Source organism: Kibdelosporangium philippinense (genome assembly GCF_021390435.2).
Lineage (GTDB): Bacteria > Actinomycetota > Actinomycetes > Mycobacteriales > Pseudonocardiaceae > Kibdelosporangium > Kibdelosporangium philippinense.
Genome location: NZ_JAJVCN010000005.1, coordinates 502,087 through 559,757, shown reverse-complemented (window position 1 = coordinate 559,757; position 57,671 = coordinate 502,087). Strand labels below are relative to the sequence as shown.

Sequence of the window (57,671 nt, the reverse complement as noted above, 5' to 3'; positions counted from 1 at the left end):
ATCGCCGCGATTGGGCCCGCGTCGTGGTAGATCTCACGCGGTTCGAGGACACAGAACTCGTTGCCGTCCGGGTCGGCCATCACTTCCCACGGGACATCGCCCTGCCCGATGTCGATCGACTTCGCGCCGAGGTCCCTGGCTCGCTCGATGATCTCGGCCTGGTCGGCGGGGCTGGCGCTGGCCAGATCGAGATGAATGCGGTTCTGGGCGGTCTTCGGCTCGTCGGCCTGATCGAACACGAGATCCAGATCCCAGCCTTGGGACTCCGGCGCCCGGACATCGATTTCGCCGTGCTCGCGCACCAGGTCCCAGCCCAGCAGCTGCGACCAGAACTGGCTGAGCGCTTCCGGGCTCGCGGTGGCGATGATGACGTTGACGAGTCTCGTGGACATGGGACGCACGCTAGCAGCGGCTACCGACAAATTCAGGAAAGCGTTGAGGGATAAGGAAAAGGGTTTCGCGGGTACGGGCGGGATGGCTACGGCAAGGGGACGGGGGTGAGAGGCGGGCAAAGGCGGCGGCCTTCGGGCAGCCGATGTGGTGACGATGACCGCCCAGCGCTGGGTGGCGGGATAAGGAGTGGCGAGGGAGGCAGGAACAGACGGCAGCGGCAATAGTGCGGTCGAGGCGAGGGTCCGCGTAGGCGGCAGGGCAGAGGATCGCGGGGTTGCCGGGGGATGGCAAGGGTCGTCGCGACGGCGGGGTCGCAGCGGTGGCGGGGGTCGCGGCGGGTCGCAGTGTGGCGGGGTCACTGCGATGGCAGCACGGTCACAGCGGCGACGGCAGGGCCACGGCGGTGGAACGGTGGCCAGGGCAACGGAGATCGCGGCAAGGCCTACGGGTGCGGTGGCGGAACGTTGGCACAGCAGCGGGGATCGCGCGGCGGCGGTGGGATCGGGGAAACGCATGGCTGGGCAGGAGGGCGTCGGCTGCGGACTGGTCAGCACGGCGCCCTCCTGCTTTCTACAGGCCGCCGCGGGGCGGCCGGGCATTTCTCTTGGGTTAGCGGGTTGCTAGGCGTAGCAGGGCCCACATTTGGTTTATCGCGTCGATGTCTCCTTCTCTGTTCACCGCTCGCTCTGGCATTCGGCCCCAGAGGTAGCGGTAGACGTTCGATGGTGGGCCGGTTATCTCCGCGTCTACTCGGCCTCTATCCGCACGGTCTATGTCCCTGCCGGGGACGCGCCATGCGCCGAGGCCGCCTGTCGTTACGCGAACCAGCCACGCTTTCTCGCCGGCTCGGACGGCGACTGTGCCGTCTGTTGTTCCTACGACACCCTGGACCGTCAATCTGTGGCCGAACCAGAGGGTGAGGATTTCGTCGATGCCGTCGACGGCTACTTCGTCCGCGATCTCTCCGATCGGGAGGTCCGTTGCCGCCTGGACATCCACTCTGTGGATCACCGTTTCGTGTGCCATCCGGCGTCTCCAGAAACCGTATGTCGGATCCGCCGCCCACCAGGTTGAGCAGGGTTCCGCCGGATCGTGCCTGGCCAGTTCGTCTACGAGTTCACGTGTTCCGGTGATCACGTAGTCCCGCAATGACTGGAATGGGCCTGGCTCGCGTTGCCAGGTTTCCGGGGAGTCCCCGGTCCTTATCCACGCCAGCGCCATCCGGTACACGCTGCCTATGTGCCTGGCCGTTTCCCCGACGGTCAGGCCTGGGCAGTTCGGGATCCTCAGTTCTTCTCTCGCTCCGTCCACCGTCTCTGCCAGCACTGTGGCTTCGATTTCCAGGATGTCCAGCAGTCTTGTCAGATCGATCAGTGCCCGACCGTTCACCCCGGGACAACCCGGGCGATCAGACCGATGAACTGACTTGCCTGCCTGACCAGGTCGTCCGCCGATCGGGCGCTGACCAGCCGGACTCGGCCTGCCTGCACCGCCGCCCTTGTCGACGAGCATGCCGCGAAGAACGCGGCCCACTCGCGCAGTTCGGGCGCGACGGATGACAACAACGTCCACGCACTGGTGGGGCGGGCGCGGCCCCGGTGCGGACGGCCTCGGTGCGCGAGCATCGCCGCCGCCGCTTTCAGCGCGGACAGGTACGCCTGAGTGAACCGCTCAGCGGGTTCGGTTTCCGCCTCCGCCGCCGCTATGCCGCATTCGGCCTGCCAGAGCAGCGCCGCCGGTGTTCCCGATGCCCATGAGCGGTTTCCTCGACGCGAGGGGGAGCTTGGGAAGTCGACTGTGGTTGACATCTGGGCCTCCTCACGTCTCGACGCGGCCAGGGCGGCCACATCGAACCCACCGTGGGGAAGCCGGTGGACCCGGTGGCGAGGCGCTTCCCCCGCCCCACCACCGGGCAGCCGTGTTCGATTTCGAACACACGTTCGAGTGTACCTGCGTGATGACAGCCGCTCAAGCTGCTTAAACCGAGGTCATGGTGTGATTAGCGGGTGACATCCACCGACCATCCGGCCGTCGCCAAGTTCACCGTGGCCCTGCTAGAGGCGGGGCTGACCGAATCGGCGGCCGGCATCCGGATCCTCGACGACGAGGTGCGGACCGCGGCAGCCGCCGCGAACGCGCTGGACATCGAGGTCGGCGCGATCGCCAACAGCCTCATCTTCCGTGCCACGTACGGCGAAGAAGTCGAGCCGCTGCTAGTGCTCACGTCCGGCGCACACCGCGCGGACACCAGGCAGGTCGCGAGCATTGTCGGGGCGGATCGGATCGACAAGGCCGACCCGGCGTTCGTCAAGGAGAACACCGGTCAGGCCATCGGCGGGGTCGCGCCTTCGGGCCATCCGCAACGGATCCGCACACTGGTGGACAACCATTTGGCCACGTACACGGTGGTTTGGGCGGCGGCTGGGCACCCTAAATCCGTGTACCCCACTACGTTCGAGCAGCTCGTCGCCCTCACCGGGGGGACAGCTGCGGACGTTCGAAGCGTGGAGGATGATTCCTGACGTGACCGCGGTGCCATCGCACAAGAGCCAGCTCGTCGAGCTGTCGGCCGACGCGTTGCGGTCGCGGCTTTACGAGGCGTTAGGCCTGTACGTCACGGCCATGGGCTACCCAAAAGGAACTGCCGAACAACGGGCGCCGATGTGGCTTGCCCACATGCTGCGGGACGGGTGGCGCTGTGTCGCGGCGGTCGACCAGAACGACGAGCTGACCGGGATCTGCTACGGCTACCGGGGCGCGCCCGGCCAGTGGTGGCATGAACAAGTCCGCCGCGGCGTGATCGAGCTGGCCGGTCCTGGCGTCGCTGACGAATGGATGCGCGACTACTTCGAGCTGACCGAGCTGCACGTGCGGCCCGACAGCCAGGGCAGGGGAACCGGCGAGCGCCTGCTGCGGATGCTGCTGGACAACGTGCCGAACGATCGCGTGCTGCTGTCCACTCCCGAAGGCCGGACGAGGGCGTGGAGCCTCTACCGCCGGGTCGGGTTCGTCGATGTGCTGCGTAACTACCGGTTTGCCGGTGATCCACGGCCGTTCGCCGTGCTTGGACGTCAACTGCCGATGTCGTCCTCGTGAGTGGTTAAGCGTGTTCTAACCCGCTTAACCACTCACGAGGAGAATCTGTTGCTCACCTAGGGCACTGGCGGTGCCGGGGGCTCCGGGGCAGGCGGTGCTGGTGGAGCAGGAGGCGCCGGGGGTGCTGGTGGCGCGGGCGGCTCCGGGGCCGGAGGCGCTGGGGGTGCTGGCGGCGCGGGCGGTGCCGGTGGAGCTGGCGGGGCCGGAGGCGCGGGTGGCGCAGGCGGAGCTGGTGCGGCGCCCGGTACAGGCAGTGCCACAGGCAGGCACTTTCCGGTGTTGATCGCGGTGACGGCCGTGCCCAGCTTGGTGATCGCGGCGGTTGTTGCCGCGGCATCCGGCGGCGTCGCGAGTGTGGCGCTGACCCCGCCCAGCACTGCACTCAGCAAGTTCACGGTCGGTGCCAGGCACGCGTCCGCGGCCTTTGGCGCCGGTGGAGCAGGCGGTGCGGGCGGTGCGGGAGGTGCCGGAGGCGCGGGCGGTGCCGGTGGCGTGGCCGTCGACGAGGGCAACGACGGCAGACAACCGGCTTCCTGGGCGCCAGCAACCGCGCTGTAGATGTCACCGAGCGCGCTCTGCAGTTTGGCCGGGTCGGCGACCGCCGCGTCCACTGCCTTCACGGCAGCGACCAATGTCTTGACCGCCGGGGTGTCGGCTGTGCATTCGACCCGGACCGGGTCGGCCCGGTTCGGGGACGCGGCGCTCGGGAGGGCCACCGCGGCCAGGCCCAGTGCTGCCAACGACAGCACTACGGGCAATCGTTTGGACATCGGATTCTCCTTGTTTTTTGTCCCGGCGAAAATCCGGGCGAGGCCGATGGTAAGCACCGCCACACCACCTTTGACCTGCCAAAACGTCGGATTTCACCGGTTAGGGTGGCCCGAGTGGCGTTACGCACAGGAAGTGGTTAGATACCGTTCGCAACCACTCAACTGACAAATATTGAAATCTGTCATCGCGATGTGCATACTTGAGTCACCATTACAACAAGGAGGACCCTGTGCGAAACCGTCGACTTGGCAAGACCGGCCCGGAGGTGTCCGAGCTGGGCCTCGGCGCGATGGGCATGTCCGATATGTACGGTCCGGCCGATGAGACCGAGAGCATCGCGACGATTCACGCCGCGCTGGACAGCGGCGTCACCCTGATCGACACCGGCGACTTCTACGGCATGGGCCACAACGAGATGCTCATCGGCCGCGCGCTGCAGGACCGCAACCGCGACGACGTGGTGATCAGCGTGAAATTCGGCGCGCAGCGCTCCCCCGCCGGTCCGTGGCTCGGCTACAACGCCAGTCCGAACGCGGTGAAGACAGCGCTCGCCTATTCGCTACGCAGGCTGCGTACCGAATACATCGACATCTACCGGCCGTCCCGGCTGGACCCGAACGTCCCGATCGAGGATACGGTCGGTGCCATCGCCGAAATGGTCGAGGCGGGATACGTCCGGCACATCGGCCTGTCCGAGGTCAGCGCGGACACCATCCGCCGGGCCAACGCCGTGCACCCGATCTCCGACCTGCAGATCGAGTACTCGCTGATCAGCCGGAGCATCGAGCAGAACATCCTGCCGACCCTGCGGGAACTGGGCATCGGACTGACCGCGTACGGCGTGCTGTCGCGCGGCTTGCTGTCTGGGCACTGGACGCAGGACCGCGAGAACGCCGCGACCGACTTCCGCGCGCACAGCCCGCGGTTCCAGGGCGAGAACCTCACGCACAACCTGCAACTGGTCGAGGCGTTGCGGGAGATCGCGGACCGTAAGTCCGTCTCCGTCGCCCAGATCGCGATCGCCTGGGTACTGTCACGGGGTGAAGACATCGTGCCGCTGGTGGGCGCCCGCAGGCGGGACCGGCTCGCCGAGTCGACAGGCGCCGTGGACGTTGAGCTGTCACAGGAAGATCTCGACGTGATCGAGCAGACCGTGCCGCGCGACGCGGCCGCGGGCGACCGGTACGCGCCCACGCAGATGCAAATGCTGGACAGCGAGCGCTAATGGCCGAAACCCTCACCACGGAACAGATTCTCGAAGTGGCGCAGGACGTCCTGCGCCGCTTCGGCCCGAGCAAGGCAACCGTTGTGGACGTCGCCCGCGCCCTCGGTGTCAGCCACGGCAGTGTCTATCGGCATTTCCCGAGCAAGGCAGCGCTACGGGAAGCCGTGACGCGGCAATGGCTGCACCGTACGCACGTGCCAGTCGCGCAGGCGGCGAAAGCCGATCTGCCCGCGCCCGACCGGCTGCGGCACTGGCTGGCCACGCTGTTCGACGCCAAGCGGCACAAGGTGTTGGACGACCCGGAACTGTTCGCCACCTTCTCCGCACTGGTGCGGGAGAACAGCACGGTGATCGCCGACCACGTGCAGGAGCTGACCGGCGAGATCGCCGGGATCCTGCGGGACGGCGTCGAGGCTGGCCTGTTCGCACCGATCAACGACGTCAACGCCACCGCGCGCGCCGTTTTCGATGCCACCAACCGGTTTCACGATCCGGCTCACTCCGGCGACTGGGACCGGGACGGCATCGACAAGGCCTTCGACGCCGTCTGCTCCCTTGTCCTTGCCGGGCTAACCGCGCAGGCTGGCCGCGAGGTTGTCCAGTCCCATTGAGCCGAGGCGCAACGCGCGCTGGTGGAAGTCCTTGATGTCGAAGGCTTCCCCATCGCGGCGACGCGCCTCATCACGCAGCTGCAACCAGTAGCGCTCGCCTAGCTTGTACGACGGAGCCTGCCCCGGCCAGCCGAGGTAGCGGTCGATCTCGTCGCGCACGATGTCGCCGTCGGTGATTGTGCGGGTCAGCATGAACTCGAGGCCGAGCTCCGGCGTCCACCGCTCGCCGTCGTGGAATCCGCTGCCTGCCGGGATTTCCAGCTCGAGGTGCATGCCGACGTCGATGATCACCCGCGCGGCCCGGAACAGGTGGGCGTCGAGCATGCCCATCAGATCGCCGTCGTCGGTGAGGTAGCCGAGTTCCTGCATGAGGCGCTCCGCGTACAGCGCCCAGCCTTCGCCGTGCCCGGAGACCCAGCCGAACAGCCGCTGGTAGCGGTTGAGCGACTCGGCCTGGTACACGCCGGTCGCGATCTGCAGGTGATGCCCCGGCACGCCCTCGTGGTACACAGTGGACACTTCACGCCATGTGCTGAAGTCGTCGCGGCCGCTCGGCAGCGACCACCACATCGTGCCCGCGCGGGAGAAATCGTCACTCGGCCCGGTGTAGTACGCGCCCGCGCCACCGCCTTCCGGCGCGATCTTGCAGTCCAGCCGCATCAACGGATCCGGGATGTCGAAGTGCACACCCCGCAACGCGCTCGACGCGTTGTCCGACAGCTGTTGCATCCACTGCTCGAACTCGGCACGCCCCTGGATCCGGTAACGCGGATCAGCGTCAAGTTCGGCCGCTGCCTCGGAAAGCGTCGCGCCCGCCTTGATCCGCTCGGCGACCGCGGTCATTTCCTTTTCCACACGGAAGAACTCGGTCCAGCCCCACTCGTAGGCCTCACGCAGATCAAGCTTCGCGCCAAGGAAGTAGCGCGACCACAGCTTGTAGACGTCCTCGCCGACGGCGTCCTTCTTCGGTGCCTTGTCGGAGATGCCCCGCAGGAAGCGCGCCAGGTCCGCGTAGGCATCGGACGCCTGCCGCGCGGCGGTTTCGAGTTCGGTCGTCTGTTCGGGAGCGTCCTCGATGAACTTCGCGAAGAACGACTCGCCCTTGGCACCAGACCAGGTCTCGCACTGCTCGGCGACCTTGCTCACCTGGCGCAGGGCGGCCAGCTGGTTGCGGTTCGCCGCGTCCAGCAGGCTCTCCTTGATCCCTTCGATCGCCGCGGGCACCTTGGCGAGCTTGGTCCGGATGGCCTCCCAGTGCTCCGCGGTTTCGGCGGGCAGCAGGTCGAACACCGCGCGGACGTTCTGCACCGGGCTGGCGAGCACGTTGATGTTCCCGATGTCCAGCCCCGCGTCGGCCAGCTCGAGTTCGATGCCGACGCGTTCGAGGAAATGCGCTTTCGCCGCGTACTCGCTCTCATCAGCGGGTTCGAGCGCCTCGATCTCCCGAACAGCACGGGCAGCGAGCTCGGTGCGCTGCCGGTAACCGTCAGGAGAGAAGTCGGTCATCTCCGACTCGTAACCGGACAGCCCGGCATAGGTAGCGGTGATCGGGTCAAGCGTGGCGTACTCGTCCACGAACCGCTCACTCGCGCCGTGGACCCCCGCAGTGTGATTGGCCATATCCGGGACGTTACCCGGTGCGGATATGCGTGGGACCCGCCGGATTTCGCAAAGGACTGGACAACGATGGCATAGTGACCGGCGTGCGCCTGGCTCCCCACCGTTCAGCCCGCCGGTGGGCTGTTGTGCCGCTCCTCCTGCTGCTGGCTTTGTCGCTCAGCGGCTGCGTCCGTGTTCGCGCGGCGATGGCGGTCGACGCCAACGACCTGATCTCCGGCACTTTGGAAATCGCCACCGTGCAGGTCAAGCCTGAGGAGGTCGGCCCGGCGCTCAATGTCCCGGCCGAGCTGTCCAGCCAGGTGACCATGGAGCCTTACAAGGCCGATGGGTACGTGGGCCAGACTGTCCGGTTCAATCAGCTCAGCTTCGACCAGATGCGGACTCTTACGGAGTCGATCAGCTCGTTCACCAGCCGGTATCGGTTGAACTTCCGGCGGTCTGGCGACATCGTCTCGCTCGCCGGGGTCGCTGACCTGAGTCAGCTTCGGCCCGACGGGGTCGACGTGCAGCTCAAGATCGCGTTCCCTGGCCCTATTGGCCGGACCAATGGCGAGCTGGAGATGGACAGCAACATCTCTTGGAAGCTCAACGCCGGGCGGATCACCGATATCACCGCTACTTCTCAGTACAGCTCGGGTTCTGGGATGTCTTGGATGCGGTGGGTGCTGCTGGTTGGCGCTGGGGCGGTCGGGACGGCGCTGATCGTGCTGGCTTTAGCGCTGTTCACGCATCGGCATAACCGGCGCAAGGAACGGATGGCGGAGTACGTCTAGGTCCGCGACCAAACCCCACGCAGCCCCCACCGCTCCCGGGGGCGACCCCGAGGCCAGTCTATCGGGCATAGGGCCTGGTCGAAGGGTCAACGGCTGGCTGTGGACAACCAGTTTCGCGAATGGGCCATTGGCTTCATCACGCTGTCCACAGGGCCGTTGAAAGTCTTGCTTAAGCCGTGCGGCTGGGCACCAGACCGAGCCTGCCGAGCACCTCTTTTGTCGCCTTTGCCCGGTTGAACGTGTAGAAGTGCAGCACGTCAACGCCCTCGGCCAGCAGTTGTTCGCACATCTCGGTGACCACGTTGATGCCCTCGGCCCGGAAAGCCTTGGGATCGTCCATCAGCGGCTCGAGCCGCGCGGCGATCTGCGGCGGGACGGGCGCGCCGGACAGCTCCACCACCTTGCTCAGCATCTTCGGCGCCGTGAGTGGCATCACACCGGGCAGGATCGGGGCGTCCCCGCCACGGCTCGCAACACGGTCACGCAGCCGCAAAAAGTCCTCGGCGTTGTAGCAAAGTTGCCCGATCGCGAAGTCCGCGCCCGCGCGGAACTTCTGCACCAGCCGGTCGGCATCCGTATCGACGTCCGCGCATCGCGGGTGCCCGTACGGAAACGCCGCTACGCCAACGCAGAAGTCGCCCAGTTCACGCACAAGGCGCACGAGGTCCTCGGCGTAGTTCAGGCCTTGCGGGTGCTTGACCCACTCCCCCATCGGGTTGCCGGGCGGGTCTCCGCGCAGCGCGAGCACGTTGTGCACCCCTACCGCCGCGTACCAGCCGATGACGTTGCGCAGCTCGGCGACGGAGTGGTCGACGGCTGTGAGGTGTGCCATGGGCACCAGCGTGGTTTCACGAGCCACACGGCCGGTCGTACGGATTGTGCGGTCGCGTCGGGAGCCGCCCGCGCCGTAGGTCACCGACACGAATGCCGGGTCCAGGCCCTCGAGCTCGCGGATCGAGCGCCAGAGAATCTGCTCGTCGGCGTCGTCTCGGGGCGGCATGAACTCGACAGAGAACGTGGCTCTGCCGATATTGATGCGCTCCAGCACGGAGGTCATGCCACAAGCCTATCGGGACTGACGACCCCGCCGCGTCGGCCAACCGAGCAGGGCGTCACGATGGAGGTGTGCATCCGACGACCATCGACGAGTCCGTTAGAGCCCACGTCGAGCGGACCTTGACCGAGTACCTGGCGGCCAAGCAGTCCACTATGGCCAGCCTGACCCAGGAGCTGGCGGACGCACTCGACGCTCTGGTCGAGTTCATCCTGCGGGGCGGCAAACGTATCCGCCCGACGTTCGCCTGGTGGGGCTGGCGTGGCGCGGGCGGCGAGCCGGACGCCCCGGCTGTGCTGCGGGCCATCAGCGGCCTTGAGCTGATTCAGGCGTGTGCGCTCGTGCATGACGACCTGATGGACGCTTCCGCCGTCCGGCGGGGTTCGCCAACTGTGCACGTGACGTTCGAGCGGCTGCACCGCGAGCGGGGTTGGCTGGGGACCTCTGAGCGGTTTGGGATGGCGGCCGCGATTCTGCTCGGCGATATCGCGCTGGCCTGGGCGGATGACATGTTCTACGGCTCTGGCGCATCGGCGAACCGGATCGCTGCGGCCAGCGAGCCGTGGCAGGCGATGCGCTCGGAGATGCTCGCGGGCCAGTACCTGGACATCCTCACGCAGGTCGAGGGCGACGAAACGCCTGAGGCCGCGCTGCGCGTCGCCCGGATGAAGACCGCCGCGTACACCGTCGAACGGCCGCTGCAGATGGGCGCGGCGCTGGCGGGCGCGGATCCTGAGCTGATCGAGCGGCTGCGGGCCTTCGGCGCCGACATCGGTGTGGCTTTCCAGCTGCGTGACGACCTGCTTGGCGTGTTCGGTGACACCGAGGTGACCGGCAAGCCCGCCGGTGATGACCTGCGTGAAGGCAAGCGGACCCTGCTTGTCGCGCTCGGCGTGCGGAACGCGGGTGAAGCGGGCGCGGCGGTGCTGCGCAACTGCCTCGGCAACCAGAACCTGACCAGCGAGGACGTCGAGCAGGCCCGTGCGGTGCTGCTCGAGTCCGGCGCCGTTGACGCGGTCGAGGCCAAGATCGAAGCGCTGACGTCCACGGCCATGGAGGCGCTGCAGTCGGCTGACCTCGCCGAACCCGCAGGTGACCGGCTTGCCGAGCTCGCGGTGACCGCCACCAGGAGGAACCACTGAGAACCGTCACCGGCCGCACCGACCACGTCATCGTGGTTGGCGCCGGTCTCGCGGGTCTGTCCTGCGCGCTGCACCTGCTCGGGTCCGGGCGTCAGGTCACGGTGCTGGAAACCGAGCCCACCGCGGGTGGACGTGCCGGTCAGATGCGGATCGGCGACTACACGGTCGACTCGGGCGCGAGCGTGCTCACCATGCCCGAGTTGATCGAGGACGCGTTGGCGCAGGTCGGGGCGCCGATGCTGGACCTGATCAAGCTGGATCCGGCGTATCGGGCGCACTTCGCCGACGGCAGCACGATCCACGTGCACACCGACGCCTCCGCGATGGAAGAGGAGGTCCGCAGGGTTGCCGGGCCCGCGGAGGCGGTCGGATACCGCAGGCTGCGGAAATGGTTGTCCGAGCTGTACCGGGTCGAGCGGGATTCCTTCATCGGCGCCAACTTCGACTCGCCGCTGGATTTGCTGGGTTCGCAGTTGGCGAGCCTGGTCGCGCTCGGCGGGTTCGGGCGGCTCGGGCCAGCGATCGCGAGGTACTTGTCGGATGAGCGGTTGCGTCGGCTGTTCTCGTTTCAGTCGTTGTACGCGGGTGTGCCGCCTAAGCGGGCTTTGGCGGCGTACGGCGTGATCGCGTATATGGACACCATTGCGGGCGTGTGGTTCCCGCGCGGTGGTGTGTCCGCGGTCGCCGCGCACATGGCCAAGGCAGCGTCTGACGCGGGCGCTGACGTGCGATATTCCTGTGGCGCTGCGTGGTTGGAGCGCGTCGGTTCTCGTGTGACGGCCGTGCGTACGACTTCGGGCGAACGGATCCCCTGCGACGCCGTAGTTCTGACGCCGGACCTACCTGTTGCTCGTGGACTGCTGGGACTGCCGTCGCGTCGCGTGGTGCCGTTGCAATGGTCGCCGTCTGCCGTGGTGCTGCACGCGGGTGTCGACCGTTCGTGGGACTCGCTCGGGCATCACACGATCTTCTTCGGGCGCGCGTGGGACAGGACGTTCGACGAGATCATCAAGCGCGGGCGGCTGATGAGCGACCCGTCGCTGCTGGTGACAAGGCCTACCGCGACTGACCCGACGCTCGCGCCGGACGGGCGCGAAGTGGTTCAGGTTCTGGCGCCGTGCCCGAACCTGTGGACGTCGCGGATCGACTGGCCGCGCGTCGGTCCTCGATACCGCGACGAGCTGATCAGCGTACTGGAACAACGCGGGCTGACCGGTTTCGGCTCGTCGATCGACGAGTACACGCTGATCACGCCAGCCGACTGGGAAGCGCAAGGACTCGGCGCGGGCACGCCGTTCTCGCTGGCGCACTCGTTCCGGCAGACCGGGCCGTTCCGGCCACGCAATCTGGTGACCGGCGTGGACAATGCCGTGCTTGCGGGCTGTGGCACGACTCCTGGCGTCGGGATTCCACCCGTCGTGATTTCCGGGCGGCTCGCGGCACAGAGAATCACCGGAAGGTAGCGAATTTGTGCCGGACTGGGCCGTCGAGTCGACTTCGGCCAGTAGTCAACTACCGTTGAACGCGTGATACGGCACGGATTTGGCACCCTGTTGGGGGCAATCCTGCTGTTGTCCACCGGGTGCACCAGCGATGATCCACCGCTTGACGCGCCAGCGTCCGCGCCGAAACTCGTCGTTGCCGAAGCGGTCGAGCAATCCATTGTGGACCTCAAAAGCGCCGGTGCGGTCCGCTACAACGGGTCACTGACCGCGCCCGCAGGCGACAACGTCACGATGCAGGTCACGGTGACCAAGGCCGGTGAAGCGATCGGCGAGCTGTCGGTCAACGGCCTGCCCGCGACCGTCCTGGTCGTCGACCACACGCTGTATCTCAAGGCCGGACTGGATTTCTGGCTCAAGCTGTCCGGCGTGCCCGACTCGACCGCGCCGACCGTGGCCGACCACTGGGTGAAGGCGCCCGGTGTGCTGCTCGGCGTCGACATCGAGCGGATCTTTGACACCGAGACCCTGTCGGGCATGTTCGGCAAGCCGGTCACCGCGCAGGCGCCCGACGCGGCCAAACGCACGAAACTGGCCGGTCAGGACGTCATCGAGGTGCCGACCGACACCGGTGTGCTGTATCTCGGCGTGAACCCGCCGTACGGGCTGGCCCGGTTCGACCTGACCAAGTCGGGCAAGACGGACCCGACCAAGGTGCGTGACCTGGCGTTCAGCGTTTCGGACGCGACCAGCGACATGGCCGCGCTCTACCGGGACCTCGCGGGCAAGGCCGCCGAGCTGGAAACCGCGTACGACCCGTTCACCGGGGTCAAGCAGGGCACGTACAAGTTCCAGAACTGCACCGCGAACAGCTGCTCGATCGCGGTCGAGCTGACCAACGTCGGCAAACAGGCCGCCAGGGTCGCGGTCAAGGCGACGTGGACCGGCGGCGGCAACGTGATCGGTTCGTGTGAGAGCCGGGTCGGCCCGTTGCAGCCAGGCCAGGCAGGCAGTGCGACGTGCACGTTGTCCTCGCCACAGTGGACGCAGTTCTACCGGCGCGCGCAGTCCGTGGCCGGGCAGCACCCGTACGGCGCCGAATGGACCGCCATGGCGCTTGTCACGCCGCCTGATCCGACCGGACTGCGCAAATTGGCCACGTCAGCGGAGACTCCCGTGGCCAACGTGCAAGGCAACCAGCACGTGTACGTGATCCGCGACGACGCGGGCACGCAGGACAAGCAGATCTGGAAGTACGGCGTCGCGACCGGCTCAGACTGGCGGAAAATCCCGGATGAGCAGCTGAAGTTCTGCACGGCGGGCTGTGTCGTCGACGAGGTCGCGGCCACCGGCGACCCGGCTTCCGCGCACGCTTTGGCTCGTCAGCTCGTCGATGCCTACCGTGGCCGCGTCGGGCAGTGCCCGCCCGCCCAATGGGTCGGTTGTTCCCCTAAGTAGGGCTTGACCTGGGGTTGTAAGGTTGATGTAACAAATTAACTAACGAAGTTAATTAATCCTTCCTACCCCTGCCAAGGAAGGCCCTGCCATGCGCTACGCCAAAATCCTGCTGTCAGCTGCCGTGATCCTCGGCCTGACCAGCGTTCCCGCGCAAGCCAAGAGCGATTTCTCGCTGCGGCCGTTCATGGGCTGGAGCAGCTGGAGCGTCCAGTCGTCGACCTGCCCGACCTACGGCACGAGCTGGCTCAACGAGGGCAATCTCCGCAACGCCGCCGACGCGTTGGCCGCCAAGCTGGCACCGGCCGGCTACACGTACGTGAATCTGGACTCCGGCTGGAATGCCTCGCTGGGCTGGGTCGCGCGGTTCGACGGCAACGGCATCCCCGACCCGGACCCCACACGTTTCCCCAGCGGACTGCCGTCGCTGTCGAACCACATCCATGGCAAGGGCCTCAAGATGGGCCTTTACCAGCCCGCCGGCCTCGACCACGCGGTCTACGACCGCAACCTGCCCATCCAAGGCACCAACTGTCGCACCCGTGACATCGCGGTCCAGCCGTTGACCGCGAACAACAAGTGGGGCAGCCATTGGAAGATCAACTACTCGAACCCGTGCGCGCAGGCGTACGTCGACTCGATCGTGGCCAGGTTCGCGTCCTGGAACGTGGACTTCATCAAGATCGACGGCGTCACGATCGACAACGTTCCGGACATTCAGGCCTGGTCAAGGGCGATCGACCGGACCGGCCGCACGATGTGGCTGACCGCGAGCGCCTGGCCGGTGGATCGCCAAGCCGCGCCCGGGTTACGCCCCAACGCCAACAGCGTACGGGTCGACACCGACATCGAGTGCTACTGCGACACGGTCGCGACCTGGACCAGCTCGGTGGACGACCGATGGGCCGACCTGCCCGGCTGGCTGAGCGACGTCGGCCCGAACTTCTGGCCGGACCTCGACTCCATGCCGATCTCGAACAACAAGGGCCAGGGTATCCAGGACGGCATCACCGACACCGAACGGCAAAGCGTGATGACCTTCTGGTCGATGGCCTCGGCTCCGCTGTACGTCGGCGGTGACATCTACTTCCTGGACAGCGCGGCACAGGCGATCCTGACCAACCCTGAGGTGATCGCCGTGGACCAGGCCGGAGTCCTTCCGCAGCGGATCACCGGCGGCACCCTGCAGAAATGGCGCAAACGGATGCAAGACGGGTCGTGGGTGGTCGCTGTGTACAACCTCGGCTCGTCCCCGGCGAACATCACAGTGAACTGGAGCGACATCGGACTGGGCGGCAGCAGGCGGGTCCGCGACCTGGTCGCCCGCGGTGACCTGGGGAGTTTCACCAACAGCTGGGCCGCGACCGGCATCCCGGCACACGGATCACGGCTTATCAAGGTGACCTAGCATGACCTTGTCATGAGTAACCGTGAGCTGGACGCCGCCGGGATCACGGACCCCGATCTGCGCGCCGCGTACGCCGCAAGCAAAGCCATCAACGCGAGCCACGGCCGCACCTACTTCCTGGCTACGCGGCTGCTGCCGATCGCCGACCGCCCCGCCGTGCACGCGCTGTACGGCTTCGCGCGCGTCGCTGACGACATCGTGGACGGCACGCTGCCGAAATCCGAGCAGACCATGGAGTTGCTGGCGCTGCAGCGGACCATGTGGGACGGCGATCAGCCCGTGCTGCGCGCGCTGGCCGACACCGTCCGCCGCTACCGGATCGACCGGCAGCTGTTCACCGACTTCCTCTCGTCGATGCGGATGGACCTGCACGTCAAGCAGTACGAGACCTACGCGGAGCTGGCGGAGTACGTCTACGGCTCAGCCAGCGTGATCGGCCTGCAAATGCTTCCGGTGCTTGGCACGGTTTCGCCACGCAAGGAGGCCGAGCCGTACGCTGCCGCACTCGGCGAGGCGTTCCAGCTCACGAACTTCCTCAGGGACGTCGGCGAAGACCTCGACCGCGGCCGCGTGTACCTGCCAATGGACGAGCTGGCCGCGTTCGGCGTCGACCGCGACCGCCTGCGTTGGGCCAGAAGGACAGGACGGCATGACCCGTACGTACGCAGGGCGCTAGCCCATATGGTCGCGCGCACGCTCGCGATCTACCGGCGCGCGGAGCCTGGCATCGAGATGCTGCGGCCCTGGTCAAGGCCGTGCGTCAGCACCGCAGCGAGGTTGTATCGAGGAATCCTCGACGAGATCGTCGCCGCGGACTACGAGGTCCTCAACCGGCGCGCGGTCGTCCCGACCGGGCAACGACTCATGGTCGCCTTGCCCGCCGCGACGAAAGCAGCAGGTCAGAACGCCAGGGCTTGGGCCCTGCGCTTGACCTCACGGCCCCGGTCGCCGCGCAGCGCGTCGATCGGCGTGCCCGGCAGCGACTCGTCAGCGGTGAAGAGCCACCGCAGGATCTCGCTCGGCGAGTAGCCGGAGTCGTTAAGCAGGGTGATGGTCCCGGACAGGCCCTTGACCAGCTCGTCGTTGTCGGTCAGGAAGACCGCGGGGACCAGCAGCTCGCCCTTCCTGCGCACCGCGATCAGCTGGTGGTCCCGAAGGGCCTGCTGGACGCGGCTGACCGGACGGCCGAACCGGTCGGCCACCTGACGCAGGGTCAACACCTCCACCGCTGGGTCGAGCACATCGTCAGCAATGGGAATCGCACTCACGAATGAACACGATGCCACACGCCACACGTATGAGAAATGAGGCAGGCCGACCCACAAGGAGCAAACCGATCCGTACGATCGCACACGTGCAGGAAAGAGGCGGGCTTGGAATGGCGACGTTGCTCGAGCAGCGTTACCGGGTCGACGCGCCGCTGGCCCGCGGCGGTATGTCGGCGGTCTACCGTGGCATGGACACGCGTCTTGAGCGGCCGGTGGCGATCAAGGTGATGGATCACCGGTTCGCCGAGGACCGGTCGTTCGTCGACCGGTTCGAACGTGAGGCGAGAGCCGCAGCGAGCCTGCACCACCCCAACGTCATCGCCGTGCACGACCAGGGCTTCGACGGCGATCACGTGTTCCTGGTGATGGAGCTCGTCGACGGCGGCACCTTGCGTGACCTGCTGGTCGAACGCGGTCGGCTGACGATCCCGCTGGCGCTGTCGGTGCTCGAACCGGTGCTCTCGGCGCTGGCCGCCGCGCACCAGGCGGGGCTCGTGCACCGGGACGTCAAGCCGGAGAACGTGCTGATCGGCAAGAACGGCGTGGTCAAGGTCGGCGACTTCGGCCTGGTCAAGGCGATGGCCAGCTCGAACAACACGAGCAACAGCGTCATCCTCGGCACGGTCGCCTACCTCTCGCCCGAGCAGGTCGCGACCGGCGTGACCACGGCCCGCGGCGACGTGTACGCCGCTGGCCTGCTGCTGTACGAGATGCTGACCGGCCAGCCGCCGTACGTCGGGGACACCCCGATTTCGGTGGCGTATCGGCACGTGAACGACGACGTGCCGCCGCCGAGCCAGTCCGCGCCCGGGATCCCTCAGGCTTTGGACGAACTGGTCGTGCGCGCGACTCGGCGTGACCCGATGGCGCGTCCGGCCGACGCTGGCGCGTTCCTGGCGGAAGTCGAGCGGGTCCGGCTCGCGATCGGCGCTCCGCTCGTGCCGATCCCCGCTTCGGTGCATGGCACGAAGACCGCGCCTCGCGTCGCCACCGACATGCCGACGGTGCAGGTCGCGCCCGTCACGCCTGCTCCCGTCGCGACGACCCCGCCTGGTCCGCAGGGGACGCGGGCCATGTCGCGCAGCGACGTTCCCACCAGGACTCCCCGTTCGGCTGACAAGAAGAAGGAACCGCCTCGCAAGCGCCGTTTCCCGATCCCCAAGTGGGGCATCGCCGCAGCTGTGCTTGCCGTGATCGCGATCGTCTCGACGTTGATCCTGACCAGCGGGCCGGACCCGGTCGCGATCCCGAACGTGGTCGGCGACGACAGTGTGTCCGCGGTGCAACGGATCGAGGACGCCAAGCTGATCCCGACGGTGGTCAAGGTCCGCAGCAACGACGTCCAGCGCAACAAGGTGATCAGGACCGACCCGCCAAACGGCACGCTCATCCCCGGCTCCGGCGTGAACGTGTACGTCTCCACGGGCCCGCCGATCGTGCCCGATGTCGAACCTGGCGCGACCGTGGCCGACGTGCAGAAGGCGTTGCAGGGTCAGGAACTCAGGTCGAAGCTGAACCCGGCTGAGGACTTGTTCGACAACAACGTGCCCAAGGGCAGCGTGATCAGCCTGTCCCCCAGCCCGGGGACACAGCTGAAGCTCGGCGAAGAGGTCACGCTGATCCTCAGCAAGGGCCCCGCCCCGCTCAAGCCGCTGCCGGACGTGCGCGGCAAGACCGAGGCCGAGGCGCGTGAGCTGGTCCAGGAAGCTGGCTACACCGTCACGGTGAGCACGCGGTTCGACGAGCGGATCGAAGGCGGCCGCGTGATTTCGTCCAACCCGGACGCTGGGGCCGTGGCGCAGGACAAGAAGGTCACGCTGTTCGTGTCGAACGCGGTGACTGTGCCGGACCTGAACGGCAAACGCGTCAACGAGGCCAGGGACCAGCTGGAAAAACTGGGCTTGAAGCTGGATGTCGCGTTCGGTGACAACCGTGGCAACCGGCGGATCTTCGCGCAGGGCCCCAACGCCGGGGAGCGTGTCCAGAAGGGCTCGACGGTCCGAGTAGGCGTGAACTTCTTCGACAGCTAGAAAAAACCCTCGTGAGTGGTTAGGCGTGTTAGAACACGGCTAACCGCTCACGAGGGTTGACCTGGGGTTATTCAGGAACGCAGCATCTCCGCGACCAGGAATGCCAGCTCAAGGGACTGCTGGGTGTTCAGGCGCGGGTCGCACGCGGTCTCGTAGCGCCCAGCGAGGTCGGTGTCGGAGATCTCCTGCGCGCCGCCGAGGCATTCGGTGACGTCCTCGCCGGTCAGCTCGACGTGGATGCCGCCGGGGTGCGTGCCGAGGCCGCGGTGCACCTCGAAGAAGCCCTGGACCTCGTCGACGATCCGGTCGAAGTGCCGGGTCTTGTAGCCGGTCGAGGACTCGTGGGTGTTGCCGTGCATCGGGTCGCACTGCCAGATGACCTTGTGCCCGGACGCTTCGACCTTCTCCACGATGCCCGGCAGCACGTCGCGGACCTTGTGGTTGCCCATCCGGCTGATCAGCGTCAGGCGGCCCGGCTTGTTGTGCGGGTCGAGGCGCTCGACGTACTCCACCGCCAGCTCGGGCGAGGTGGTCGGGCCGATCTTCAGGCCGATCGGGTTGGACAGCAGTTCGGCGAACGCGATGTGCGCGCCGTCGAGCTGCCTTGTGCGCTCGCCGATCCAGACGAAGTGCGAGGACAGGTCGTACAGCTTCGGCTCTTCGCTGCTTGTGTCCATTCGCAGCAGGGCGCGCTCGTAGTCGAGCAGCAGCGCCTCGTGGCTGGCGAAGATCTCGGTGTGCTCCAGCGAGTAGTCGTGCACGCCACAGGCCTGCATGAACCGCAGGCCGCGGTCGATCTCGGCGGCCAGTGCCTCGTAGCGCTCACCGGCCGGGGACGTGCGCACGAAGTCCTTGTTCCAGTCGTGCACCATCGCGAGGCCAGCCATGCCCGCACCGGTCAGTGCGCGCAGCAGGTTCATCGCGGCGCCCGCGTTGGCGTACGCACGGATCATGCGTGACGGGTCCGGCACGCGCGCTTCAGGCGTGGCGACCAGGGAGTTGACGATGTCACCCCGGTAAACCGGCAGGCCGAGCGCGTCGGTGGCCGCGGAACGCGGCTTGGCGTACTGGCCCGCGATCCGGCCGACCTTCACCACCGGCAGACTCGCGCCATACGTGAGCACGACGGCCATCTGCAGCAACGTGCGAATGTTGCCGCGGATGTGCGGCTCGGTGTTGTCGGCAAACGTCTCCGCGCAGTCGCCGCCTTGCAGCAGAAACGCCTCGCCGTTCGCGACCTCGGCAAGGCGGACGTGCAGGCGGTCGATCTCAGCGGGCACGGTGATCGGCGGCACAGACTCGAGCACGGTGCGCACCTTGCGCACGTCATCCTGGTCCGGCCACTCGGGCTGCTGCGCGGCCGGTTTGGCCAGGGCCTCGTCGAGCGCCTTGCGCAGGTGCGGCGGCAGCGGGGGCAGTTCGGGAAGCGTGTCCACAGGCACGTCCACGGTCCAGTTCACGCCCCTAGCCTAAAAGGTCGGCAAGGGAGTTTCGGCGTCAGGCAGGATTGGACGTCATGTCCCCGCACCCACACCCGACCCGGTTGGCCCGGGAGACCGCGAACCGACTGCTCACGACCGCCGTCGCGAACGTCCAACGTGACTACCCAGTGCATTGGACAAGGACGATCAGCGGCCCTGCCGACCTGGTGCCGCACCGGACACTACACCCGGTTTTCGCCGGTTCGTTCGACTGGCATTCATGCGTGCACCAGACCTGGCTGATGGCCCGGCTGCTGCGCCACGACCCGGACTTACCCGACGCCGCCTCGGCGAAATCCGTGCTCAGCGCCTTGATCACCCCCGAGGCCTGCGCGACAGAGGCGGCGTTCTTCAAAACCGGCGCTGGCCGCCACTGGGAGCGCCCGTATGGCTGGGCGTGGCTGTTGACATTGGACGCGGAACTAGCCACGACCCCATGGTCGGTGACTCCGCTGAGTGACGTTCTCCGGGAAAACTGGCTCGCTTGGATCCGGGACGCACGCTTCCCCGTCCGGGTCGGCACGCACTCAAACACGGCGTTCGCAGTTGGACACGTCCTGGACGCTGCACGCGCGACTGGCGACGTTGAACTCGCCGAAGCGTGCACCTCCGCGGCGCTGCGGTGGTACGTCGACGACGTTGGATACGGCGGTTTCGAGCCGGACGCGGTCGACTTTCTCTCCCCCGTGCTGGCCGAGGCGGACCTGATGCGCCGGGTCCTTGACGGCCCAGGGTTCGCCAAGTGGTTTGACGCTCTCCTGCCGGACCTTGCCGCCTCCCGCTGGCAGATCCTGCGCGAGCCCGTTCCCGTGGACAACCCTGCTGATGCTTATGGCTCGCATTTGGCTGGCCTGATTTTGTCTCGGGCTTGGGCGTGGCGCGCCATCGCTCAAGCTTTGCCGTCTTCACATCGGTACGCGTCGTTGGGGTGGGACGCGTTCGAGGCGCATTCCTCAGTCGGCTGGGACTACGTTTTCGGCCACGGCTATATGGCCGACCACTGGCTCGGAACGTTCGCGGTCTATCTGGAATTGGGCGCTCACGGATAAGCGTCACGCGGATCGTAGAAGCCATCCTGATGTGCTCGAGGATGGCTTCTACGACCAGTTTCGTCAGGCGGTCTCGTAGCCGAGGTTTGGTCGCAGCCAGCGCTCGACGACCTCGATGTCCACGCCTTGGCGGCGCGCGTAGTCCTCGACCTGGTCGCGGCCTAGCCTGCCGACGGTGAAGTAGCGGGATGCTGGGTTGGCGAAGATCAGGCCGCTGACCGCTGCCGCTGGCGTCATCGCGTACGACTCGGTCAGCGCCATGCCGACTTTTTCCGCGTCGAGCAGGTCGAACAGTTGCTTCTTCTGGCTGTGGTCCGGGCTGGCTGGGTAGCCGAGCGCTGGGCGGATGCCGCGGAAGCGCTCCGCGTGCAGGTCTTCCAGTTTCGGCTGGGCGTCCGGCTCGAACCAGGCGCGCCGCGCCTCCAGGTGGATGTACTCGGCGAACGCTTCGGCGAGCCGGTCGGCCAACGCCTTGACCATGATCGAGCGGTAGTCGTCGTTGCGTTCTTCGTACTTCGCCGCGAGTTCTTCGGCGCCGTGGATCGCCACCGCGAATCCGCCGAGGTGGTCGCCCTTCGGGGCGATGTAATCGGCGAGGCAGCGGTTCGGGCGTCCTGCGGGCTTCTCTGTTTGCTGACGCAGCATCGGCAGGCGCAATTGTCCATCTAGGACGATGTCGTCGCCTTCGGAATGCGCTGGCCAGAACGCGTATGCCCCTTGGGCGTGGAACGATCCGTCGGCGATGATCTGGTCGAGCAGCGCGTTGCCGTCGTCGAACAGTTCCTTGGCCACCGGCTGGTCGAGGATCGCCGGGTATTTGCCTTTCAGCTCCCATGCGAGGAAGAAGAACTGCCAGTCGATCATTTCGTGCAGTGTGGTCAGGTCCGGTTCGACATAACGTACGCCGGTGAAGTCGGGCGTTGGCAGGTCGTCGAACGAGACGCTCTCCGGGTTCGCGCGCGCCTGCTCGATCGTCAACAGTGGACGGCGTTCCTTGGCTTCGTGCTGCTCACGCAACCGTGCCTGCTCGGCCCGGTTGTTCTCGTCCAATGTGGCCGCTTTGCCTTCGTCGAGCAGATCCGACACGACACCGACAACGCGTGACGCGTCCAGCACGTGCACGATCGATCCTTCGTACGCGGGCGCGATCCGGACCGCCGTGTGCTGGCGGGAGGTTGTCGCTCCGCCGATCAGCAACGGCAGGTTCATCCCGCGGCGCTGCATTTCCGTTGCCACGCTGACCATTTCGTCGAGTGACGGGGTGATCAGGCCGGAAAGTCCGATCGCGTCGGCGCCTTCGGCGATCGCCGTGTCCAAAATGGTCGCCGCTGGCACCATCACACCGAGGTCGATCACCTCGTAGTTGTTACAGCCAAGCACCACGCCCACGATGTTCTTGCCGATGTCGTGCACGTCGCCCTTGACCGTGGCCAGGACGACCTTTCCGTTGCCGCTCCTGGTGTCGATCTTGCCTTCGGCGCGCAGCCGTTCCTTCTCCTCTTCCATGAACGGCTCGAGGTACGCGACCGACCGCTTCATCACGCGCGCGCTCTTGACCACCTGCGGCAGGAACATCTTGCCGGAGCCGAACAGGTCGCCGACGATCTTCATGCCGTCCATCAGCGGGCCTTCGATGACGTCGAGCGGGCGGGCCGCGTCCTGGCGCGCCTCCTCGGTGTCGTCCTCGATGAAGTCCACGATCCCGTGCACCAGCGCGTGTTCAAGGCGCTTGTGGACCGGCGCCTCCCGCCACGACAGGTCGACCGTGCGCTTGGTTCCCGTGCCGGTCACGGTCTCCGCGAACGCGACCAGCCGGTCGGTGGCGTCCTCGCGACGGTCGAACAGCACATCCTCGACCAGTTCCAGCAGGTCAGCAGGGATGTCCTGGTACACAGCGAGCTGACCGGCGTTGACGATGCCCATGTCCAGCCCGGCCTGCACCGCGTAGTACAGGAAGGCCGAGTGCATCGCCTCACGGACAACGTTGTTGCCACGGAAGGAGAACGACAGGTTCGAGATACCGCCGCTGATCCTCGCGCCTGGGCAGCGCTGCTTGATCAGCGGCAACGCGTCGATGAACGCCTTGGCGTACCCGTTGTGCTCAGGGATCCCGGTCGCGACGGCCAGCACGTTCGGGTCGAAGATGATGTCCTCGGCCGGAAACCCAGCCTTTTGGGTGAGCAGGTCGTACGCGCGGGCGCAGATCTCGACCTTGCGCTCGGTGTTGTCAGCCTGGCCCTGCTCGTCGAACGCCATCACCACGACGCCCGCGCCGTAACTGCGGATCTTGCGGGCGTGCTCGAGGAACTGCTCCTCGCCTTCCTTGAGGCTGATCGAGTTGACGACGCCCTTGCCCTGCACGCACTTCAGACCGGCTTCCAGCACGCTCCACCTGGAGCTGTCGATCATCACCGGGATGCGGGCGACCTCGGGCTCGGTCGCGATCAGGTTGAGGAACGTGGTCATCGCCCGCTCGCTGTCGAGCAGGTCGGCGTCCATGTTGACGTCGAGCAGGTTCGCGCCGCCACGCACCTGGTCGAGCGCGACATCGACGGCGGCCTGGTGGTCGTCGCCCTCGATCAGCCTGCGGAATTTAGCCGATCCGGTGACGTTGGTGCGCTCACCGATCATCACGAAACCGGTGTCCTTGCCGATCTCGAACGGCTCAAGACCACTGAATCGGGTCTTCGGCGCCGGATGCGGCACCTCCCGCGGCTTCAGGCCTTTCACGGCCTGCGCGACCTTCGCGATGTGCGCCGGCGTCGTGCCACAACAGCCGCCGACGATGTTGACCATGCCCTGCTCGACGAAGTCCTTGAGCAGCGCGGCGGTTTCGTCCGGTGTCTCGTCGTATCCACCGAAAGCGTTCGGAAGACCCGCGTTCGGGTGACTTGCGGTGTACGTGCCCGCGAGCCGGGACAGGTCAGCGACGTGCGGACGCATCTCGGCGGCACCGAGCGAACAGTTGACTCCCACGATCAGGGGATTCGCGTGCTCGATCGAGCTAAAGAACGCCTCGACCGTCTGGCCCGAGAGCGTGCGGCCGGAGAGGTCGACGATCGTGACCGAGATCCACAACGGCAGGTGCGGCGCGATGTCCTTGGCGGCGGCGACAGCGGCCTTGACGTTGAGCGTGTCGAAGGCTGTCTCGATCATCAGCAGGTCGACGCCGCCCTCGGCGAGTGCCTTGACCTGCCCGGCGTAGGACTCGTAGACCTGATCGAACGTGACCGCGCGGTACGCCGGGTCCTCGACCTTCGGCGACAGCGACAAGGTGACGTTCAGCGGGCCGATCGAACCAGCCACAAACTTGCCACCGGCCTCGTCCGCTGCCTGACGGGCGAGCTGCGCGGCGCGCACGTTCATCTGGTGCACCAGCGGCTGCAGGGCGTAGTCAGCCTGGCCGATGGTGGTCGCGGTGAACGTGTTGGTCGTGGTGATGTCCGCGCCCGCGGCCAGATACTGCCGGTGCACGTCGAGGATCACGTCAGGCCGGGTGAGATTGAGCAGGTCAGGGTCGCCCGTGACATCTTTCGGGTGATCTTGTGGGATGAAGTCGGCCTGGTAGTCGGCCGGTGTGAGGCCCGCGCCCTGCAACATCGTGCCGAAGGCGCCGTCCAGCACCACGACACGCTCACTGAGAAGGTCTTGCAGAGACTTACTCACCATCGCCTCCCACCATTTGGGAGGCGCCCTTGCTCACCGTGATGCCAGACCGAGCGTGGCGGACCCACGCGGTCCGTTGCAGCGCCTCTCGGCCTAGGGCACGTAGGTTACCGGGAAAGCGCAAGCCATGCACATGTCCTCCAGCTAACCTCGACCTAGTGTTCTCACTATCCGAGCCGCCGCTGTTCACGCGGTTGAAGGACGCTAGGAAGATCCTCATCGCGGGCGCGGGCGGTGGCTTCGACGTCTACGCCGGAATCCCGTTGGCCCTCGCGTTGCGTGGCGTCGGCAAGCAAGTGCACCTCGCCAATCTGTCCTTCACCAATCTAACCGCGCTCGACATGGACATCTGGCTGCAACCAGGCGTCGCCGCGATCACGCCGGAGACCGAAGGCAAACACAGTTACTTCCCCGAACGGGTCCTGGCCTCGTGGCTGGCCTCGGAAGGACTGCCTTCGACGGTGTACGCGTTCCCCCGGGTCGGCGTCCAACCGCTGCGGATCGCCTACCGCTCACTGCTCTCACATCTTGAGATCGACGCCGTCGTCCTGGTCGACGGCGGAACCGACATCCTCATGCGTGGCGACGAGGTTGGCCTCGGCACACCAGAGGAAGACATGACCAGCCTCGCCGCGCTGGCCGGAGTTGATGGCGTCGACCGGCTGGTGGCGTGCATCGGATTCGGGATCGACACGTATCACGGGGTCTGCCACTCGCATGTGCTGGAAAATTTGGCTTCGTTGACCCGCACGGGCGCCTATCTCGGCGCCTTCTCCATCCCGCCGGACTCAGCTGAAGCAGCGGCCTACCTGCGCGCGGTGGATCACGCGCAGGCCGCGACGCCACGACGGCCGAGCATCGTCAACGGGCAGATCGCCGCGGCCATCCGAGGCGAGTTCGGCAACAGCCAGTTCACCGAGCGCACTGCGGGCAGCGAGCTGTTCGTCAACCCGCTGATGGCCATGTACTTCACGCTGGATCTCCCCGGGCTCGCGGAAAGCATCGGTTACCTGCCACGGATGGAGGAATCGATCCACATGGTCGAGGTCGCCATGGCCATCAGGGAACACCGCGAGCACATCGAGCGACGGATATGGCGAGCATTCCCGCACTGAGATGAGGCCCCATGGTCAGAGCAGCTGCCCAGATCTTCATCGACGACGACCAGGGCTACCTCGCATGGCAGGCGGCGCACCCCGACCTGTACGTGATCAACGCAAAGCGGAGCCTGAACCCGAACAACCTCGTCCTGCACCGGACGACGTGCCGCACGGTCAGTGGGACGCCGACGAGAGGTTCGCAGTGGACCGGGCCGTACGTGAAGATCTGCGGGACCAGGTCGGATCTCGACGCGTATCCGACGGCTCGGCCATGCCGGATCTGTCTCGGGTCGTGACCGAAAGGGCATTGATGCCCGATGTCGCTGGGCCGTTGGGGGCTTTGCTGGACGGTTGATCGACCCGGGACCTAACGTGGCAGCCGTGGACCTGCATAGCGCCGTAGCGAACGGTGATGCGGATGCGGTCCGCGCGCTGCTCGCGACTGGGGCGGCGTTGTCAGTCACCGACGTCGACGGCAACACACCGCTCGAGGTCGCGAAGGATCCGGACATCGCTCGGCTGCTCATTTCCGCCGGAGCTCCGGTGCGGACCAGCGGGGAGACCTCTCCACTGCACCGCGCCGTCGAGTTCGGGTGGACCGAGGTAGCCGACATGCTCCTGGAGCGCGGCGCTGATCCCGGTAGCCGGGATGAGTTCGGGGATCTTCCGCAGGATCTGCTGCCCGCGGGGCCGTCCGAGCTTCGGGAGCGGATGGCGCGCAGGCTTCGTTATCACGGTCGGTCTGCCCGGTTGGGGCTCGACGAGGTCGAGCATGGCCCGCAGCAGACCGTCGCCATCCGGCCGCATCGGGCTGAGGCGCTGACCACGATGTATCGCGGCACTGTCCTTGTCCGGTGGGAGCTTGAGCCGAGGATCAAGCCGCTGGAGATCCTGCGCGTGGGTTCTCGCGCTGACTTACGTGGCCCGGTCGGGTCGTTCACGGGTCCGCTTGTCGCGTTCGCCGGAGAGAAGTCCATTCAGCTCAGGCAATGGGCTGCGATCCGGTTGGCGCACGAGCTTCCCGACGTCCCCACTGGCTGTCTCGCCATGTCGCCGGACGGGGATCGGCTCGCGGTCGGCAGCAACCAGAAGCTTCGCGTCGTGGACATGCTGACCAGCGAGACGCTCGCCAGCGATGAGGATCTCGACCACACCGACTGGGAAGGTCTTGGCGACGCTCGTGTCACCCCGCAGTTCTCACCGGACGGCGGCAGGCTCGCCGTCGCCAACTCGATGCGGGGCAGTTGGTGGTTGAGCGTTCTCGACGTCGCGAGGGACGGCCGTCTCCGGCATCGCTATGACCGGCGGGATCCGCAGCCGTGGAGTTCTGAGGTGTCCGGCGCTGTTCGTTTTTCCCCCGATGGTGAGCTGATCGTCATGTGGGTTCATCCCACTGGGGTGGTGGCAACCCGATCCGCAACCGGTGAGGCCGCGTGGAATCACCAGATCGAGTCACGTAAAGGCACGCTTTGTTTCACCGGTGACGGGCGTACTTTGGCTGTGGGGACCGATTCCGGCGTGTCCTGGTTGGACGCGTACAGCGGCAGGCCGCGTGGCCGCGAGACCACTTTCGGTGCTGTGAACGACATCGCGTTCGCCGATCACTGCGGAATGCTCGCGGCCACGAGTACCGGACTGCATCGCCTGATGGGCTGAAAAAATGGGGGCGGACCGAAGCCCGCCCCCCATTCGTGGGTCACTACTTCTTCTTCGGACACTCCACCTGCGACTCGGCGATCACCAAGTCGGCAAGCGCGGTGTCGAGCGAGACGGCGCGCTGAGTCACCGAAGTCGCCGTTTTGACCGTGCTGTTCAGCTTCAGCGAACCGACAAGCAACGGAATGGTGACCGGGCCGGAACCGACCTTGACGGCTTTGCCGTTGATCTTCACCGAGCCGACCTTCGAACTACCGCTTGTCTTGCCCTTGCCACACGTGGCACTGACATTCGACTCGATCAGGCCAATCTCAATCACCTGATCGAGAGCGGTGATCTTGACCGAACCAGCCCCGGCCTTCGCGTTGTCCTTGCCGGTCTTCGCAGTCATGCCGTCGACTTCGACAGCGACAAGGCCAGCCTCGAGATTCGCCGAAGCCACAGACTTGCTGTCGCTCTTGCACGAAGCCTTGGCCGGGTTGGCCGTCGCGACCTTCTTGTTGAGCAGCTTCACCGCGTTGGCAGTGCACGAAGTCACGGTGACATCACCATCGTCATCCCTGATGGTGACGGTGCCAGTGCCGACAACTCTGCCGCTTTGGGTGAATCTCACAGCGAACGTCTCGTCGTACTCGTAGTAGTAGTCCTCGACGATCTGGATGCTCAACTGTTTGAAGGTCTGCCTTGGCTCGAATGTGAGATCGCCTACCGCGGCGACGTAGTCCGAACCCGCGGTCGCCGTCCCGTTGACAGTCTCGTAGTGCACTGTGATCGGCTCGGTTGCGGGCTGGTCCAACGTCACATTGAGCACCGCGACGTTGCCCTCGTTGACGGTGTTGCCTTCGACCTGCACTCCTGGCACACGAATCGTGATGTTCTGCGTCAGTCCCTCAGGCTGGCCGTTGATCAGGAAGTCGACCTTGCACCGGTAGACACCGGGCGCCGTCCCCTCCTTGACCCCGATGACCTCGTTGAACTCGGCTGTCTGTCCACTCCGGACCTGCTTGCTCGCCGGAGTGATCGTGGTGGTCAGCTGCGGTGCGCAGTCGGTCGGCCGGTGCGTCACCGTGACATCCAGTTCCTTGATGCCGTCAAGGATCGCCGTGGCCACCGCACCAGGTGAACTGTCCGGCATCAGCACGCCACCGGTCTGCGCGGTGATCGTGCTCGCTTGCCCGCGACTGTTCAGGCCGCCGCCGTCCGTACCCGAGATGGGCACCGCGATGACCCTGATCTGCTTGCTCTTCAAGGCATCGAGCGCTTGCTGCAAACTGTGCCCGAGGCTTGGGTTCTCCGAGCCCGCGTCACCGAACCACGCGATGATCCGGCTGCTGTCCGGCCGGAACCCGATCGCGTCCGTGCCGATCCGGTAGTGCGCGTTGATGAAGTCGGTCGTCGGAATCCCGCCGCCACCGGCGTTGTTGAGCCACTTCAGGGTCGCTGCCCTGACTTGGTCCTGGTCGTTGGTCAAAGGCTGGTTGACGGTGAAGACCTGTGCGCCGTCGACGTTGTGCTTGTACTCGGCGACCGCGAACCTTGCCGATGGTTGCGCCTTGAGCACCTGACTGGTGATCGCGTTCGCGTTGTTCACGACGTTCTGGATGACGTCCATCATGCTGCCGGTGGAATCACCGAGCAGAACGATGTCCGGATTCGGCGGTACCACCGGTGTGGTCACCGTCTTTTTCACAGCGACATGGCCACCGGGACCGACCGTGAAGTCCACCGACGGCGGATCCACCTGCGCGGGCACTGCCGGCGTCGCCAAACCAGCGAACAGCGCGGCCGACACCACAGCGAGCGCCAGCGTTCTCGTGGGCATTGCACCTCCCTCGACACTCCTCGTGAGTGGTTATCAGGGTTAGAACCCCGATAACCACTCACAAGGGGGACGTGTGCGCTGCCGAGCGCGGAGTGTGCCCTTTGGGGCAGCCGATCGGACCGAAACACCTTTATCGAAGCCAAAGAAGGCACCAACGAGCGGTGGGCCAACTGGACTACCCGAAGGTGTCACGGCAGCAGGAAACAGTGGATGGCCCACCGCGGCCAGGTGCCAACCGCAGCATGATCGATGGCCCGATCCGGCCGCGGTCAAGAACGCCCAGTGCTTCAATGACGGCACCCCACATCTACCGGCGTGTCGCGGGCTCGACCTGGGGTTAGCGAATGTCGAAGCCGATCGACCGCGCGATCGTCATGGCTTGCTCGACACCGATGATCGCGCCTTTCACCTCGGCGGTGTACGGATTCAACGCTGACAAGTCGCTGCCGCGCAAATCGGCGCCGGCCAACCGGATCCGGTCGAGCTGCGCGGACGCCAGGTCCACGCTGACGAAGTCGGCTTTCTCACAGTTCGCGGCCGTCAGGTCGGTTTCCCGCATCCGCACGTCACGGAACTCGACGTTCCGAAGGTCCAAACTGGACAGATCGGTGAACGACCAGTCGCCGCCGCGCACCCGCAACGGCCGCATCGTGCACTCCTTGAACACGCTGCCGACGAGTTTGCATCCGTCAAACTCCGCGTCGAAAAGGTTGCAGCGCTTGAAGGTGCAGTTGATGAAGGCCGCGCTGGCGTGCCGGGAGGCGTTGAACTTCACGTTGCCGAACGTGCAGTCCTCGAACGTGCTACCGGAGTTCACTACTTCGGTCATATCTATTTCGGAGAACGAACACTTCGTGTACGTCCGCCCGTCGAGTTCTTCGCCGTACCAGTCCTCGTCACTGAACCGCTGTTCCTCGGTCACGTTCACCCGATGAGCTTATCCAGTGGGAGGTCAACCGCTTTGGCGATCGCGGCGACGGTGAAGAACGCGGGCGTGGGAATCCGGCCATGTTCGATCTTGCGCAGGGTTTCGACGGAAATCCCGGCCGCCGCAGCGACTTCCACCGATGTCCGGCCCGCTCTTGCCGCACGCAGCGTCTCGCCGAGGCGGACACCGCGTTCGCGGTCCTCAGGGGTCAGCGGTGGTCGCACCATGAATCGATAGTAGTGCCATGATTGACCTCGATCGCGGTTGAGGTTTTAGCGTCCGAACCATGTCGATCGACTCCCGAGTGTCCGAGGTGCTGTCCAGTTCACGGGTGGCTGAACTGACCACCATCGGCAAGGACGGCTACCCGCAGACGCGTCCGATGGCCGCGATCTGGGTCCCGGACAAGCAACACGTCGTGCTCACGACGCCGCCCGCGTTTCCGCAGAAGGTGTTCAATATCCGGCGGGACGGCCGGGTTGCCCTGCTGTACTCCGACATGACCGGCACTGGCCTCGACAGCAACACGGCCGTGCTGGTGCAAGGCACAGCCAGCGCGCCCGCGACTGTCGCGGGGACCGCGGAGCTCGCCGACTTCTGGCGTGCCGTGTACACCCGAAACCCTGGCTACGCCGATGAACTGCGGGATCCCGCGTACCAGGCCAGAATGGACTGGTATTACTGGCGTTTGCCTATGTTCGTCACGCTCGATCGTGTCCACGTCTTCGACGCCACGCCGGTCGGCGGCACGCTTGAGCCGTTCCCGGCATCGAATCTGCCTATGTCCGAACGAATCAAGGACGCGATCACGCGCTACCCCACTGCCGTGCTCACCGCGCTGGACGCCGACGGGCACCCGTACTCGGTGCGTGCGAAGGTGGACGAGAACCTGACGGTCAGTCCACTGCAACCGTTCAACGGCAGGCCAGGACCAGCGAGCTTGTTGTGGCACCGGTACGACCGCACCACGGCTGGAATGCTGACGCTGCTCGTCACGGGTACGCTCGGCGACTCGGGCTTCACACCGGAACGCATCCCGGGCGCGCTGCCGGACGAGCACGAAGCCGGTCCCGACCAGGATTGGATCGCGCAAGGCAGGCTGCGTTCCCTGCAGTACCTGGACAAACGCGGCCTGGATGGACCGGTGGTCGACTGGGCGGCCTTGGCCGGATACGCCAGTACGTCAGTGTGATAGAACTGGGATAATTATCCCAGTCCAGGAGACGTGATGGTCGAACTCAAGACACCAGCCGAACTCGAGCTGATGCGCGAAGCGGGCAAGGTCGTAGCCGCCGCGCTGGCCGCGGTCAAACAGGCGGCAGCTCCCGGTGTGTCGCTGCGTGAGTTGGACACTGTCGCGACGAAGGTGATCGCGGCGAAGGGCGCCAAATCGTCGTTTCTGCACTATCACCCGCATTTCGCGCCGACGCCGTTCCCTGGCGTGATCTGCGCGTCGGTCAATGACCTTGTGGTGCACGGTATTCCGAACGAGTACCAGCTCAAGGAAGGCGACCTGGTCAGCATCGACTGCGGTGCGCACGTCTCCGGATTCCACGGTGACGCCGCGATCACGTTCTTCATCGGCGAGCCGACCGAAGAGGACGCGCGGCTGAGCGAGCACACCCGGGAAGCGTTGTACGCGGGCATCGCCGCGGCCAAAGTCGGCAACCGGCTCGGCGATGTCTCCAACGCCATCGGCAAAGTCGGCCGCTCGCACGGTTACGGCTTGCTGGCGGGTTATGGCGGGCATGGCGTCGGCCGCAAGATGCACGAGGAACCGCACGTACCCAACGAAGGCAAAGCCGGGCGTGGCCTGAAACTCAGGGCAGGCTTGGTGATCGCGATCGAGCCGATGTTCATCGCGGGCGGCAGGGACACGTTCACCACCGACACGGACGGCTGGGGCCTGCGCAGTTCCGACCGGACACGGGCCGCGCACTGGGAGCACACCATCGCGATCACGCCGGACGGCCCCGTGATCCTCACCGAGCTCTGAGAAGTCGTAAGCCCCCAAAGTGAAGTCACTTTGGGGGCATAGGACAGGGTGGATCAGCCGAAGAAGACTTCAGCTTCCTGGTAACGCTCAAGCGGAACGGTCTTCAGCTCGGCCGTGGCCTCGGACAGCTTCACGCGGACGATGTCGGTGCCGCGCAACGCGACCATCACACCGAAGTCCCCGTCAGCAACCGCGTCAACGGCGTGCAGACCGAAACGAGTTGCCAGCACACGGTCGTACGCGGTCGGCGTGCCGCCACGCTGCGTGTGACCGAGCACCACGGCACGAGACTCCTTGCCCGTCCGCTGCGCGATCTCCTCAGCCAGCCACGTGCCGACGCCACCGAGACGGACGTGCCCGAAGGCGTCCTTCTCACCACTGGTGAGCACCTCGGCGCCGCCTTCCGGCATCGCGCCCTCGGCCACGACGATGATCGGCGCGTACTCGCGCTCGAACCGCCGCTTGACCCACTCGACGACCTTGTCGACGTTGAACGGCCGCTCCGGCACCAGGATCACGTTCGCGCCGCCCGCGAGACCCGAGTGCAGCGCGATCCAGCCAGCGTGCCGACCCATGACCTCGCAGACGAGCGCACGGTGGTGCGACTCGGCCGTGGTGCGCAGCCGGTCGATCGCCTCGGTCGCGATGTGCACCGCGGTGTCGAAGCCGAAGGTGTAATCCGTCGCGCCAAGGTCGTTGTCGATCGTCTTGGGCACGCCGACCACGCCGACGCCGTCATCAGTCAGCCGCTTTGCCACGCCGAGCGTGTCCTCGCCACCGATCGCGACGAGCGCGTCGATGCCTTGGTCGGCCAGCACGGCCTTGATCTTGTCAACGCCACCGTCGACCTTGTACGGGTTGGTGCGCGACGAGCCGAGGATCGTGCCGCCGCGGGTGAGGATGTCTTCGACCTGGTCGAGCCCGATGGGCTTCGACTTGCCTTCGAGTGGACCCTGCCAACCGTTGCGGAAACCGACGATCTCCCAGCCGTGAGCCTCGATGCCCTTCCTGGTCACGGCCCTGATCACCGCGTTAAGACCTGGACAGTCGCCACCACCGGTGAGTACGCCTATACGCATGGGGTGAAGGGTGTCACGGGCTGGATCGGTAAAGCAACCGACCCCCGCTTAACAAGCGGGAAACCGTCCCACCTCGTGGAATGAAACCGGTCCCAGAAGTCGTGTCCACCTTTCCAGCACACCGTGTCCACCTTTCCAGCACCATGAAACACACTTTCCGGAACACGAAGATCGCAGCGCTGGGCCAGCGAGGAGGTCAACCGCGCCGGAGTGGCGAACTCACTGTGCCGCAACGGTGGACACGATGTGCCGCAACGGTGGACACGATGTTCCGCAACGGGGGACACGATGTTCCGCAACGGTGGACACGGCGGTTAGCGGACTGGGAAGCCTTTGCGGAGGCGTTCGACCTCGATGATGTTCCAGCGGGCCAGGTTGTGGCGGGCGTCGGCCAGCGCGTCGTGCGCGTCGGTTGGCGGGTTTGGCAGCTGTGGCTTGCCCACGTCTTCCCAACGCTGACGCAGGTCGCGCGTGAAACGCGGCAACTGGCGAGGCAACGCGGGCATCGCGCCCCACAGCTGTGCCAAGGCCACGTGGTCGTAGGCGGCGAACCACGCCCACAGTTCCACGCTCTCGCCGCGCGGGCTGAGGAAGCCCATCAGGTCCTCACGGATCTGCGAGCGGCTGCGCCATGCTTTGTCGCCAGGTCCGGGGAGTTTGTCCAGCACGTTCTCGCGGACCCACTGGCCTGCCTTGTTCGGGTCGAACTCGGTCGACACCGCGTAGAACTCTCTGCCGTCCTCGGCTACGACACCGATCGACACGAGGTCGATCGTCACTCCGTCTTCAATGAATTCGGTGTCGTAAAAAAATCGCACCCGACAACCTTAGTTGTGAATCATCCGGCCTTGGCCTCGGGGATACGGTCGGGCTCGCGCTGGGCGGGAACACCGTTTGGCGCCTTGCCGTCCGCCTCCTGCATCTCCTTGACCTTCGCGGCGTACATGTCCACGTATTCCTGGCCGGACAGTTCCATCAGCGCGTACATCACCTCGTCGGTGATCGAGCGTTCGACGAACCGGTCGCCGGTCAGTCCCTCGTAGCGGGAGAAGTCCAACGGCTTGCCGAACTTCACCCGGATCTTGGTCGGCTTCCACATCTTCGAGCCGATCGGGTTGGCGATGTCGGTGCCGACCATGACGACCGGGATGATCGGCACGCCTGCTTCGAGCGCGATCCGGGCGATGCCGGTCTTGCCCTTGTAGAGCCTGCCGTCCGGTGAGCGGGTGCCTTCCGGGTAGATGCCGAGCAGGTTTCCCTCACGCAGCAGCCGGATGCCGGTGTCCAGCGCGGCCTGTGCCGCCGAGCCGCCGGTGCGGTCGATCGGGATCTGGCCCATGCCGGTGAAGAACCACTTCTTGAAGGCGCCTTTGATGCCCTTCTCGGTGAAGTACTCCATCTTCGCGGGGAACGTCACTCGCCTGCGCGGGATCACCAGCGGCATGAAGAACGAGTCCGACACCGCGAGGTGGTTGCTCGCCAGGATCGCTCCGCCGCTGCGCGGGATGTTCTCGAGCCCCTCGGCCTGCGGGCGGAAGAAGAGCCGCAGGATCGGCCCGAGCAGGACATGTTTCATGACGAAGTACAGCACCGTGTAGAGCGCCTCCTGCCCTGACTACCACCGACGGCCCGTCGGACAGACAGCCTACGAAGTGTGCCCACTCGTGCACAACGCGACCGTCCCCACGCTTGGGCCGGAAAGTTGTCGCGGATAACAACGCACAAAAGAGCCAGAAGTAACTGGCCAACCGAAGCGGTGTCCGTGCGACGATGGCGTCACGAGGTCAAGCTTCTCAAGGAGGGCCATGAAGGGCGGGTCAGACGGACCGGAGGACGTTGACGCCGCCTTCGCGCAGATCGTCGCCGACCTGGAACGCGAAGGCCTTGGGTCAACGGTTCAGGCCGACTTGGACCGCGAGGCCGATCTGGATATCGAGGTCGCGCCAGAGGTCGAGTCGCCGGAGCCGAAGCCGGGTCCGATTTCGAAGTCGCAGCCGGATCTCGAGCTCGACGACGAGCCGGAACCGGACAAACCCGCCAGGTCACGCAGGTCCGAGCCGCTGGACGAGCCGGATCTGCCGGAGATCTCCGCACCGGCCACAGCGGGCTGGCGCGGCCATGAGACCGAGATGGACTGGGCGTGGAGCTCGGACGACGACCATTACGTGCCGCCCGAGCCGCCGCCGATCCCCCGGCCGAGCCCGTTGACCATTCTCGCGTTGATGCTGCTGCTGATCGCGTTGTTCCTGCTGGTGGCGCCCGGTTTGATCGGCCTGGCGACCCGGGTGGCGACGCCGATCGCGCTGGTGTCCCTGACCGTCGGCATCGGCCTTGTGGTGCTGCGGATCCGCCAGGGCAACAACGAGGACGACGGGGACAACGGCGCCCAGGTCTGAAAAGACCTCGTGAGTGGTTATCCGTGTTCTAACCCGCATAACCACTCACGACTAGTGACCTGCGTAAATGGCTTCGATCCGGTCGGCGTACTTCGAGGCGATGATCTCGCGGCGCAGCTTCAGGCTTGGCGTGATCTCGCCACGCTCCTCGCTGAAGTCCCGCGGCAGTACGGTGAAACTGCGGATCGACTCGGCACGGGACACGGCCTTGTTCGCCTCGTCCACCGCTGACTGCAGTTCAGCGCGCAAATCCGCGTCGTCCGCGAGCTCGGCGACCGTGCCGTGCTTGCCGTGACGCGACTTCCACGACTCGAAATACTCCTCGTCGATGGTGATCAGCGCGCCGATGAACGGTTTCCGGTCGCCGACCACGAGGCACTGGCTGATCAGCGGGTTCATCCGCAGCCGGTCCTCGAGCACCGCGGGCGCCACGTTCTTGCCGCCCGCGGTCACGATGATCTCCTTCTTGCGACCGGTGATCGACAGGAAACCGTTATCGTCCAGCGTGCCGAGGTCGCCGGTGTGGAACCAGCCGTCCTGCAACGACTCCTTGGTCGCGGCCGGGTTGTGCCAGTAGCCGGAAAACACCATGTCTCCCGACAGCAGCACTTCCCCGTCGTCAGCGATGCGCACGCAAGCGCCCGCGACGACCCGGCCGACCGTGCCGACCTTGAAGTCCGTGTTGGTGTTCACCGCGATCGCGGCCGAGGTCTCGGTCAGGCCGTATCCCTCGAACACCGGCACGCCGATGCCACGGAAGAAGTGCGCGAGCCGGGCACCCAGCGGCGCGCCACCGGAGATCGCGGCCTCGCACCGCCCGCCAAGAGCCATCCGCAGCTTGCCGTAGACCAGCCGGTCGGCCACCAAATGCTTGGCGCGCAGGGCGATTCCGGGCTTGGCGGTCTGGCTGTACTGGATTGCCAATGCCTCGGCGGCGTCGAAGATCTTGCCTTTGCCGTCGGCGTGGGCACGCTGCTTGGCCGCGTTGTAGACCTTCTCGAACACGCGTGGGACCGCGACCACGAAGGTCGGGCGGAACGTGCCGAGGTCGTTCACCAGCGTTTTGACGTCCGGCAGGTGGCCGAGCGTGGTGCGGGCGTAGACGCAGCAGATCGAGATCGCCCTGGCGAACACGTGCGCCAACGGCAGGAAGACGAGCATCGAATTGCCCGATTTCATCAACTGCGGGAACGCCTTGATGTCCGCGCGCACCTCAGCGAGCAGGTTGCGGTGCGTCAGCTCGACGCCTTTGGGGCGGCCCGTGGTGCCCGAGGTGTAGACGAGCGTGGCCACGGCGTCGGCGCGCACGCTGCGATGCAGGTCGTGTGCGGTCTTTTCGTTGACCTCAGCGCCCAAAGCCGTCAGTTCGTCGACAGCTGGTGCCAGGTCCACGCCCGCGTCGATCTGCCAGACGCGTGTCAGTTCCGGCAGACGGTCGACGAGCCCGTCGACGGTCGCCTTGTGCTCGGCGGTTTCCACGACCATCGCGCGCGCACCCGAGTCCGACAGGATCCACTCGACCTGTTCGGGCGAGGAGGTCTCGTAGATCGGCACGGTCACGCCGCCCGCCGCCCAGATGGCGAAGTCGAGCAACGACCACTCGTACCGGGTCTTGGACAGCAACGCGACGCGGTCACCAGGGCGTACGCCGGAGGCGATCAGTCCTTTCGAGACCGCCAGCACGTGCGCGGCGAACTCGCGGGCGGTCACGTCCACCCATGAGCCGTCGACCAGCCGACGGAAGCTGACCGCGTCGCCGAAGCGATCCGCGTTAGCCCACACCATGTCGGTGAGATTCTCTTCGTCGGTCACCGATACCGTGGCCGGCGCCTTGTATTCACGCACGTCACGTGAATTTAGTACAGCGGCCGTGACACCATGCACTTGTGCCTGCAGTGGACGTCGTCGACGAGACCTTCCTCGCCGTGCCCCCGCCCGTGGTCAAAGCCGCCTTCGCCAACCCGAACGCGTGGCGCACGCTGTGGCCGGATCTCACTCTTGAGGTGTACGCCGATCGCGGCGACGAGGGCCTGCGGTGGACCGTGCGTGGCGCGCTGACCGGAACCATGGAGGTCTGGCTCGAACCGATGCTCGACGGCACGCTCCTGCACTACTTCCTGCGTGCCGACCTGCCCGGCCAGGCCGGTCCGCGTGAGCTGCGGCGTGAGCTGACCCGCCGCCAGTTCGCCGCCAAGAACATCGCTTTCGATCTCAAGACCACCCTCGAGGATGGGCGGCGGCCAGGCTGCCCGCCGTAAAGTGAACGTGTGCGGGTCCACGTTGTTTCCGATGTCCACGGCAATTCGGACGCTCTGGCGAGGGCCGGCGAAGGCGCGGACGCGCTCGTTGTGCTCGGTGATCTGATCGATTTCGTCGACTATCACGACCACGGCAGCGGCATCCTCGGCCGCGTGTTCGGCGCGGAGAAGGTCGCCAAGTTCGCGCACTTACGGCGCAACCGTCAGTTGCAGGAGCTCGGCGAGTACGCGCGCACGTTGTGGGCGAGCCTCGACAACGCGGCCGACGTGGTTCAGGAAGCGCTGTTCGAGCAGTACACGCGGTTGTTCGCGGCGATGACCGTGCCGACGTATGCCACGCCGGGCAATGTCGACGTGCCGGACCTGTGGTCACAGTTCTCACGTGACGGCCTGACGTTCCTGGACGGCGAGGTCGCGGAGATCGGCGGGCTACGGTTCGGGTTCGTCGGCGGCGCGTTGCTCTCGCCCGGTGGGCGCGTGCGTCGCTCCGGCGCGTGGTTCCCGTACCTGCGGACCGAGGATGACTACAACGCTTCTGTCGGCAAGCTCACCGAAGTCGACGTGCTGTGCTCGCACATTCCGCCCGCTGTGCCGGAACTCACCTATGACGTCGTGGCGCGACGGACAGAGTTCGGTTCGTACGCGCTGCGTGAACTGATCGGCGAGCAGCGGCCGCGGTGGTCGCTGTTCGGCCACGTGCACCAACCGCTGTCAGCGAGAATGCGGTTCGCTTCGACCGACTGCATCAATGTCGGACATTTCCAGCGGACGCAAGTGCCGCACGTACTGCGCTTCTGACTTGACCAGGTAGCCTGCCCGGCATGGCCGACGAGTCCACCCAGTCCATCACCGTAGAAGCAGACGCCGACACGATCATGGGCGTGATCGCCGATTTCGCCGCGTACCCCGAGTGGACAGGGGCGGTGAAAGAGACCGAGGTGCTCGAGCAGGACGCCGACGGCCAGGCCACCCAGGTCCGGTTCGTGATCGACGCCGGCATGTTCAAGGACGCCTACACACTGCAGTACGAGTGGGCGGAGGATGGCCTTTCGGTGAGCTGGACCCTGGTGAAGGGCCAGATGCAGCGCTCACAGCGTGGCCGGTACCTGCTTGAGCCGCAGGGTGACGACGCGACGAAGGTGACGTACACGCTGTCGGTCCAGCTGGCCGTGCCGATGATTGGCATGTTCCGCCGCAAGGCCGAGAAGATGATCATGGACATCGCGCTGAAGGACCTCAAGCGCCGCGCCGAAGGGTTGTAACCACCGCCTTGCGGATCCTGCTGTTCATCGGAAAGGGCGGGGTGGGCAAGACCACCCTTGCCGCGGCCACCGCGGTGCGGCTGGCCAGGCGTGGGCACGAGACTCTTGTCGTGTCCACGGATCCGGCACATTCGCTCGCGGACGCGTTCGACACAAGGCTGACCAGCGAACCCTCCCTAGTGGACGCCAAGCTGCACGCGGCCCATGTGGACACCCGTGGTCTTGTCGATTCCGCGTGGGACGAGCTGCGTTGCCAGCTGCGGGCGGTACTTGCCGGTGCGGGCGTTGACGAGCTGGACGCCGAAGAGCTGACCGTGGTGCCCGGCCTCGACGAGCTGCTCGCGCTGACCGAGGTCGCCAGATTGGCGAAAACCGGCAACTGGGACACGGTCGTGGTGGACTGCGGGCCGACCGCGGAGACGTTGCGGCTGCTGGCGTTGCCCGACGCGATCGCGACCTATCTGCAACGGGCGTTTCCGGCGCGCTCGGTCCGGGGAATGGTCTCCGGTGTTGGACGACAGGGCTGGGTCGACGCGGTCACCAGGCTGGCCGGGCATCTGGCGGAACTGCGCGATTTGCTGGCAGATCCGCAGGTCACCGGGGTTCGGCTGGTGTTGACGCCGGAGCGGCTGGTTGTGGCCGAAAGCAAGCGCACGCTCGCGGCGTTGGCGCTGCGGGACATCCGGGTTGACGGCATGATCGCCAACCGGCTTGTGCCCAAAGCCGGGATGCGGCGCGGTCCGGCGGCGACGTGGCTGCGTACCCGCCGCGACGAGCAGGACGCGGTTCTTGCCGAACTGCGGGCTTCCACGCCGATCGAGTTGCACGTTGTGGAACACCGGGCGGCCGAACCTGTTGGCCTCGCGGCATTGGCCTCGCTCGCCGACGAGCTCTACGGCCGGACGGACCCGCTGAGCTCGACCGCGAAAAGGCCGCCGTCATTGCTGCAGATCCGGCCGGAAGGCGCGGGATACGTTCTGCGCGTTGCCATTCCGCTGACCGAGCAGTCCGATGTAGACCTGGCAAGAATCGGCGACGACCTGGCGATCACAGTGGACGGAATGCGCAGGCTCGTCCCACTGCCCGCCGTGTTGCGGCGCTACCAGGTCGCCGATGCCTCTGTGGACGGTGAGGGTTTGTTGCTGCAGTTCGCCGGGGCGACATCGTGAGCGCCGAGCCGGGGTCCCGGCTGCTTGAAGAGATCGTCCTGCTGATGGACGCGGTCGCCGAACGCCTTGGGCCGTACCTTGATCAGGTCGCGGCCGAGCACGACGGCCCGCCGGACAACTGTCCACTGTGCGCCATCGGCGCCCTGGTCCGTGGCGAGCCGAACGAGCTGGCAGCGACGACTTTGGACCGTGCCGCGGACATCATCGCGGTGTTGCGGGCCGTGCTTGCCGACAGGTGGGAGCCCGGTGTGCCCCACATGCCCGGTTTCCGGCCGGCCGGGCGTCCCGGTCGCGCGGCCGAGCAGACTCGGAGCAAGAATAGGTCCGTGCAACACATCCAGGTGCGACGCGGTTCCTTTGGTGACGACAGATGCTGACAGTCGGCGTTGACGTCGGCGGGACGAGCGTGCGGGCCGGTGTCGTCGACAAACGCGGAACAATCCTGGACACCGCACGCGTGGGAACGCCGTCCGGCGCGGAAGCCCTCAACGACGCGATTGTGTCGGTCATCAGCTCGTTGACTGCCCGTCACACAATCTCGGCGGTCGGCTTGGCGGTCGCCGGATTCGTGGCGACCGACCTGAAAACGGTCATGTTCGCGCCACACTTGGCGTGGCGCAGGGCCGCAGTGGCCGAGCGGATCTCTCGCAAGATCGATCTGCCTGTGGTCCTCGAGCACGACGCCAACGCGGCGGCACTGGCCGAATACCGCTACGGCGCGGCGCGTGGGGCGAAAGTCGTCACGCTGATCGCGATCGGGACAGGCATCGGCGGCGGCCTCCTGCTTGACGGCAAGATCTTCCGCGGCGCTCATGGCGTCGCCCCGGAACTCGGGCATCTGCGGATCGTGCCGAACGGCAGGCCGTGTTCCTGCGGCAAGGCCGGGTGCTGGGAGCGGTACTGCAGTGGGACGGCGTTGAGCGCGACCGCGATCGAGCTGCTGGCAGGCCACCCAGGACAGTCCACAGTGCTCGCACGCGAGGCCGCGGGCGACGCGCGGCAGATCACCGGCCGCAAGGTCGCTGGGGCGGCCAAGGATGGCGATCCCGTTGCGCTGCGGGCGATGGCCGAATTGGCGCGCTGGCTTGGCGAAGGTCTAGCTCTGGTCGCGGACATCTACGACCCCGAGGTCATCGTGATCGCGGGCGGCGTCTCGGAGTCCGCTCCCCTGTTCCTTGACGACGCGCGCGAGATCTACCGTGATGCCGTGACCGGCGCGGGTTACCGCCCACTGGCACGTATCCGCACCGCGCAGCTAGGCGATGACGCCGGTCTGGTCGGCGCGGCGACACTGGCCCGCGATGTCGCGAATGGACACCACTAGCCGATTCACTTGAGGAATTCGAGCAGTTCGGCGTTGACGATGTCCGGCTTTTCCTCGTGGCACAGATGTCCACATTGGTCGATCGCAACGGTGCGCACGTCCTTGGCCATCGCGCGCCAGGTCTGTTCCATGTCGACAAGGGTGACCCCGACGAAGTCCGCTCCCCAGATCGACAGCACCGGGCACTCGATCAGGACGTGCTCGTCCTCGGCGTCCTGTTCAGCGTCTTGCGGCATTGCCCGGTAGTCCGCGCACGAACCGCGCACCGCACCCGGCTGCTGGTAGTTCTTCACGTAGACGTCAAGCTCGGCCTGACTGAAGATCTCCGGGTTGTAGCTCCAGCCGCGGTAGAAGTGGGTCAGGAACACCTCCTCCTTGCCCTCGATCAGCGCTTCGGGCAGATCGGGCACTCTGAGGAAGTAGAAGAACCAGCCAAGCCCTGGTGCGGCGAGGTTCTTGGTTCTCGACAGGGCGAGCGTCGGGATGTTGTCCACGACGGCAAGCCGGTGGAGCCGGTGCGGATGGTCCTTGGCGAACCGGGTCGCCACCCGGGCTCCTCGGTCGTGGCCGACCAACGCGATCCGATCGTGGCCAAGATGGTCCATGAGCGCGAGCAGATCGGCGGCCATCGTCCGCTTGTCGTAGCCCGCGGCGGGTTTGTCGGTGGCGCCGTAGCCACGGAGGTCTGGGGCGATCACGGTGTACCGCTCGGCAAGTACCGGGATCTGTTTGCGCCAGCCGAACCACATTTCCGGGAAGCCGTGCAACAGGTAGACCGGCGGTCCGGCACCGGCGCTGACCCAGTGCTGGCGGATCCCGTTGAGCACCGCGGTGTGGTGGGTGATCCTGGGTGGCTCCAAGGTCACTGTCATACGAAACAGTGTCATTCACCGAACGGCACGCGGCCACTTGGCGTCGCGAGTGGACATCAACTAGCCACGGAATGCGGAGAACCGGCCACGATCGCTGGACAGCAATGTAGACAGTCGACTGGCCAATGTGTCCCAACGCCAGTCCGAAGTGACCCAGTCGCGACCCGCTTGCCCCATCGCGGCCGCGTTGTCCGGGTTCGCGAGCAAGGTGCTGATGCTGGTGGCGATCTTGGTGACGTTGCGTCCGTCGACCACATGACCGGTCACGCCCTCGCGGACGGTTTCCGGCGCACCACCGGAATTGCCTGCCACGACAGGAAGTCCGCACGCGGAGGCTTCCAGGAACACGATGCCGAGTCCTTCGACGTCCAACCCGCCGCCACGGGTCCGGCACGGCATCGCGAAGACATCTCCGGCTACGTAGTGCGCAGGAAGTTCTTCCCACGTCACGGTTCCGGTCAGGATGACGTCATCGGCGACGTCGTTCTCCTTGGCCAGGGCCATAAGCCGGTCCGCGTAACGGCCGCCGCCGACCAGGAGCAGCGCCGCGTCAGGGACCTGACGGCGGATCGCGGGCAGCGCCCTGATCAACATGTCCTGCCCCTTGCGAGGCACCAAACGGGACACACACACGATCGTCGGCCGATCGGAAAGGTTGTGGCGCTTACGAATCAGCTCACGACCCGCAGGGTCAGGACGATACAGTTCAGTGTCCACACCGGACGGCAGGTATTCCAGTGCCGCGTGACGTCCAAAGGCCGCCGCGAACCGGGATCGGGTGTACTTGCTGACGTACGTCACCGCGTCCGTTGTGGACCCGATGCGTCGCAAAGCCTGACGGGACCCAGGAAGCATCGACCAGCCGACCTCGTGGCCATGGGTCGAGGCGACAACTCGACGCGCCCCGGCCTCACGCAGGTACGGACCAAGCAGAGCCAGCGGCGCCGCCGCGCCGAACCAGACCGAAGTGCACGACTCGGCGCGCAGGATCTCCTTGGCACGCTTGGCCACGTCCGGCGTCGGCAGCATCAGCGACGTCGGGTGGCGGACCACCTGGAACGGCATGGCGGCGTCGAATTCGGCCGCGCCTTCCCACGCGGGCGCGTAGACCACCAGGTCCTGCGGGGCCAGCCTGGTCGCCAAGGCCTGCAGATATGCCTGGATACCGCCCGGCCGCGGCGGGAAGTCGTTGGTCACCAGAAGGGTCCGAGCCACGTCACGCACCCTATCCGAGGGTCTCCCGCAGGTATTCCTGCCAGCCCGCGACGAACTCTTCCCGGTTCAGCCCGATCACCGAGACCAGCAGGTCGTCGATGTCGGCAGGGCTCGCGCGACCCGCTTTGGCCAACACCCGGTACAGCTCGATCAGCTTGGGCTCGCCTAGCCGTTCCGCCACGAACCGGGCCAACGAGAACGACTGCTGATAGGCCATGTCCAGCACGCGGCCCTGCGCGCGAAACTCCTCATCGGACGGCAGCCTGGTCGGCGGCCCGGTGGTGAGTACCGTGGCGTTCAGGTCGGGCGCGGCCTGTCTGAGCGGGATGCCGCTGTCCCGGTAGCCAACGTAGTCGGCGAATCCTTCCAGCAGCCACATCGGCGAACCATCCACTGTGGACCCACGAGCGGCGATGTGCGTGAACTCGTGCCGCAGCACGATTCGCAGTGCTGTCACGGACAACGCGTCGGCACTCGTCGCGCTCATCACGACCCGCTGGCCCTCGGCCGAGTTCTTGTCCGTGTCGACCCGGTCGGCGACCGAGACCGCGACAACCGACTCGACCGGGAAGTTCGGCCCGACCATCGCGCGCATCTCGTCGTTCGAGTCGGGCAGCACCACCACGACCTGCTGTGACCAGTCGGTGCCCCAGACGTTGCTGACCGCGTTGACGGCCGAGTCCAGTTCGGCCGCCACCCGTTTGGCCATCGCCTCGCGGGCCGGGTGGGTCAGGATCAGGCCGCGTGAGGTCGTGAGCACCTGGCACGGGCCGAAGTCCCATGGGCCGCGCCAGGTCCGCCTGCCCACGCTGAGCAGGTCGTCGTCGGAACGGATGAACCACGAGTTGGACCGCTTGACCAACAGATAGCCCATCGGCCGCCGGGTCGGCACCGGGTCGGCGCCGCGCAGGGCATAGACCAGGTCGATCTCCGGCGCCCACAACTCCTGCGCGCCATCGACACTCGGGAGCGACGATGGATCGAGCGAGCGCTGCGTGACCATGGTGTACGACCACTCCCGCAGCGGGACGTTGGCGAGGTTACGGAACATCGCCAGCTGCGCGTCGCGGAACGCCGGTTCCGCCTTGGGGTCCACGCTGGCCATAAAGGCCTTCTCGTCACGCCGCCGCAGAGCTTCGGCCCGCGCGCGCAGCACGGCCTGGACCGCGAGGGCGCGTTCGTCCGGCTGTGGGGCCACCGCGCCCTGGTTGGGCGGGGCGAAGACCTGTGGTGGACCAGGCGCTTGTTCGATGACGGCACTGTCGTGCGGCTGGGTCGCGACCAGCGCGAGACCGCCGAGTAGCGCGATCGCTACGCCGGCGACAAGCAACGCACGAAACCGGGCCACCACGAGATCGTATTGCCCGGCGTGTGAAAACGACGCGACCCCTGACCCGCACCACCGGCCAGGGATCGCGTCGCGCGACTATGAGCAGCCGAAACTCAGCCGACAACCCGCTTGATCGCGAAAAAGTCGCTGCCGCCACCCGGCGTCATGGAGGTCACCGCGACCGGCTTGCCATAGGTCGAGGCGTGCACGATCTTGCCGGGGGCGATCACCAGTGCGACGTGGTGGATCGACCCGGCACTGCTGCCGTAGAACACCAGGTCACCGGCCTGCTCCTGACCGCGCGGGATCGACTTGCCGACGGTGTACTGCTGACGGCTGGACCGCGGCAAGCTCACGCCTGCCTGCTTGAAGGCCCATGAGGTCAACCCGGAACAGTCGAAGCCACCTGGCTGGGCACCGCCCCACACGTAGGCGTCACCCTGCCGGGACAGCGCGGCCTGGACCGCGGTGTTGGCGGCTCCGGGCGGGCCGAAGTACTTGCCGGTGTCCTTGACGAAACCGCCAAGCTTCGCCTTGTCCGCGGCAGGCAGCTTGTTCAGCTCGGCCTTGACCTGGTCGCTCTGCTTTTTCAGGTCCTTGGCACGGGCCTCGATCTCGATCTTCAACTTTTCGGCGGCGTCACGCGCCTCGGTGGCGCGCTTCGTCGCGTCCGCTGCCTTGGTCTCTGACTCGGTCGCCGTCTTGACGGCCCCGTGCAGCGCCGTCAACGCCTTGTTGTTGTCCGTCGCCAGCACGTTCAGCGCCGAGGACCTGTCGAGGAAGTCCTGCGCGGAAGTACCGGTGAGCAGCGCCGAGAGCTTGTTGAACCGGGCACCGCGGTACGACGCCGTGCTCAGCGTCTCCACCTGGCCACGGAACTGCTCTTCGGTGACGGCTGCCTCGTCCTTGGCCTTGGTGGCCGCGGCGAGATCAGCCGTGGCCTTGTCCAATTCCGCCTGCTTGGCGTCCTTGTCGTCCTTGGCCTTGTTGAGCTCTTCGTTGACGAGCTCAACCTGCTTGTTGAGCTCGTTGTACTTCTTCAGAGCATCCGATTCGCCCGATGCGGGCTGGGCGAGCGCGGGAACCGGGGCGGTGCTAACCATCGCGATGATGGCGGACGCTGTCAGTGCTCCACGCATGCCGCGCTTGAGTCGTTGCGACGCCACGTCGCGCGTGTCTCCTTCGTCTCTGCGACCGCCGAAGGAAGGGAACCCGAGCTCCTCGGGCACGGGGGTACCCAAAGAGCGGACCGGACAAGCGAGTGGACACGCACTCAAAGCTCCGGCACGTTCTTCCCAACCGGTGGGGGTGTTCCGGCTCAGCGACCCAGCCCCGACTTGCCTGGGGTGCTGATTCGGCGGCGATCTCGCGTCATCACCCTTGTTGGGCGACCGGGGGCCGCGAGGTCTCGGACAGGTTACGAAGGAAGACGGCACCCGTCCAGCCAGTCAACGCAAAAACTTCGCTAACGGCCCCCGAAACCCCAATGGAGCAGCGCCGACAGCACGGTGTGATCACAACAACAGGCAGGTCAGCACGGTCTGTTGCCGCTCGTCGCCCAATCGATACCGCTCACCGCCTGATCAGGCGACCTCGGGTGTGTTCACCGGAGTAATGGGTATCAACCGCAGCTTGGGAACCATTCCGGCACTGGCGAGTACGTCGATGGCCTGTTGTTCGGACGAGTCGAGGCTGACCATGCTCGGCGGACCGAGCAGGACGCTGACGACACACTCCTGGCAAGCCTTTCCCCGCACTTCACAGCTGTCGCAGTCGACGAGCATGTTCAGCTCCCAAGCCAGTCGTTCGATCGTATGTTCGATCGATTGAGGCCACCCTAGCGGTCAGGTCTGACAGTGTTTGATTGTCCTCGCTTCGCTCGGACGGGCTTGGTCGCCAAAGCCGGCCATTTCCACCCCGCCCCACGCAGCCAACACCGCATAGTGGCTGGTCATCGCCCTACTCGGGGCGGCGTCGGGCGTGTTGCGTTGCGTAAACGACCAGCGCGACCAAGCCGGACCGCGCGACAGAGAGGCCAATTCTGGGCTCAAAACCCGTCAAACCCCGTACTCCCAGTGCCATGGTTCTTCGCGGCCTCGTCCCGGCAAGGCCCATGACGGGTTTTGCCAACCGAACCGGCCCGCGTTGGCACGCATCCAGGCGTACTCAGCCGTCCCGAACGACTGCGCGCCGCCGCACAGGTCCACCGCGAGGCCCCAGCCGTGGTTGCTCGTCCCCGGCACGGCGGCCAAGGCGGGCTTGACGCCGTACAACCGGACCTGTTCCTCGAAGGTGCGATACGAGTCGGTCATGCAGATGGCCCGCCCGAACGCGGAACTGAACGCGGCCGCCAACCCCTGGAACGAGAACGCGGCATCGCAGCGCAACCGGTGCTCACCTATACCTATAGGACAAAGCGCGGATGTCGGGATGAGCCCGTTGGGGTAGCCGCTCCACCCACCCGAGGGCAGATCCACTCCCCCGCACCGCCATACCAAGCCAGAATCCGTACGTTGCGGCACCGGTTGCGCGGGCCGCGCGGTCAACGAAGGCCGTGCGTATCCAAGAACGTCCGCAGGAATGTCGGTGACCACGACGCCCACGAGCCGTGCGTCCGCGCTGATCATCGTGCGCGGGTCCAGCGCGATGCCGACGTGCTGTACGCCGTAACGGGCCGGACCGATGAACACGAGATCACCAGGTTGAGGGTCGGTGACGGGCTGCAGCACAGCCATCTGCTCGGCCGCCGAGCCCTTCAGGCCGTACGCGGCCCGCGTGAGTCCGTCGCACGAATAAGCGTCCGGACCGTCGCCTTGTGGCACGTACGGCTTGCCTAGCGCCCCGACAGTGGTCGTCACCGCGCGGATGGTCGCCTCCGGCAGCACGAGCAAGCGCTCGCCCGACTGCAAGGTGGCTTCGGTGGACGTCGCCCCGGGCCGAATGCCCGAAGCAGCGAGTTTGTCGAGGTACGCACGCCAGTTCGCGGCGGTTTGGTCGTTGCGCGTGCGCTGGGCCTGCTGCATAGCCACGACCGACGAGTTGGTCTGCGCCAGTTTGCTGCGGAACTCTCCCGTGATGGCGGCCGCACGGTTGGTGGCGTCACCGTTTCGACGGTCCAAGTCCGCCTTACGGTCCGCAGCGGCCTTCGCGGCGTGCGACGCGGTCTCCTCGGCGCGTACGGCCGCTTGGTGACGGTTGATCGCGCCAGCGAGATCCTCGGCTTCAGCTTCCTGCACGCGTGCCATCAGGCTGGAGCCGTCCAGGAAGTCGTCCGGGGAGCGAGCCAGCAGCAGCACCTGGAACTGGTTGGGGCGGCCGAACGAGCTCAGGATGGCCGAGGCGTACCGATCCATGTCCGCCTGACGTGCGCGCACGGCCGCGTCAGCCGCTTCGCGCGCGGCACGCGCCTGGTCCAACGCGCTTGCGGAGTCGCGTACGGCCTGCTCAGCGATATGGATGTCGTTGGCGAGCACGCCGAGCTCACGTTGTACGTCGGTTGCGGTCCGTTGCAGCTGTGCGACGACAGGGTCAGCGAACGCCTCGCCCGGCCGTGAGTCGGGCGCGACGGCACCCGGCGCCACGCCTGCTTCGTTCGGCGGCTGCGCGCCGAGCATGACGATCACCGACAGCAGCGCCGCACCAACCCGCACACCAGGCACAACGGTCAAGTCCCGACTCCGTCACGACACGATCGGGTGACACACGGTTGGATGACGCGCGTGAAACCCGACCAATTGCTCGAAGAGCCCAACTGGCCGAGTCTCGAGCACGCGTATGGACCGGCTACTGACACACCCGGTCTACTGGCCCAACTGCTGGACGCCGACCCGCAGAAGCAGAAGGCCGCGCTGCACGAGATCGACAGGTCGCTGCTGCACCAGGGATCGATCTACAGCGCGACCGCGCCAGCCGCGCGGTACATCGCGGCGATCCTGCCGGACAAAACCCCGATGCGGGCCACGCTGCTCGAATGGCTCATCGGCTTCGCCGAGCAGGTGATCTTCCACGACGACGAACACCCGACGCTGGACGAGTGCCGAGCGGTCCTGCCGGAGATCTACGCGGCCGCGCTGCCCTACGTGGACGACGCCAACCTCACCATCCGGGAAGCCGCGCTCGGCGTCGTCGCCACGTTGCCCCACCTGGCCGATGCCCGGCTGTACGAGCGCATCCTCGCCAGCAACGCCGATCGCCGGGAACGCGCGGCGGCTGTGTTCGGCCTCGGTTCGACCGGCGCGGACACCGCCGGTCTGCTGCACGACGCCGATCCAGCCGTGGCCGTATGTGCCGCGTTGCAGCCCAGCTGCTCAGACCGCACAGAGGCCACGCGCCTGATCCTGGCGGCCTTGCAGGACCCGGCGACCGCGGACGGCTGGTTCCCCGAGCCGTTGCCACAGTTCGACGGGTGGTTCCGGTTCACGCTGATCAGCGCCGCGATCGAGCGGACCAACAGCTTCGAGGAACTGCTGCCCGCCGCACTGGCTGTCGTCCCGCTCGGCAGCGGCTACACGGTCGACAGCGACTGGGGCCCACTACTGGCGAAGGCCTTCCCGACGCCGTTCGACGGCGAATTGACGCCCGCTCAGCGCGCGTTCGTGTCGGCGATTGCCGAGCACGACGGCAACTGGGATCAGACCGCGAATCAGGTTGTCTGGCTGCGGAAAGCCGGTCTTCCGGATACCCGCGAACAGCTACGCGCGGTGGCGAGTTCACGCGGCTGACTGCAAATGGCCGCAAGCAGGCTGCAAGGCTTGTCTTATAGTTGCGGGCATGACGCGAAGACTTGCCGAGGTCGCCCGCAAGGTCGGGGTGAGTGAGGCGACCGTGAGCCGGGTGCTCAACGGGAAGCCGGGTGTTTCGGAGAGTACCCGTACCGCGGTGCTGACGGCACTGGATGTACTGGGTTACGAGCGGCCGACCCAGCTTCGGGGTGAACGCGCTCGACTGGTCGGGCTAGTACTGCCTGAGCTGCAGAACCCGATCTTCCCCGCGTTCGGCGAGATCATCGGGAACGGGCTGGCACAGCAGGGTTTCACGCCCGTGCTGTGCACCCGTACCGCCGGCGGTGTCACCGAGGCCGACTACATAGAGTTGCTGTTGCAGCAGCACGTCTCCGGCGTGGTGTTCGCGGGCGGCAACTACGCGCAAGCGGACGCCTCGCACGAGCATTACGCCAGGCTGACCGAGCGCAACCTGCCGACCGTGCTGATCAACGCCGCCATCGACCACCTGGGCTTTCCCCGGGTTTCGTGCGATGACGCGGTCGCGGCCGAGCAGGCGCTGACGCACCTGGTGTCGCTTGGCCACACGAAGGTCGGCATGGTTCTCGGGCCCGACGACCACGTACCTTCCCGGCGTAAGCAGGAGGCGTTCGAGGCCGCGGCCAAAGCCGCGCACCTCGAGGTCGAGCACGACTGGTTCGAGCACGCGATGTACTCGCTCGAAGGCGGCCAGGCCGCGGCCTCTCGCCTGGTCAGACGTGGGATCACCGGCATTGTCTGCGCCAGCGACCCGCAGGCGCTCGGCGCCATCCGCGCGGTGCGCCGCCAGGGCCTGTCGGTTCCGCAAGATGTTTCAGTCATCGGGTACGACGATTCCGCGTTCATGAACTGCGTCGACCCGCCGCTGACGACTATTCGCCAGCCGATCGAAGCCATGGGCCGCGCCGCCGTCGACCTGCTGACAATGCAGATCAACGGGGCTTCGGTGACCGATGAGGAGCTGCTGTTCGAGCCGGAACTGGTGGTACGAGGGTCGACTGCGCCAAGCACTCGGTAAGCTGTTCGTTACTTGCGAAATCTCATCGAGATATTGCGTTCCCTCGTTCGAGTCTCTTATGGTGAGCGCCATCACACAGCGTCGTTGGATAGCTGAGATGGGGCGCTTGCCATGCAGAGAACCCTCACCCGCAGGGCGACACTCTTAGTCGCCGTCACGGCATTAGGCCTGTCGGCCTGCGGGAGCGAGTCATCGAATCAGCCGGCACCCGGTGGCAAGGTCGCCATCACCGTCACCGGGCAACCGCCGAGCAGCCAGGCGATCGAACGCAAGATCTTCGACGCGGACGTGGCGGAGTTCGAGAAGCTCAACCCGGACATCGACATCGTGCCGCACGAGGGGTTCATGGACCCCAAGACCTTCTCGGCCAAGCTGGCCGGTGGCCAGCTCGAGGACGTCTACTACGTCTACTTCACCGACCCTGCCAACATCATCGCCCGCAGGCAGGCCGCGGACATCACCGAGCACATCAAGGACATGCCGGTGGTCAAGCAGCTGCAACCCGCGCTGCTGGACATCTTCAAGGACAAAGGCGGCAAGATCTACGGCCTGCCGACCGCCAACTACTCGATGGGCCTGCTGTACAACCGAACGCTGTTCACCAAGGCGGGACTCGACCCGGACAAGCCGCCGACTTCGTGGGACCAGGTCCGCGACGCGGCGAAGAAGATCTCCGCGCTTGGCAACGGAACCATCGGCTTCGCCGACCTTTCCAAGAACAACCAGGGCGGCTGGCACCTGGTGACCTGGGCGTACGCCATGGGCAGCCAGATCGCGCGGCAGGACGGCGAGAAGTGGACAGCCGACTTCAACAACGCCAAGGTCAAGCAGGCCTTGCAGCTGTTGAAGGACATGCGCTGGACCGACAACACCATGGGCGACAAGCAACTGCTCGAGGTCACCGACGCCCAGCGGCTGATGGGCGCTGGTCAGCTGGGGATGTACCTGGCCGCGCCGGACAACATCCCGGTGGTGGTCAAGGAGTTCAAGGGCCGCTACGAGGATTACGGGATCGGCGCGCTGCCCGGCACTGGCACGCTGCTCGGCGGCGAGGGCTACATGATCAACCCGAAGGCCACGCCGGAGAAGATCAAGGCCGGTCTGAAGTGGATCGACTGGAAGTACCTCGACCCCAACCGGATCGAGCAGCGGATCAACCAGTACGTGGCCGAGCAGCAGCCGATCGGCCTGCCCGCCATCCCGACGCCGGACATCTACACCGGTGACACCAGGGCCAAGCAGGCCGAACTGAAGACCAAGTACGCCAACGTGCCCGAGAAGAACTTCGCGTCCTATCTGGCGGGCAACACCACGCTCAAGGGCAACCTGGAGCCGCCGAACGCCCAGCAGGTCTACGCCGTGCTGGACAACGTGATGCAGGGTGTGCTGACCAACAAGGACGCCAACATCGACCAGCTGCTGTCCGACGCGGAAGCCAAAGTCAACAGTGCCCTCGCTCAAGTCAAGTGAGGCACCAGCCTCGGTAGGTCCTTTGTGGCCTGCCGAGGCACCGCCCGTTGGCGTCTCCAGGCTGCGGCGCAAGGTCAACGACAACCTGACGGCGTACGGGTTGCTGGCCGCCGCGCTGGTGGTCTTCGCGTTGTTCTCCTGGTACCCGATCGTGCGCGGGATCCTGTTGTCCTTCCAGGAGGTCAACTTCGTCGATCCGCCCAAGTGGGTGGGGTTCGACAACTTCGAGCGGCTGTTCGCCGACCCGCTGTTCGCCACCGCGTGGCTGAACACGTTGGAGTTCACCGTCATCGCGTTGGTGCTCGGGTTCGCGGTGCCGTTCGTGACCGCGGTCCTGCTCAACGAACTGCGGCACGCCAAGGCTTTCTTCCGGGTCGCGGTGTACCTGCCGGTGATGTTGCCGCCGGTGGTCGTGGCGATGCTCTGGAAGTGGATCTACAACCCGGGTCCGGGTCTGGCCAACGCGGCGCTCGGCGCGGTCGGTCTGCCGGAGAGTTCGTGGCTGGATTCGTCCAGTACGGCAATGGTTTCGTTGGTCATCGTGTCCACATGGGCCAATATGGGCTCGACCACGTTGATCTACTTGGCCGCGTTGCAGACGATTCCCGGCGAGCTCTACGAATCGGCCGAATTGGACGGTGCCGGGCTGTTCAAACGGTTGTGGCACGTGACGATCCCGCAGACCAAGTTCGTTCTGCTGGTGTTGTTGCTGCTGCAGGTCGTGGCGACGATGCAGGTGTTCACCGAGCCGTACGTGATGACCGGCGGCGGCCCGGAGGAATCCACGGTCACTGTGCTGTTGCTGTTGTACCGGTATGCGTTCACGTACAACGACTTCGGCTCGGCAAGTGCGATGAGCTTGTTGCTGCTCATTGCCCTGGCCATCTTCTCGGGGTTTTACCTGCGGCTGACCAGGACGAGGAGTGAGGACTGATGCGTACCCTGGTCTCGCCGACACAGCTGCGCAGCGGCCGTGGCAAAGCGATCTACTGGACGATCTTCACCATCGTCATGCTGTTGTTCCTGCTGGCGTTCATCTTTCCCTTGTACTGGGCCATCACCGGCGCGATGAAGGACCCGGCCGAGCTTGTCCGCACGCCACCCACGATGGTGCCCGACCAATGGCATCCGGAGGTGTGGGGCGAGTCATGGGAACGGTTGAACCTGCTCACCTACTTCGGCAACACCGTGCTCGTGGCCGTTGGCGCATGGCTGATCCAGCTCGCCGTCGACGTTCCGGCCGCGTACGCGTTGTCGAAGCTGCGTCCGGTGCTGGGCAACAAGATCCTGGCCCTGATGCTGGCCACCCTGATGGTGCCCGCGTCGGCGTTGCTTGTGCCGACGTACGTCACCATCACCGATTTGCCGATCTTCGGCGTCAACTTGATCAACTCGCCGACCGCGATCTGGTTCCCTGCAGCGGCGAACGCGTTCAACATCTATCTGTTGAAGCGGTTCTTCGACCAGATCCCCGGTGAGCTGCTCGAAGCGGCGGTGCTCGACGGGGCGAGCCAGATCCGCATCCTCTGGCGGATCGTGCTGCCGATCTCCAAGCCGATCCTCGCCGTTGTGTCGATCCTTGCCATCGTGGCGGCGTGGAAGGACTTCATCTGGCCACTGCTGGTGTTCCCCGACCCGACGAAACAGACGTTGTCGGTGGCACTGCAGCGGATGGAGATCGACATGCCGCTCAACATCCTGCTCGCCGGTCTCTTGCTGGCCAGCATCCCGATGGTGCTGCTGTTCCTGTTCTTCCAGCGTCACATCCTGGCCGGCCTGACCGCAGGCAGCGTCAAGGGCTGAGCGTCGTAACTCACAGGGAGGAACCCAACCGTGTCCGTTACGAATGAAATATCTCCGGACACGCCAACGGCTTGGTGGCGTGATGCGGCGATCTACCAGGTGTACATCCGCAGTTTCGCCGACGGCAACGGCGACGGGATCGGTGACCTCGCCGGTGTCCGCGCGCACCTGCCTTACCTGGCGGACCTTGGGATCGACGCGATCTGGTTCTGCCCATGGTATCCGTCCCCAATGGACGACGGCGGCTACGACGTCTCGGACTTCCGTGACATCGAGCCGACCTTCGGCACGCTCGCCGAGGCCGAGCTGCTGATCGCCGAGGCGCACGAGCTCGGCATCCGGATCATCATCGACATCGTGCCGAACCACGCCTCGGACGAACACCCGTGGTTCAAGGCCGCTCTGGCGGCGGGACCGGGATCGCCTGAGCGGGAACGGTTTTGGTTCCGGCCCGGCCGTGGCGAGAACGGTGAACTGCCGCCGAACGACTGGCAGTCACGGTTCGGCGGTCCAGCTTGGACACGCGTGGCGGACGGCGAATGGTTCCTGCACCTCTACAGCTCCCGCCAGCCGGACTTCAACTGGACGAGCCCCGAGGTGCACGCGGAGTTCATCGATATCCTGAAGTTCTGGTTCGACCGGGGTATCGACGGGTTCCGGATCGACGTCGCCGACGGACTGATCAAGGACCCGGCACTGCCCGATGTGAACGGCCTGACCGTTGGCCCGCTGCCGTTCTCCGATATGGACGGTGTACACGAGGTTTATCGGGCCTGGCGCAAGATCTCGGACTCGTATCCCGGTGAGCGGATCTTCGTCGGCGAGATGTGGTTGCCTGACCCGATCCGGTTCGCGCGCTACTTACGGCCGGACGAGATGCACTCGGCATTCAACTTCGATTTCCTGTCCTGCCCGTGGGAAGCCAAGCGCCTGCGGGAGGTTATCCAGTCCAGTATGGACTCGCACTCGTTGGTCGGCGCACCGCCGACCTGGGTACTGTCCAATCACGACGTAACGCGGCACGTGACCCGGTATGGCCGTTCTGGTGACACAGGTTTCGAGTTCGCCGATCGTCGGCATGGCACTCCGGTCGACCGTGATCTCGGGACCCGGAGGGCACGTGCGGCCGCTTTGCTCACCATGGCCTTGCCTGGCGGGGTTTACGTCTACCAGGGCGAAGAACTGGGCTTGTGGGAGATCGAGGACATCCCCGACGAGCTACGGCAGGATCCGGTGTTCGAGCGGACCAAGCACGCGGACCCCGGTCGTGACGGTTGCCGAGTACCGATCCCTTGGGGCGGCACGAAACCGCCGTTCTCGTTCGGTACCGGCGGCACCTGGTTGCCGCAGCCGCAGGACTGGGCGGCGTACACCGCCGAGGCTGAGGCAGCCGATCCGGACTCGATGCTGTCGTTGTACCGCAAGGCTTTGCACATCCGTCGGGACGAGCCGGCGCTGGGCGACGGTGAGATGAGCTGGGTCGTGTCACTGGCCGATGTGGTCGCGTTCAGCCGTGACCCAGGGTTCACGTGCATGGTGAACTTGTCGGCCGAACCGGTGCCGCTGCCCCGGCACGAATCGATCATCCTGGCCAGCGGACCACTTCAGGGCGACCACTTGCCGCCGGACACGGCCGTGTGGCTGCGAACCTTCTGAATAACCCTGCACGGCTGCTCCCACCGTCCTCCTGGGACAGTGGGAGCAACCGGTTCTCTCAGCCGAAAAGCTCGGCCAAGCTGGTGGGTTCCTTGCGCCTCGGGCCATTCCCGTGAGGTTGGCCCAGTCTCCTCGGTCGTAGCTGTAGGTGTCGCCGCCGTCGGTGACCACCAGCCGCATGTATGTCGCACCTGTGAGCGCTGCGGAAATACTGGTCGGGTCGTCCTGCCAGGTCCGGATGCCGCTGTCGGCGACCTTGGTTCCGTCGGCCCAGATCTCGAAGGACGCGGACCCCACCTTGTTAGCGTCGTTGCGGTCGTCGTCGATGCCGACGATCGATGCCACCGCCAAGCACTTGCCGCCAAGGTAGTAGACCATCTGGGTCGGCGCGTGCGCGCCCATGCCCTTGGTATAGACGTTTCCGTTGATGGTCAATGGTTTTCCGTCGCCAGGTTGCCAGCCACCGTTGGACATGTCCCGTTCGACGGGACCGTAGCCGCCGCTTTCCCAGGCTGAGCGGACATCGCCGAGTGCGGACGTGCCGCGCGGTATCTCCGGTGGGACGATCAGCTCGGTCGTGCCGGTGATGCTGACGTCGCCGAAGTCCACAGAGCTGATCAACTCGGGTTTTCCGGTTTCCGCTGGCCAGATCCGCCATCGCCCGGAGACCGACTCGCCGGTTCTCAGTACCCATTTCTGCTGCCTTGAAACGCCTTCCACCCGCCAACCACTTGGCACGGTCAGCCGGACGCGCGGGTTTATCACTGGCACTACCGCGTGGTTCGTTGCCGTGACAGTCGCTTCGAATGCCTGGCCAACAGGCGTGATCTTCGCCGGAATGCCCGGTGTGGACTCGCCAAGCGTCAAACCCGCACTCACCAAAGGCTGTGCGTGCAGCCAGTTCTTAGTGGATACTCGGTAGACAACCGTGCCGTGCGCCGGGACCATCGCCGAGATCTCACCTGCGGTCTGAAAGTCCTTGGGCTGCCACAAGTCTCGGACCGTGTACCCAGGACGCCTCGGCAGACCCAAGGCAGTCGCCGAAGTGCCGACCGCTGTTCGAGGCCTTGAACTCGAATTCGATGTCGAGCCACTTGTTCTGCAGTGGCGCATAGTCGCCGAGGATGTGCTCGGTGTTGGAATCGTCATCCTTCAGGGTCAGTACGGTCAGCGTCGGCTTGCTCTTCTGCCGTGGTGTCAACGTCCATAGTGGACCGCCGACGTCTTGCACCTTCATCTGCATGATGTGTGTGAACCGGGTGGTCGCGGTGAGCGAGCTCGGCCAGAACGCCTGATAGGACAGTCGCCAGGTGGTGTCCTTGTTGATCTTCAGTATTGTGCCGTTCTGACGCATTCCCTTGCACTCGTTGCGTTGCCGGTCCGATCCGTCCCGGTCGCGGGTGTGCATGTCGAAGCGCCAGTGGTCGCCTTCGACGTAGATGTGTTTCGTACCCGGGTGTGACCTGGCCCGGTCGTCTTCCAGCCCTTCGAACGCGTTCAGGCCATCCCTGGCCGGATCCGGGCTCCACCTGAGCTGCCAGGCAGCGGCCGACGCGGTTGAAGTCCCCATGGTGAGGGCGCCGACCGCGCCCGCGCCCAGCGCCAGCGCGCTGCGCCTGTTGATGGTCATCTGTTCCTCCTTCGGCAGGGTGCGGCGGAGGTTCCTTTACTGTTTCTGGAGCGTGATCGCGAAAATGTGCGGCCTGGGTTTGGTGGCCGCTGGCAACGTGATCGAGACAAGGTCACGCGCCGGGTCGAGTTGCAGTTTCTGGTGGAAGATGGTGAGCCTGGTCTCAGCGGTCCCGTTGCGGGTGTGCATTTGCCTGGTACGCAAGGCTTCTGTTTCGCCGTACGCCGGCGGTGTGCGCCAGTCGGTGATCTGCAACGGAACCTGGGCGGCGCCGTCAGTGTAGGTGACAGTCAGCGTTGTGGTGGTGTTGCCGTTGTCGCTGGCGGCGAGCAAGTGCATGGTTGGGTACTTGCCGGGTGGCAGCGGGATCGTCTGTCCGATGGGGACGATGTTGTTCGCGGCGCCTTCGTTGCCGTTGACGAACTCGAACGGGATCCCGTCGT

The 57,671-nt window shown here is 65.9% G+C and carries 53 protein-coding genes, 2 pseudogenes and 1 riboswitch (2 of these 56 only partly in view); of the genes and pseudogenes, 30 read left to right on the top strand and 25 right to left on the bottom strand.

From position 1 onward, the window contains the following. From LWC34_RS55800 to LWC34_RS55790, 3 genes are all read right to left on the bottom strand, one after another. On the bottom strand, positions 1-392 hold the 5' portion of the coding sequence (locus LWC34_RS55800) for a VOC family protein (protein ID WP_233734931.1). 334 nt of this gene lie to the left of the window's left edge; 392 of the gene's 726 nt are visible here — the first part of the coding sequence; the start codon lies at positions 390-392; the stop codon falls past the left edge of the window. 610 nt (positions 393-1,002) lie between these two features. Beyond that, positions 1,003-1,782 (bottom strand): maleylpyruvate isomerase family mycothiol-dependent enzyme, encoded by a 780-nt coding sequence (locus LWC34_RS55795; RefSeq protein ID WP_233734930.1) that lies wholly within the window; start codon positions 1,780-1,782, stop codon positions 1,003-1,005. Then, a complete protein-coding gene (locus tag LWC34_RS55790) occupies positions 1,779-2,201 on the bottom strand; it encodes an SAV_6107 family HEPN domain-containing protein (RefSeq protein ID WP_233734928.1) in 423 nt (140 codons plus the stop codon). Before LWC34_RS55790 ends, LWC34_RS55795 begins: the two co-directional genes overlap by 4 nt. 198 nt (positions 2,202-2,399) lie before the next feature. Between LWC34_RS55790 and LWC34_RS55785 the strand changes: the two genes are divergently transcribed. Both LWC34_RS55785 and LWC34_RS55780 read left to right on the top strand, forming a co-directional pair. Beyond that, a complete protein-coding gene (locus LWC34_RS55785; protein ID WP_233734926.1) occupies positions 2,400-2,915 on the top strand; it encodes a YbaK/EbsC family protein in 516 nt (171 codons plus the stop codon). A 1-nt stretch (position 2,916) separates the two neighbouring features. Then, a complete protein-coding gene (locus tag LWC34_RS55780; protein WP_233734924.1) occupies positions 2,917-3,489 on the top strand; it encodes a GNAT family N-acetyltransferase in 573 nt (190 codons plus the stop codon). Positions 3,490-3,545: 56 nt separating this feature from the next. Here the strand turns inward: LWC34_RS55780 and LWC34_RS55775 are convergent, their stop codons facing one another. Further along, on the bottom strand, positions 3,546-4,259 hold the full coding sequence (locus LWC34_RS55775; RefSeq protein ID WP_250109485.1) for a hypothetical protein: 714 nt from the start codon (positions 4,257-4,259) through the stop codon (positions 3,546-3,548). Between the two features lie 230 nt (positions 4,260-4,489). On the opposite strand from LWC34_RS55775, the gene LWC34_RS55770 reads away from it, so the two are divergent. Together LWC34_RS55770 and LWC34_RS55765 are read left to right on the top strand one after the other, a co-directional pair. Continuing rightward, complete coding sequence (locus LWC34_RS55770) at positions 4,490-5,485, top strand: aldo/keto reductase (RefSeq protein WP_233734920.1); 996 nt, start codon at positions 4,490-4,492, stop codon at positions 5,483-5,485. Next, positions 5,485-6,096 carry a TetR/AcrR family transcriptional regulator gene (locus tag LWC34_RS55765; protein WP_233734918.1) on the top strand — a complete coding sequence of 204 codons (612 nt, stop codon included), beginning with the start codon at positions 5,485-5,487 and terminating at the stop codon, positions 6,094-6,096. Before LWC34_RS55770 ends, LWC34_RS55765 begins: the two co-directional genes overlap by 1 nt. Here the strand turns inward: LWC34_RS55765 and LWC34_RS55760 are convergent. After that, positions 6,055-7,716 carry a DUF885 domain-containing protein gene (locus tag LWC34_RS55760; protein ID WP_233734916.1) on the bottom strand — a complete coding sequence of 554 codons (1,662 nt, stop codon included), beginning with the start codon at positions 7,714-7,716 and terminating at the stop codon, positions 6,055-6,057. The two genes, LWC34_RS55765 and LWC34_RS55760, sit on opposite strands and share 42 nt — an antisense overlap. Before the next feature lie 125 nt (positions 7,717-7,841). Here LWC34_RS55760 and LWC34_RS55755 point away from each other — a divergent pair, with 125 nt between their 5' ends. After that, positions 7,842-8,489, top strand: a complete 648-nt coding sequence (locus tag LWC34_RS55755; RefSeq protein WP_233734914.1) for an LppM family (lipo)protein — start codon at positions 7,842-7,844, stop codon at positions 8,487-8,489. A 169-nt stretch (positions 8,490-8,658) separates the two neighbouring features. On the opposite strand, the gene LWC34_RS55750 is transcribed toward LWC34_RS55755, so the two are convergent. After that, the gene (locus tag LWC34_RS55750) at positions 8,659-9,546 is read right to left on the bottom strand and encodes a methylenetetrahydrofolate reductase (protein ID WP_233734912.1); all 888 of its coding nucleotides are present in this window, start codon (positions 9,544-9,546) and stop codon (positions 8,659-8,661) included. 68 nt (positions 9,547-9,614) lie between these two features. On the opposite strand from LWC34_RS55750, the gene LWC34_RS55745 reads away from it, so the two are divergent. The 5 genes from LWC34_RS55745 (at position 9,615) to LWC34_RS55725 (ending at position 16,019) form a co-directional block, all read left to right on the top strand. Continuing rightward, a complete protein-coding gene (locus LWC34_RS55745; protein ID WP_233734910.1) occupies positions 9,615-10,685 on the top strand; it encodes a polyprenyl synthetase family protein in 1,071 nt (356 codons plus the stop codon). After that, complete coding sequence (crtI, locus tag LWC34_RS55740) at positions 10,682-12,148, top strand: phytoene desaturase family protein (RefSeq protein ID WP_233735044.1); 1,467 nt, start codon at positions 10,682-10,684, stop codon at positions 12,146-12,148. Before LWC34_RS55745 ends, crtI begins: the two co-directional genes overlap by 4 nt. A gap of 63 nt (positions 12,149-12,211) precedes the next feature. Beyond that, positions 12,212-13,585, top strand: a complete 1,374-nt coding sequence (locus LWC34_RS55735) for a hypothetical protein (RefSeq protein WP_233734908.1) — start codon at positions 12,212-12,214, stop codon at positions 13,583-13,585. 88 nt (positions 13,586-13,673) lie between these two features. Then, the gene (locus LWC34_RS55730; protein WP_233734906.1) at positions 13,674-14,990 is read left to right on the top strand and encodes a glycoside hydrolase family 27 protein; all 1,317 of its coding nucleotides are present in this window, start codon (positions 13,674-13,676) and stop codon (positions 14,988-14,990) included. Between the two features lie 12 nt (positions 14,991-15,002). Then, the gene (locus LWC34_RS55725) at positions 15,003-16,019 is read left to right on the top strand and encodes a phytoene/squalene synthase family protein (RefSeq protein WP_233734904.1); all 1,017 of its coding nucleotides are present in this window, start codon (positions 15,003-15,005) and stop codon (positions 16,017-16,019) included. Here LWC34_RS55725 and LWC34_RS55720 read toward each other — a convergent pair. Then, positions 15,956-16,258: pseudogene (locus LWC34_RS55720) on the bottom strand (Rv2175c family DNA-binding protein); the annotation flags it as partial. The gene LWC34_RS55725 and the pseudogene LWC34_RS55720 overlap by 64 nt on opposite strands. A gap of 86 nt (positions 16,259-16,344) precedes the next feature. Between LWC34_RS55720 and pknB the strand changes: the two are divergent. Continuing rightward, on the top strand, positions 16,345-18,288 hold the full coding sequence (gene pknB / locus LWC34_RS55715; RefSeq protein WP_308200325.1) for a Stk1 family PASTA domain-containing Ser/Thr kinase: 1,944 nt from the start codon (positions 16,345-16,347) through the stop codon (positions 18,286-18,288). 71 nt (positions 18,289-18,359) lie between these two features. Here the strand turns inward: pknB and LWC34_RS55710 are convergent, their stop codons facing one another. Further along, on the bottom strand, positions 18,360-19,748 hold the full coding sequence (locus tag LWC34_RS55710; protein ID WP_233734902.1) for a class II 3-deoxy-7-phosphoheptulonate synthase: 1,389 nt from the start codon (positions 19,746-19,748) through the stop codon (positions 18,360-18,362). A 56-nt stretch (positions 19,749-19,804) separates the two neighbouring features. Between LWC34_RS55710 and LWC34_RS55705 the strand changes: the two genes are divergently transcribed. After that, a complete protein-coding gene (locus tag LWC34_RS55705) occupies positions 19,805-20,818 on the top strand; it encodes a DUF2891 domain-containing protein (RefSeq protein WP_233734900.1) in 1,014 nt (337 codons plus the stop codon). A 63-nt stretch (positions 20,819-20,881) separates the two neighbouring features. On the opposite strand, the gene metH is transcribed toward LWC34_RS55705, so the two are convergent. Continuing rightward, positions 20,882-24,484: a methionine synthase gene (gene metH, locus LWC34_RS55700; protein WP_372496873.1), complete on the bottom strand. Its 3,603-nt coding sequence runs from the start codon at positions 24,482-24,484 to the stop codon at positions 20,882-20,884. Positions 24,485-24,498: 14 nt separating this feature from the next. Continuing rightward, a riboswitch (S-adenosyl-L-homocysteine riboswitch) is annotated at positions 24,499-24,580 on the bottom strand. Positions 24,581-24,642: 62 nt separating this feature from the next. Here metH and LWC34_RS55695 point away from each other — a divergent pair. From LWC34_RS55695 to LWC34_RS55685, 3 genes are all read left to right on the top strand, one after another. Next, on the top strand, positions 24,643-25,599 hold the full coding sequence (locus LWC34_RS55695) for a DUF1152 domain-containing protein (protein WP_233734896.1): 957 nt from the start codon (positions 24,643-24,645) through the stop codon (positions 25,597-25,599). An 11-nt stretch (positions 25,600-25,610) separates the two neighbouring features. Beyond that, on the top strand, positions 25,611-25,880 hold the full coding sequence (locus tag LWC34_RS55690) for a hypothetical protein (protein WP_233734894.1): 270 nt from the start codon (positions 25,611-25,613) through the stop codon (positions 25,878-25,880). A gap of 85 nt (positions 25,881-25,965) precedes the next feature. Next, positions 25,966-27,240, top strand: a complete 1,275-nt coding sequence (locus LWC34_RS55685) for an ankyrin repeat domain-containing protein (RefSeq protein WP_233734892.1) — start codon at positions 25,966-25,968, stop codon at positions 27,238-27,240. Positions 27,241-27,283: 43 nt separating this feature from the next. Here the strand turns inward: LWC34_RS55685 and LWC34_RS55680 are convergent, their stop codons facing one another. The 3 genes from LWC34_RS55680 to LWC34_RS55670 form a co-directional block, all read right to left on the bottom strand. After that, complete coding sequence (locus LWC34_RS55680; protein ID WP_233734890.1) at positions 27,284-29,062, bottom strand: Calx-beta domain-containing protein; 1,779 nt, start codon at positions 29,060-29,062, stop codon at positions 27,284-27,286. 337 nt (positions 29,063-29,399) lie between these two features. After that, the gene (locus LWC34_RS55675) at positions 29,400-29,990 is read right to left on the bottom strand and encodes a pentapeptide repeat-containing protein (protein WP_233734888.1); all 591 of its coding nucleotides are present in this window, start codon (positions 29,988-29,990) and stop codon (positions 29,400-29,402) included. Beyond that, entirely contained in the window at positions 29,987-30,217 is a 231-nt protein-coding gene (locus tag LWC34_RS55670) for a helix-turn-helix domain-containing protein (protein ID WP_233734886.1), read from the bottom strand. The genes LWC34_RS55675 and LWC34_RS55670 overlap by 4 nt, the downstream gene beginning before the upstream one ends. Before the next feature lie 59 nt (positions 30,218-30,276). Here LWC34_RS55670 and LWC34_RS55665 point away from each other — a divergent pair, with 59 nt between their 5' ends. Together LWC34_RS55665 and map are read left to right on the top strand one after the other, a co-directional pair. Then, on the top strand, positions 30,277-31,182 hold the full coding sequence (locus LWC34_RS55665) for a pyridoxamine 5'-phosphate oxidase family protein (protein ID WP_233734884.1): 906 nt from the start codon (positions 30,277-30,279) through the stop codon (positions 31,180-31,182). Between the two features lie 36 nt (positions 31,183-31,218). Further along, positions 31,219-31,986: a type I methionyl aminopeptidase gene (gene map / locus LWC34_RS55660; RefSeq protein WP_233734882.1), complete on the top strand. Its 768-nt coding sequence runs from the start codon at positions 31,219-31,221 to the stop codon at positions 31,984-31,986. A 53-nt stretch (positions 31,987-32,039) separates the two neighbouring features. Here the strand turns inward: map and LWC34_RS55655 are convergent, their stop codons facing one another. The 3 genes from LWC34_RS55655 to LWC34_RS55645 all read right to left on the bottom strand — a co-directional run bounded on the left by LWC34_RS55655 (position 32,040) and on the right by LWC34_RS55645 (position 34,656). After that, complete coding sequence (locus LWC34_RS55655) at positions 32,040-33,065, bottom strand: 6-phosphofructokinase (RefSeq protein WP_233734880.1); 1,026 nt, start codon at positions 33,063-33,065, stop codon at positions 32,040-32,042. Between the two features lie 314 nt (positions 33,066-33,379). Then, on the bottom strand, positions 33,380-33,883 hold the full coding sequence (locus tag LWC34_RS55650) for a polyadenylate-specific 3'-exoribonuclease AS (protein WP_233734878.1): 504 nt from the start codon (positions 33,881-33,883) through the stop codon (positions 33,380-33,382). A 20-nt stretch (positions 33,884-33,903) separates the two neighbouring features. Further along, positions 33,904-34,656: a lysophospholipid acyltransferase family protein gene (locus tag LWC34_RS55645; RefSeq protein ID WP_233734876.1), complete on the bottom strand. Its 753-nt coding sequence runs from the start codon at positions 34,654-34,656 to the stop codon at positions 33,904-33,906. Between the two features lie 214 nt (positions 34,657-34,870). On the opposite strand from LWC34_RS55645, the gene LWC34_RS55640 reads away from it, so the two are divergent. After that, positions 34,871-35,461 carry a procyclic acidic repetitive family protein gene (locus tag LWC34_RS55640; RefSeq protein WP_233734874.1) on the top strand — a complete coding sequence of 197 codons (591 nt, stop codon included), beginning with the start codon at positions 34,871-34,873 and terminating at the stop codon, positions 35,459-35,461. 51 nt (positions 35,462-35,512) lie between these two features. On the opposite strand, the gene LWC34_RS55635 is transcribed toward LWC34_RS55640, so the two are convergent. Continuing rightward, on the bottom strand, positions 35,513-37,306 hold the full coding sequence (locus tag LWC34_RS55635) for an AMP-dependent synthetase/ligase (RefSeq protein WP_233734872.1): 1,794 nt from the start codon (positions 37,304-37,306) through the stop codon (positions 35,513-35,515). A 41-nt stretch (positions 37,307-37,347) separates the two neighbouring features. Between LWC34_RS55635 and LWC34_RS55630 the strand changes: the two genes are divergently transcribed. From LWC34_RS55630 to LWC34_RS55605, 6 genes are read left to right on the top strand one after another with little or no spacing between them, the layout of a single operon-like run. After that, positions 37,348-37,719: a polyketide cyclase / dehydrase and lipid transport gene (locus LWC34_RS55630; protein ID WP_233734870.1), complete on the top strand. Its 372-nt coding sequence runs from the start codon at positions 37,348-37,350 to the stop codon at positions 37,717-37,719. A 9-nt stretch (positions 37,720-37,728) separates the two neighbouring features. Beyond that, on the top strand, positions 37,729-38,517 hold the full coding sequence (locus LWC34_RS55625; protein WP_233734869.1) for a metallophosphoesterase family protein: 789 nt from the start codon (positions 37,729-37,731) through the stop codon (positions 38,515-38,517). A 23-nt stretch (positions 38,518-38,540) separates the two neighbouring features. Continuing rightward, complete coding sequence (locus tag LWC34_RS55620) at positions 38,541-38,981, top strand: SRPBCC family protein (RefSeq protein ID WP_233734867.1); 441 nt, start codon at positions 38,541-38,543, stop codon at positions 38,979-38,981. Positions 38,982-38,989: 8 nt separating this feature from the next. Further along, complete coding sequence (locus tag LWC34_RS55615) at positions 38,990-40,150, top strand: ArsA family ATPase (RefSeq protein WP_233734865.1); 1,161 nt, start codon at positions 38,990-38,992, stop codon at positions 40,148-40,150. Positions 40,151-40,194: 44 nt separating this feature from the next. Next, positions 40,195-40,527: a hypothetical protein gene (locus LWC34_RS55610; protein ID WP_235731540.1), complete on the top strand. Its 333-nt coding sequence runs from the start codon at positions 40,195-40,197 to the stop codon at positions 40,525-40,527. Then, positions 40,521-41,474 (top strand): ROK family glucokinase, encoded by a 954-nt coding sequence (locus tag LWC34_RS55605; protein WP_233734863.1) that lies wholly within the window; start codon positions 40,521-40,523, stop codon positions 41,472-41,474. The genes LWC34_RS55610 and LWC34_RS55605 overlap by 7 nt, the downstream gene beginning before the upstream one ends. A gap of 5 nt (positions 41,475-41,479) precedes the next feature. Here the strand turns inward: LWC34_RS55605 and LWC34_RS55600 are convergent, their stop codons facing one another. From LWC34_RS55600 to LWC34_RS55575, 6 genes are all read right to left on the bottom strand, one after another. Then, positions 41,480-42,346 carry an alpha/beta fold hydrolase gene (locus tag LWC34_RS55600; RefSeq protein ID WP_233734861.1) on the bottom strand — a complete coding sequence of 289 codons (867 nt, stop codon included), beginning with the start codon at positions 42,344-42,346 and terminating at the stop codon, positions 41,480-41,482. Positions 42,347-42,406: 60 nt separating this feature from the next. Then, positions 42,407-43,561 (bottom strand): glycosyltransferase family 4 protein, encoded by a 1,155-nt coding sequence (locus LWC34_RS55595; protein WP_233734859.1) that lies wholly within the window; start codon positions 43,559-43,561, stop codon positions 42,407-42,409. Positions 43,562-43,571: 10 nt separating this feature from the next. After that, entirely contained in the window at positions 43,572-44,909 is a 1,338-nt protein-coding gene (locus tag LWC34_RS55590) for a hypothetical protein (RefSeq protein WP_233734857.1), read from the bottom strand. Between the two features lie 95 nt (positions 44,910-45,004). After that, complete coding sequence (locus LWC34_RS55585; protein WP_233734855.1) at positions 45,005-46,057, bottom strand: NlpC/P60 family protein; 1,053 nt, start codon at positions 46,055-46,057, stop codon at positions 45,005-45,007. A 417-nt stretch (positions 46,058-46,474) separates the two neighbouring features. Further along, positions 46,475-46,675, bottom strand: a complete 201-nt coding sequence (locus LWC34_RS55580) for a hypothetical protein (protein WP_233734853.1) — start codon at positions 46,673-46,675, stop codon at positions 46,475-46,477. Positions 46,676-46,948: 273 nt separating this feature from the next. After that, on the bottom strand, positions 46,949-48,550 hold the full coding sequence (locus LWC34_RS55575; RefSeq protein ID WP_233735038.1) for a D-alanyl-D-alanine carboxypeptidase family protein: 1,602 nt from the start codon (positions 48,548-48,550) through the stop codon (positions 46,949-46,951). Positions 48,551-48,601: 51 nt separating this feature from the next. On the opposite strand from LWC34_RS55575, the gene LWC34_RS55570 reads away from it, so the two are divergent. The 6 genes from LWC34_RS55570 to LWC34_RS55545 all read left to right on the top strand — a co-directional run bounded on the left by LWC34_RS55570 (position 48,602) and on the right by LWC34_RS55545 (position 55,598). After that, positions 48,602-49,612 (top strand): hypothetical protein, encoded by a 1,011-nt coding sequence (locus tag LWC34_RS55570; RefSeq protein WP_233734851.1) that lies wholly within the window; start codon positions 48,602-48,604, stop codon positions 49,610-49,612. A 49-nt stretch (positions 49,613-49,661) separates the two neighbouring features. Beyond that, positions 49,662-50,669, top strand: coding sequence for a LacI family DNA-binding transcriptional regulator (locus LWC34_RS55565; RefSeq protein WP_233734849.1), 1,008 nt, complete (start codon positions 49,662-49,664; stop codon positions 50,667-50,669). Between the two features lie 111 nt (positions 50,670-50,780). After that, positions 50,781-52,139: an ABC transporter substrate-binding protein gene (locus LWC34_RS55560; protein WP_233734847.1), complete on the top strand. Its 1,359-nt coding sequence runs from the start codon at positions 50,781-50,783 to the stop codon at positions 52,137-52,139. A gap of 22 nt (positions 52,140-52,161) precedes the next feature. Then, positions 52,162-53,073 (top strand): carbohydrate ABC transporter permease, encoded by a 912-nt coding sequence (locus tag LWC34_RS55555; protein ID WP_233734846.1) that lies wholly within the window; start codon positions 52,162-52,164, stop codon positions 53,071-53,073. Then, positions 53,073-53,942 (top strand): carbohydrate ABC transporter permease, encoded by an 870-nt coding sequence (locus tag LWC34_RS55550; protein ID WP_233734844.1) that lies wholly within the window; start codon positions 53,073-53,075, stop codon positions 53,940-53,942. The genes LWC34_RS55555 and LWC34_RS55550 overlap by 1 nt, the downstream gene beginning before the upstream one ends. A gap of 30 nt (positions 53,943-53,972) precedes the next feature. Then, the gene (locus LWC34_RS55545; RefSeq protein ID WP_233734842.1) at positions 53,973-55,598 is read left to right on the top strand and encodes a glycoside hydrolase family 13 protein; all 1,626 of its coding nucleotides are present in this window, start codon (positions 53,973-53,975) and stop codon (positions 55,596-55,598) included. Positions 55,599-55,727: 129 nt separating this feature from the next. On the opposite strand, the pseudogene LWC34_RS55540 reads toward LWC34_RS55545, so the two are convergent. The 3 genes and pseudogenes from LWC34_RS55540 to LWC34_RS55530 all read right to left on the bottom strand — a co-directional run. Further along, positions 55,728-56,630, bottom strand: a pseudogene (locus LWC34_RS55540) (NPCBM/NEW2 domain-containing protein); the annotation flags it as partial. Next, a complete protein-coding gene (locus LWC34_RS55535) occupies positions 56,557-57,228 on the bottom strand; it encodes a hypothetical protein (protein WP_233734840.1) in 672 nt (223 codons plus the stop codon). The gene LWC34_RS55535 and the pseudogene LWC34_RS55540, both read right to left, overlap by 74 nt. A 36-nt stretch (positions 57,229-57,264) precedes the next feature. After that, positions 57,265-57,671, bottom strand: partial view of a beta-sandwich domain-containing protein gene (locus LWC34_RS55530; RefSeq protein ID WP_233734839.1) — the 3' portion only. 2,326 nt of this gene lie beyond the right edge of the window; the window shows 407 of its 2,733 coding nt (coding positions 2,327-2,733); its start codon lies off the right edge, out of view — the gene reads right to left on this strand; the stop codon is at positions 57,265-57,267.

Bases quoted from the DNA above. Each gene is read 5' to 3' on its own strand.
- LWC34_RS55600 (WP_233734861.1), bottom strand. From the start codon at position 42,346: ATGACAGTGACCTTGGAGCCACCCAGGATCACCCACCACACCGCGGTG.
- LWC34_RS55605 (WP_233734863.1), top strand. From the start codon at position 40,521: ATGCTGACAGTCGGCGTTGACGTCGGCGGGACGAGCGTGCGGGCCGGT.
- LWC34_RS55760 (WP_233734916.1), bottom strand. From the start codon at position 7,716: ATGGCCAATCACACTGCGGGGGTCCACGGCGCGAGTGAGCGGTTCGTG.
- LWC34_RS55750 (WP_233734912.1), bottom strand. From the start codon at position 9,546: ATGACCTCCGTGCTGGAGCGCATCAATATCGGCAGAGCCACGTTCTCT.
- LWC34_RS55765 (WP_233734918.1), top strand. From the start codon at position 5,485: ATGGCCGAAACCCTCACCACGGAACAGATTCTCGAAGTGGCGCAGGAC.
- LWC34_RS55570 (WP_233734851.1), top strand. From the start codon at position 48,602: ATGACGCGCGTGAAACCCGACCAATTGCTCGAAGAGCCCAACTGGCCG.
- LWC34_RS55725 (WP_233734904.1), top strand. From the start codon at position 15,003: ATGAGTAACCGTGAGCTGGACGCCGCCGGGATCACGGACCCCGATCTG.
- LWC34_RS55775 (WP_250109485.1), bottom strand. From the start codon at position 4,259: ATGTCCAAACGATTGCCCGTAGTGCTGTCGTTGGCAGCACTGGGCCTG.
- LWC34_RS55580 (WP_233734853.1), bottom strand. From the start codon at position 46,675: ATGCTCGTCGACTGCGACAGCTGTGAAGTGCGGGGAAAGGCTTGCCAG.
- LWC34_RS55560 (WP_233734847.1), top strand. From the start codon at position 50,781: ATGCAGAGAACCCTCACCCGCAGGGCGACACTCTTAGTCGCCGTCACG.
- LWC34_RS55790 (WP_233734928.1), bottom strand. From the start codon at position 2,201: ATGTCAACCACAGTCGACTTCCCAAGCTCCCCCTCGCGTCGAGGAAAC.
- LWC34_RS55535 (WP_233734840.1), bottom strand. From the start codon at position 57,228: ATGACCATCAACAGGCGCAGCGCGCTGGCGCTGGGCGCGGGCGCGGTC.
- map (WP_233734882.1), top strand. From the start codon at position 31,219: ATGGTCGAACTCAAGACACCAGCCGAACTCGAGCTGATGCGCGAAGCG.
- LWC34_RS55730 (WP_233734906.1), top strand. From the start codon at position 13,674: ATGCGCTACGCCAAAATCCTGCTGTCAGCTGCCGTGATCCTCGGCCTG.
- LWC34_RS55655 (WP_233734880.1), bottom strand. From the start codon at position 33,065: ATGCGTATAGGCGTACTCACCGGTGGTGGCGACTGTCCAGGTCTTAAC.
- LWC34_RS55565 (WP_233734849.1), top strand. From the start codon at position 49,662: ATGACGCGAAGACTTGCCGAGGTCGCCCGCAAGGTCGGGGTGAGTGAG.
- LWC34_RS55705 (WP_233734900.1), top strand. From the start codon at position 19,805: ATGTCCCCGCACCCACACCCGACCCGGTTGGCCCGGGAGACCGCGAAC.
- LWC34_RS55610 (WP_235731540.1), top strand. From the start codon at position 40,195: ATGGACGCGGTCGCCGAACGCCTTGGGCCGTACCTTGATCAGGTCGCG.
- LWC34_RS55665 (WP_233734884.1), top strand. From the start codon at position 30,277: ATGTCGATCGACTCCCGAGTGTCCGAGGTGCTGTCCAGTTCACGGGTG.
- LWC34_RS55620 (WP_233734867.1), top strand. From the start codon at position 38,541: ATGGCCGACGAGTCCACCCAGTCCATCACCGTAGAAGCAGACGCCGAC.
- LWC34_RS55550 (WP_233734844.1), top strand. From the start codon at position 53,073: ATGCGTACCCTGGTCTCGCCGACACAGCTGCGCAGCGGCCGTGGCAAA.
- LWC34_RS55640 (WP_233734874.1), top strand. From the start codon at position 34,871: ATGAAGGGCGGGTCAGACGGACCGGAGGACGTTGACGCCGCCTTCGCG.
- LWC34_RS55680 (WP_233734890.1), bottom strand. From the start codon at position 29,062: ATGCCCACGAGAACGCTGGCGCTCGCTGTGGTGTCGGCCGCGCTGTTC.
- LWC34_RS55670 (WP_233734886.1), bottom strand. From the start codon at position 30,217: ATGGTGCGACCACCGCTGACCCCTGAGGACCGCGAACGCGGTGTCCGC.
- LWC34_RS55690 (WP_233734894.1), top strand. From the start codon at position 25,611: ATGGTCAGAGCAGCTGCCCAGATCTTCATCGACGACGACCAGGGCTAC.